This window comes from Micromonospora sp. NPDC005220 (assembly GCF_040607895.1).
Taxonomy (GTDB): Bacteria; Actinomycetota; Actinomycetes; order Mycobacteriales; family Micromonosporaceae; genus Micromonospora.
Window position 1 is genome coordinate 1 of sequence record NZ_JBEXHP010000028.1, and the last position, 57,671, is coordinate 57,671.

54 protein-coding genes (1 of these 54 running past the window's edge) are annotated in these 57,671 nt (G+C 72.2%); 41 read left to right on the forward strand and 13 right to left on the reverse strand.

The features are described 5' to 3' along the window. The coding region (locus tag ABZU52_RS14080; protein ID WP_354971445.1) for an AAA family ATPase at positions 1-1,089 on the forward strand (1,089 nt) is incomplete at its 5' end. Next, positions 1,089-1,709 (forward strand): HAD-IA family hydrolase, encoded by a 621-nt coding sequence (locus ABZU52_RS14085; RefSeq protein ID WP_354971446.1) that lies wholly within the window; start codon positions 1,089-1,091, stop codon positions 1,707-1,709. The genes ABZU52_RS14080 and ABZU52_RS14085, both read left to right, overlap by 1 nt. 7 nt (positions 1,710-1,716) lie before the next feature. Here ABZU52_RS14085 and ABZU52_RS14090 read toward each other — a convergent pair whose 3' ends face one another. From ABZU52_RS14090 to ABZU52_RS14110, 5 genes are all read right to left on the reverse strand, one after another. Beyond that, positions 1,717-2,247 (reverse strand): DinB family protein, encoded by a 531-nt coding sequence (locus ABZU52_RS14090; RefSeq protein WP_354971447.1) that lies wholly within the window; start codon positions 2,245-2,247, stop codon positions 1,717-1,719. Positions 2,248-2,289: 42 nt separating this feature from the next. Continuing rightward, positions 2,290-2,784: a universal stress protein gene (locus ABZU52_RS14095; RefSeq protein WP_354971448.1), complete on the reverse strand. Its 495-nt coding sequence runs from the start codon at positions 2,782-2,784 to the stop codon at positions 2,290-2,292. Positions 2,785-2,793: 9 nt separating this feature from the next. Further along, positions 2,794-4,413: an MDR family MFS transporter gene (locus ABZU52_RS14100; RefSeq protein WP_354971449.1), complete on the reverse strand. Its 1,620-nt coding sequence runs from the start codon at positions 4,411-4,413 to the stop codon at positions 2,794-2,796. A gap of 145 nt (positions 4,414-4,558) precedes the next feature. Next, positions 4,559-4,999 (reverse strand): MarR family transcriptional regulator, encoded by a 441-nt coding sequence (locus tag ABZU52_RS14105; RefSeq protein WP_354971450.1) that lies wholly within the window; start codon positions 4,997-4,999, stop codon positions 4,559-4,561. Positions 5,000-5,009: 10 nt separating this feature from the next. Continuing rightward, the gene (locus ABZU52_RS14110; protein WP_354971451.1) at positions 5,010-6,737 is read right to left on the reverse strand and encodes an alkaline phosphatase D family protein; all 1,728 of its coding nucleotides are present in this window, start codon (positions 6,735-6,737) and stop codon (positions 5,010-5,012) included. Positions 6,738-6,922: 185 nt separating this feature from the next. Between ABZU52_RS14110 and ftsY the strand changes: the two genes are divergently transcribed. The 11 genes from ftsY (at position 6,923) to ABZU52_RS14165 (ending at position 20,300) form a co-directional block, all read left to right on the forward strand. Then, complete coding sequence (gene ftsY, locus ABZU52_RS14115; RefSeq protein ID WP_354971452.1) at positions 6,923-8,104, forward strand: signal recognition particle-docking protein FtsY; 1,182 nt, start codon at positions 6,923-6,925, stop codon at positions 8,102-8,104. 6 nt (positions 8,105-8,110) lie between these two features. Next, positions 8,111-8,974, forward strand: a complete 864-nt coding sequence (locus ABZU52_RS14120; protein WP_354971453.1) for an aminoglycoside phosphotransferase family protein — start codon at positions 8,111-8,113, stop codon at positions 8,972-8,974. A 275-nt stretch (positions 8,975-9,249) separates the two neighbouring features. After that, the gene (locus ABZU52_RS14125) at positions 9,250-10,671 is read left to right on the forward strand and encodes an ammonium transporter (RefSeq protein ID WP_354971454.1); all 1,422 of its coding nucleotides are present in this window, start codon (positions 9,250-9,252) and stop codon (positions 10,669-10,671) included. A 25-nt stretch (positions 10,672-10,696) separates the two neighbouring features. Next, a complete protein-coding gene (locus ABZU52_RS14130; RefSeq protein ID WP_172862163.1) occupies positions 10,697-11,035 on the forward strand; it encodes a P-II family nitrogen regulator in 339 nt (112 codons plus the stop codon). A 17-nt stretch (positions 11,036-11,052) separates the two neighbouring features. After that, positions 11,053-13,383: a [protein-PII] uridylyltransferase gene (locus tag ABZU52_RS14135; RefSeq protein WP_354971455.1), complete on the forward strand. Its 2,331-nt coding sequence runs from the start codon at positions 11,053-11,055 to the stop codon at positions 13,381-13,383. An 86-nt stretch (positions 13,384-13,469) separates the two neighbouring features. Then, on the forward strand, positions 13,470-14,627 hold the full coding sequence (locus tag ABZU52_RS14140) for a sensor histidine kinase (RefSeq protein ID WP_354971456.1): 1,158 nt from the start codon (positions 13,470-13,472) through the stop codon (positions 14,625-14,627). Next, on the forward strand, positions 14,624-15,280 hold the full coding sequence (locus tag ABZU52_RS14145) for a response regulator transcription factor (RefSeq protein ID WP_354971457.1): 657 nt from the start codon (positions 14,624-14,626) through the stop codon (positions 15,278-15,280). Before ABZU52_RS14140 ends, ABZU52_RS14145 begins: the two co-directional genes overlap by 4 nt. 126 nt (positions 15,281-15,406) lie before the next feature. Next, positions 15,407-16,966: a signal recognition particle protein gene (gene ffh, locus ABZU52_RS14150; RefSeq protein WP_354971458.1), complete on the forward strand. Its 1,560-nt coding sequence runs from the start codon at positions 15,407-15,409 to the stop codon at positions 16,964-16,966. Positions 16,967-17,033: 67 nt separating this feature from the next. Then, complete coding sequence (locus tag ABZU52_RS14155) at positions 17,034-17,612, forward strand: Uma2 family endonuclease (RefSeq protein WP_354971459.1); 579 nt, start codon at positions 17,034-17,036, stop codon at positions 17,610-17,612. Between the two features lie 443 nt (positions 17,613-18,055). After that, positions 18,056-19,135, forward strand: a complete 1,080-nt coding sequence (locus tag ABZU52_RS14160) for an amidohydrolase family protein (RefSeq protein ID WP_354971460.1) — start codon at positions 18,056-18,058, stop codon at positions 19,133-19,135. A 328-nt stretch (positions 19,136-19,463) separates the two neighbouring features. After that, positions 19,464-20,300 carry a transposase family protein gene (locus ABZU52_RS14165; protein WP_354971461.1) on the forward strand — a complete coding sequence of 279 codons (837 nt, stop codon included), beginning with the start codon at positions 19,464-19,466 and terminating at the stop codon, positions 20,298-20,300. Positions 20,301-20,774: 474 nt separating this feature from the next. Here ABZU52_RS14165 and ABZU52_RS14170 read toward each other — a convergent pair whose 3' ends face one another. Then, the gene (locus ABZU52_RS14170) at positions 20,775-21,380 is read right to left on the reverse strand and encodes a TetR family transcriptional regulator (RefSeq protein ID WP_354971462.1); all 606 of its coding nucleotides are present in this window, start codon (positions 21,378-21,380) and stop codon (positions 20,775-20,777) included. 234 nt (positions 21,381-21,614) lie between these two features. Here ABZU52_RS14170 and proS point away from each other — a divergent pair, with 234 nt between their 5' ends. The 18 genes from proS (at position 21,615) to ABZU52_RS14260 (ending at position 39,347) form a co-directional block, all read left to right on the forward strand. Beyond that, on the forward strand, positions 21,615-23,021 hold the full coding sequence (gene proS / locus ABZU52_RS14175) for a proline--tRNA ligase (RefSeq protein ID WP_354971463.1): 1,407 nt from the start codon (positions 21,615-21,617) through the stop codon (positions 23,019-23,021). Between the two features lie 37 nt (positions 23,022-23,058). Further along, positions 23,059-23,679: a DUF402 domain-containing protein gene (locus tag ABZU52_RS14180; protein ID WP_354971491.1), complete on the forward strand. Its 621-nt coding sequence runs from the start codon at positions 23,059-23,061 to the stop codon at positions 23,677-23,679. A 104-nt stretch (positions 23,680-23,783) separates the two neighbouring features. Then, positions 23,784-24,362, forward strand: coding sequence for a hypothetical protein (locus ABZU52_RS14185; RefSeq protein ID WP_354971464.1), 579 nt, complete (start codon positions 23,784-23,786; stop codon positions 24,360-24,362). Positions 24,363-24,478: 116 nt separating this feature from the next. After that, the gene (locus ABZU52_RS14190; protein WP_354971465.1) at positions 24,479-28,234 is read left to right on the forward strand and encodes a PKD domain-containing protein; all 3,756 of its coding nucleotides are present in this window, start codon (positions 24,479-24,481) and stop codon (positions 28,232-28,234) included. Further along, positions 28,227-28,463 (forward strand): hypothetical protein, encoded by a 237-nt coding sequence (locus tag ABZU52_RS14195; protein ID WP_354971466.1) that lies wholly within the window; start codon positions 28,227-28,229, stop codon positions 28,461-28,463. Before ABZU52_RS14190 ends, ABZU52_RS14195 begins: the two co-directional genes overlap by 8 nt. A 33-nt stretch (positions 28,464-28,496) precedes the next feature. Then, positions 28,497-30,068: a hypothetical protein gene (locus ABZU52_RS14200; RefSeq protein WP_354971467.1), complete on the forward strand. Its 1,572-nt coding sequence runs from the start codon at positions 28,497-28,499 to the stop codon at positions 30,066-30,068. 2 nt (positions 30,069-30,070) lie between these two features. Then, positions 30,071-31,054, forward strand: coding sequence for a polyprenyl synthetase family protein (locus tag ABZU52_RS14205; RefSeq protein ID WP_354971468.1), 984 nt, complete (start codon positions 30,071-30,073; stop codon positions 31,052-31,054). Between the two features lies 1 nt (position 31,055). Then, positions 31,056-33,113 carry a geranylgeranyl reductase family protein gene (locus ABZU52_RS14210; RefSeq protein WP_354971469.1) on the forward strand — a complete coding sequence of 686 codons (2,058 nt, stop codon included), beginning with the start codon at positions 31,056-31,058 and terminating at the stop codon, positions 33,111-33,113. Between the two features lie 234 nt (positions 33,114-33,347). Then, positions 33,348-33,863, forward strand: coding sequence for a 30S ribosomal protein S16 (gene rpsP, locus ABZU52_RS14215; protein WP_354971470.1), 516 nt, complete (start codon positions 33,348-33,350; stop codon positions 33,861-33,863). After that, positions 33,838-34,098 carry an RNA-binding protein gene (locus ABZU52_RS14220; RefSeq protein WP_172862164.1) on the forward strand — a complete coding sequence of 87 codons (261 nt, stop codon included), beginning with the start codon at positions 33,838-33,840 and terminating at the stop codon, positions 34,096-34,098. Before rpsP ends, ABZU52_RS14220 begins: the two co-directional genes overlap by 26 nt. Beyond that, positions 34,098-34,652, forward strand: a complete 555-nt coding sequence (gene rimM, locus ABZU52_RS14225) for a ribosome maturation factor RimM (protein WP_354971471.1) — start codon at positions 34,098-34,100, stop codon at positions 34,650-34,652. Before ABZU52_RS14220 ends, rimM begins: the two co-directional genes overlap by 1 nt. A gap of 11 nt (positions 34,653-34,663) precedes the next feature. Next, positions 34,664-35,437: a tRNA (guanosine(37)-N1)-methyltransferase TrmD gene (gene trmD, locus ABZU52_RS14230; protein ID WP_354971472.1), complete on the forward strand. Its 774-nt coding sequence runs from the start codon at positions 34,664-34,666 to the stop codon at positions 35,435-35,437. A 143-nt stretch (positions 35,438-35,580) separates the two neighbouring features. Next, a complete protein-coding gene (gene rplS / locus ABZU52_RS14235) occupies positions 35,581-35,937 on the forward strand; it encodes a 50S ribosomal protein L19 (protein WP_030335223.1) in 357 nt (118 codons plus the stop codon). A gap of 181 nt (positions 35,938-36,118) precedes the next feature. Beyond that, the gene (lepB, locus tag ABZU52_RS14240) at positions 36,119-36,988 is read left to right on the forward strand and encodes a signal peptidase I (protein ID WP_354971473.1); all 870 of its coding nucleotides are present in this window, start codon (positions 36,119-36,121) and stop codon (positions 36,986-36,988) included. A 10-nt stretch (positions 36,989-36,998) separates the two neighbouring features. After that, positions 36,999-37,634 carry a signal peptidase I gene (lepB, locus tag ABZU52_RS14245; RefSeq protein ID WP_354971474.1) on the forward strand — a complete coding sequence of 212 codons (636 nt, stop codon included), beginning with the start codon at positions 36,999-37,001 and terminating at the stop codon, positions 37,632-37,634. Positions 37,635-37,687: 53 nt separating this feature from the next. Beyond that, entirely contained in the window at positions 37,688-38,221 is a 534-nt protein-coding gene (locus ABZU52_RS14250) for an NUDIX domain-containing protein (RefSeq protein ID WP_354971492.1), read from the forward strand. Further along, on the forward strand, positions 38,215-39,027 hold the full coding sequence (locus ABZU52_RS14255) for a ribonuclease HII (protein ID WP_354971475.1): 813 nt from the start codon (positions 38,215-38,217) through the stop codon (positions 39,025-39,027). Before ABZU52_RS14250 ends, ABZU52_RS14255 begins: the two co-directional genes overlap by 7 nt. Continuing rightward, a complete protein-coding gene (locus ABZU52_RS14260) occupies positions 39,024-39,347 on the forward strand; it encodes a DUF2469 domain-containing protein (RefSeq protein ID WP_007075222.1) in 324 nt (107 codons plus the stop codon). The genes ABZU52_RS14255 and ABZU52_RS14260 overlap by 4 nt, the downstream gene beginning before the upstream one ends. A gap of 109 nt (positions 39,348-39,456) precedes the next feature. Here the strand turns inward: ABZU52_RS14260 and ABZU52_RS14265 are convergent, their stop codons facing one another. Then, entirely contained in the window at positions 39,457-40,584 is a 1,128-nt protein-coding gene (locus tag ABZU52_RS14265; RefSeq protein ID WP_354971476.1) for a sulfite oxidase, read from the reverse strand. A gap of 207 nt (positions 40,585-40,791) precedes the next feature. Between ABZU52_RS14265 and ABZU52_RS14270 the strand changes: the two genes are divergently transcribed. Beyond that, positions 40,792-41,517, forward strand: coding sequence for a peptidoglycan DD-metalloendopeptidase family protein (locus tag ABZU52_RS14270; RefSeq protein WP_354971477.1), 726 nt, complete (start codon positions 40,792-40,794; stop codon positions 41,515-41,517). On the opposite strand, the gene ABZU52_RS14275 is transcribed toward ABZU52_RS14270, so the two are convergent. The 5 genes from ABZU52_RS14275 to ABZU52_RS14295 all read right to left on the reverse strand — a co-directional run bounded on the left by ABZU52_RS14275 (position 41,451) and on the right by ABZU52_RS14295 (position 47,285). Beyond that, positions 41,451-42,632 carry an aminotransferase class V-fold PLP-dependent enzyme gene (locus ABZU52_RS14275; protein ID WP_354971478.1) on the reverse strand — a complete coding sequence of 394 codons (1,182 nt, stop codon included), beginning with the start codon at positions 42,630-42,632 and terminating at the stop codon, positions 41,451-41,453. The two genes, ABZU52_RS14270 and ABZU52_RS14275, sit on opposite strands and share 67 nt — an antisense overlap. Before the next feature lie 76 nt (positions 42,633-42,708). After that, entirely contained in the window at positions 42,709-43,821 is a 1,113-nt protein-coding gene (locus ABZU52_RS14280; protein WP_354971479.1) for a tyrosine recombinase XerC, read from the reverse strand. A gap of 339 nt (positions 43,822-44,160) precedes the next feature. Beyond that, on the reverse strand, positions 44,161-45,378 hold the full coding sequence (locus ABZU52_RS14285; RefSeq protein ID WP_354971480.1) for a DNA-processing protein DprA: 1,218 nt from the start codon (positions 45,376-45,378) through the stop codon (positions 44,161-44,163). Beyond that, entirely contained in the window at positions 45,375-46,895 is a 1,521-nt protein-coding gene (locus ABZU52_RS14290; RefSeq protein ID WP_354971481.1) for a YifB family Mg chelatase-like AAA ATPase, read from the reverse strand. The genes ABZU52_RS14285 and ABZU52_RS14290 overlap by 4 nt, the downstream gene beginning before the upstream one ends. A gap of 30 nt (positions 46,896-46,925) precedes the next feature. Then, positions 46,926-47,285 (reverse strand): YraN family protein, encoded by a 360-nt coding sequence (locus tag ABZU52_RS14295; protein WP_354971482.1) that lies wholly within the window; start codon positions 47,283-47,285, stop codon positions 46,926-46,928. A 350-nt stretch (positions 47,286-47,635) separates the two neighbouring features. Between ABZU52_RS14295 and ABZU52_RS14300 the strand changes: the two genes are divergently transcribed. From ABZU52_RS14300 to ABZU52_RS14335, 8 genes are all read left to right on the forward strand, one after another. Next, positions 47,636-48,823, forward strand: coding sequence for a hypothetical protein (locus ABZU52_RS14300; RefSeq protein ID WP_354971483.1), 1,188 nt, complete (start codon positions 47,636-47,638; stop codon positions 48,821-48,823). A 379-nt stretch (positions 48,824-49,202) separates the two neighbouring features. Continuing rightward, on the forward strand, positions 49,203-50,099 hold the full coding sequence (rpsB, locus tag ABZU52_RS14305) for a 30S ribosomal protein S2 (protein WP_354971484.1): 897 nt from the start codon (positions 49,203-49,205) through the stop codon (positions 50,097-50,099). 134 nt (positions 50,100-50,233) lie between these two features. After that, positions 50,234-51,061: a translation elongation factor Ts gene (tsf, locus tag ABZU52_RS14310; RefSeq protein ID WP_354971485.1), complete on the forward strand. Its 828-nt coding sequence runs from the start codon at positions 50,234-50,236 to the stop codon at positions 51,059-51,061. Positions 51,062-51,222: 161 nt separating this feature from the next. After that, entirely contained in the window at positions 51,223-51,990 is a 768-nt protein-coding gene (gene pyrH, locus ABZU52_RS14315) for a UMP kinase (RefSeq protein WP_030335195.1), read from the forward strand. Between the two features lie 82 nt (positions 51,991-52,072). Continuing rightward, positions 52,073-52,630 carry a ribosome recycling factor gene (frr, locus tag ABZU52_RS14320; RefSeq protein ID WP_088946658.1) on the forward strand — a complete coding sequence of 186 codons (558 nt, stop codon included), beginning with the start codon at positions 52,073-52,075 and terminating at the stop codon, positions 52,628-52,630. A 378-nt stretch (positions 52,631-53,008) separates the two neighbouring features. Continuing rightward, entirely contained in the window at positions 53,009-54,400 is a 1,392-nt protein-coding gene (locus ABZU52_RS14325) for a phosphatidate cytidylyltransferase (protein WP_354971486.1), read from the forward strand. 104 nt (positions 54,401-54,504) lie between these two features. After that, on the forward strand, positions 54,505-55,662 hold the full coding sequence (gene rlmN / locus ABZU52_RS14330) for a 23S rRNA (adenine(2503)-C(2))-methyltransferase RlmN (RefSeq protein ID WP_354971487.1): 1,158 nt from the start codon (positions 54,505-54,507) through the stop codon (positions 55,660-55,662). A gap of 31 nt (positions 55,663-55,693) precedes the next feature. After that, complete coding sequence (locus tag ABZU52_RS14335) at positions 55,694-56,911, forward strand: DivIVA domain-containing protein (protein WP_354971488.1); 1,218 nt, start codon at positions 55,694-55,696, stop codon at positions 56,909-56,911. Positions 56,912-56,997: 86 nt separating this feature from the next. Here the strand turns inward: ABZU52_RS14335 and ABZU52_RS14340 are convergent, their stop codons facing one another. Continuing rightward, positions 56,998-57,219 carry a DUF2631 domain-containing protein gene (locus tag ABZU52_RS14340; protein ID WP_091400308.1) on the reverse strand — a complete coding sequence of 74 codons (222 nt, stop codon included), beginning with the start codon at positions 57,217-57,219 and terminating at the stop codon, positions 56,998-57,000. Between the two features lie 198 nt (positions 57,220-57,417). Here ABZU52_RS14340 and ABZU52_RS14345 point away from each other — a divergent pair, with 198 nt between their 5' ends. After that, positions 57,418-57,671: the beginning of a Rieske 2Fe-2S domain-containing protein gene (locus ABZU52_RS14345; RefSeq protein WP_354971489.1), read on the forward strand. The gene runs 1,327 nt beyond the window's last position; only the first 254 of its 1,581 coding nucleotides appear in the window; the start codon lies at positions 57,418-57,420; the stop codon falls past the right edge of the window.

Genomic DNA, 57,671 nt, shown 5'->3' on the forward strand with positions numbered 1-57,671 from the left:
GCCCGGGGCGCGGGCATCGCCCGGTCCGTCGCCGGTGGCGCCCGGGAGGCGCTGACCCGGCTGACCACCTCGATCGCGACGGCCGAGGAGCACCGCGACGCGGTCGCCCTGGAACGCGCCGCGCGGGAGGCCGAGCTTCAGGAGGTACGCGGGGCCGCCAAGCGGCTCGGCGCGGAGCTGGAGCGGCTGACCAGCCAGGTGCACCGCGACGAGGTGGCCCGAGCGGAGCAGCGGCTGCGCATCGAGCAGCTGGAGGCGAAGGCCGCCGAGGACTTCGGGCTGGACGTGGAGACGCTGGTCGCCGAGTACGGCCCGGCTCAGCCCGTTCCGCCCACCCCTGTCGATGTCGCGGCGGCCGAACGTGACGGTCTGCCGGTGCCCGAGCCGGTGCGCTACGAGCGGCCGGTGCAGGAGAAGCGGGCCGCGAAGGCGGAACGCGAACTCGCCCTGCTCGGCAAGGTCAACCCGCTCGCGCTGGAGGAGTTCGCCGCGCTGGAGGAGCGGTTCAAGTTCCTCTCCGAGCAGCTGGAGGACCTCAAGGCCACCCGCCGGGACCTGCTCACCGTGGTCAAGGACGTGGACGAGCGGATCCTGGAGGTCTTCGCCAGCGCGTTCGAGGACACCGCGCGGGAGTTCGAGCAGGTGTTCACAGTGCTCTTCCCCGGCGGCGAGGGGCGGCTGATCCTCACCGAGCCGGAGGACCTGCTCACCACCGGCGTCGAGGTGGAGGCCCGCCCACCGGGCAAGAAGATCAAGCGGCTGTCCCTGCTCTCCGGCGGCGAGCGGTCGCTGACCGCGGTGGCCATGCTGGTGGCGATCTTCCGCGCCCGACCCAGCCCGTTCTACATCATGGACGAGGTGGAGGCGGCCCTGGACGACGTGAACCTGGGTCGGCTGATCACCTTGCTGGCACAGTTGCGGGAGAAGAGCCAGCTGATCGTCATCACGCACCAGAAGCGGACGATGGAGATCGCCGACGCGCTCTACGGCGTGACCATGCGCAGCGGGGTCACCCAGGTGATCAGCCAACGGCTCAACCGGGCCGACGAGGACGACCAGCGGCACGGCCGCGGCGAGGAGAACGGGTAGTGGCTCGGGAACGCGCGACGGCGCTCCTGCTGGACTTCGACGGCGTACTGCGCCGGTGGGACCCGACGGTGGCCGCCGTTGTCGAGCGGGAGTACGGCCTCTCCGAGGGGGTGCTCGGCGAGATCGCCATGCAGTGGGGGCGGCTCCAGCCGGTGCTCACCGGTCAGGTCAACCACGCCGAGTGGATGAGCAGCGTGGCGGACGCCCTGACCGAATCGGTGGGCAGCCCGGAACGTGCCCGTGCCGCGGTGGAGCAGTGGCAGAGCTACCGGGGAGAGGTCGACCAGGAGGTGCTGGCGTTCGTCCGGGAGGTCCGTGCGGCGGGCGTCCGGGTCGGGCTGGCCACCAACGCCACCGATCTGCTCGACGCCGACCTGGCCGCGCTCGGTCTGGTCGGCGAGCTGGATGTGGTGGTCAACTCCTCGGTGATCGGCGTGCACAAGCCCGCCCCGGAATACTTCAAGGCCGCCTGCGTGGCCCTGGCCACCCCACCGGCCCGGGTCCTCTTCGTCGACGACGAGGACTGGGCCGTGCGGGGTGCCCGCGCCGCCGGGCTGTCGGCGCACCGCTGGGGCGGCCACGCCGACCTGCGTTACCTGCGGGCGGCGCTGGACTACTGAGCGCGGATCAATCCCCGGTGACGCCGTCGATGCGTTCCCGGATCAGGTCGGCGTGGCCGTTGTGCCGGGCGTACTCCTCGATCATGTGCACGTACACCCAGCGCAGGCTGAAGGTGCGGGTGCCGTCGCTGCGGGTCAGCTCGAACGTCTCGTCCAGGGACAGGCCCTCGACCGCCGCCCGGGCCGCTTCGACCTCCGCGCGGAAGGTCGCGAAGGCGGCCTCCGCGTCGGCGTCGGCCGCAGCGTGGAAGTCGGCGTCGTTGTCGTTGTCGTAGTCGAAGAGGTCGGGCAGGTTCTGGCGGGCGGCGCGTTGGCGGAACCAGGAACGCTCGACGTCGGTCATGTGCAGGACCAACCCGAGAAGGCTCAGGCCGGACGGCTCGACGCTTGCCGTGCGCAACTGCTCGGCGGTCAGGCCGGCGCACTTGTGCAGCAGGGTGTCGCGGTGGTAGTCGAGCCAGCCCTCCAGCATGGTGCGCTCATCAGCGACCAGGGGCTCGTGGCGGCGGTCGATCTCCGGTGCTTTCCATGTCGTCATCGGATCATCCTGCGGCTCGGGTACGACAGGCGCGAGCGGGTTTCAGGGCACCACGACGACGGGCCAGCGGCCGGCGCGGACCAACCGGGTGGCGACCGAGCCGACCAGCCGGTGACCCGCCTGCTCGGAGGCCCCCACCACCACCATGTCGGCCTGGAACTCGTCGGCCGCGGCGCACAACTCGCCGTACGCGTCGCCGCGCCGGCAGAGGAAGGTCACCGGGATCCCCCACTGCTCGGCGCCCCGCCGGCATTCCCGGCGCAGCTCGTCGGCCAGCTCGTCGTGGGTGCGCTGGACCGCGCCGGCGTCCATGCCGGGGACCAGGGCGCTGAGCCCGCTCGTCGAGCTGACGAACACCACCACCAGGGCGGCGCCCTGCCGACGGGCCAGCCCGGCGGCGTAGGCACCGGCCCGCTCGGAGGTACGGGTGCCGTCCACGCCCACCATGATCACTCGCGGTCCGTCGGTGCCGCGCTCGAAGGGCAACGGGCGGGTCCGGGGGCCGTACTCCTCGCGGTCCGGTGCTCCCACGCTCATGGCTCTACCTCACCTCTGCTCGCCGGTCCGGACCACGGCTGCTCCGGCGCCGGCGGCGAGAGTCGATTCCCGCTCGATTTCGTCGGAAACCGGGCTGCCGTTGTGCTGGCGTAGCGGTACCTCCTTGATGAAGATCACCGCGATCAGCGCGACAAGCGCGAAGGGCGCGGCGGTCAGGAAGATGTCGCCGGCCCCGTGGCCGTACGCGCTCTCCACCACGGCCCGCAGCGGGCCGGGCAGGGTGTGCACGTCGGGCAGGGTGCCGCCGCTACCGGAGCTGGACGCGGGGATGCCGAGCTGGGTCAGCCCGTCGGCGGTGTAGTCCTTGACCTTGTGCGCGAGCACCGCGCCGAGGGCGGAGACGCCGATCGCGCCGCCCAGGCTGCGGAAGAACGCCACCACCGAGCTGGCCACGCCGAGCTCGTGCGGGCCGACGGTGTTCTGCACGGCGAGGACCAGGTTCTGCATGGTCAGGCCCAGGCCGACGCCGATCAGCGCCATGTAGACGCTGAGCACTGTGAAGCTGGTGTCCGCGCGCAGCGTGCCCATGAGTGCGAAGCCGATGGTGAGCAGCGCCGAGCCGATCACCAGGAATCGCTTCCAGCGCCCGGTCTTGGTGATGATCCGTCCACCGACGGTGGAGGCGACCAACAGGCCGAGGATCATCGGCAGGGTCATCAGACCGGACATGGTCGGGCTCTGACCGCGGCTGATCTGGAAGTACTGGCTGAGGAAGATCGACGCGCCGAACATGCCCACGCCGACCGCGATGCTGGCGACGACGGCGAGGCTGATGGTGCGGTTGCGGAACAGCCGCGGCGGGATCATCGGCTCGGCGGCTCGGGTCTCGACCCGGACGGCCATCGCGCCGAGGAGCAGAGCGCCGAGGACCATGGCGACGGTCTGCCAGGAGGCCCAGGCGAACTGGTCGCCGGCGAGGGAGACCCAGATCAGCAGCAGCGACACGGCCGCGGTGATCAGGGTGGCACCCCACCAGTCGATCTGCGCCTTGCGCTTGACCACCGGCAGTTTCAGGGTCTTCTGGAGCACGACCAGCGCGGCGATGGCGAACGGCACGCCCACGTAGAAGCACCAGCGCCAGCCGAGCCACGAGGTGTCGACGATCACGCCGCCGATCAGCGGGCCACCGATGGTGCCGACGGCCATCACGGCGCCGAGGTAGCCGCTGTAGCGGCCCCGCTCGCGCGGCGCGATCATCGTGGCCATGATCACCTGGGCCAGCGCGGTGAGACCGCCGGCGCCGACGCCCTGGAGCACCCGGCAGGCGATCAGCTCACCGGTGCCCTGGGCGGCGCCGGCCAGCACCGAGCCGAGCACGTAGATCGCAAGGGAGAGCTGGACCAGGGTTTTCTTGCTGGTCAAGTCGGCGAGCTTGCCCCAGATGGGGGTGGTCGCGGTGGTCGCGAGCAGAGCCGAGGTGACCACCCAGGTGTACGCGGACTGGCCGCCGTGCAGCTCGGTGATGATCCGTGGCAGTGCGTTCGAGACGACCGTGGAGGAGAGGATCGCGACGAACATGCCCAGCAGCAGGCCGGAGAGTGCCTCCAGGATCTGCCGGTGGGTCATGTTGACGGCGGGCGCCTGGATCGGCACTGTCGCCTGGCTCATCGTTGTTGCCTCCGAGCGGAGTCGAGGTGGAACGGCGGGGCTGGTACGCACGGGCCGCCTGGGAGTTGCCTCAGGCAACCGTAAGTGGTGGTTGCCCGAAGCAACAACTTGTCGGGCCGGTGCCCTATTCCCCGGCCCCCGGGGGCTACTGCCAGGAGTCGTTGAACCGGCCCAGCAGCCGGGCGAACTCCTCGACGTCCCGCTCCGGCCAGCCGTCCAAAGCGCGCAGGAACTCGCCCAGTCGCGCCGAACGGGCAACGTCGAACCGGCGCTGCCCCTCCTCGGTGAGGCTGATCTGCGCGGCCCGCCGGTCACTCGGATCGGGGTCGCGGTGGACCAGGCCGAGGACCTCCAACGCGTTGATCTGCCGGCTCAGCGTCCCCTTGCCCACTCCCAGCCGCGCGGCCAACTCGGTCAACCGGATCGACCCGCTACGCCGCAACCAGAGCAACAACCCGTAGGTGTTCGGCTCCAGGTTCGGGTGCACCTCCCGGGCGATCTCCCAGGAAACCGCCCGGCCACGACGCAGCAGAGCGGTCAACTCGTGCTCAACCGCCCGGATCGGCTCCGGCAGGTGCTCATCCACGGCGTAGAGACTACGGCGCGGCCGGCTCGTCGCCGCCAGAGAGTCGGCGCCGCATCACCGGGCGTAGGTGCCCGTCCTTCGTCGTGCCCTCGATGACCACGTCGGCCCCGCGCCCCTGATGGGTCAAGGTGGCGACCGCGTTGCCGAAGTAGGGGCCGGCCAGCTTGCGCCAACGCACCCCCGGCCGGCGTACGCCCGCCGAACGGGCCAGCGCCCGGGTGGCCCCGGCCGGGCCGGGCGACCAGCCCAGCCGCATCAGCGGACGGATGCCGGCCGGCACCTGGTTGTGGATCGGCGAACAGGTGAGCTGATGCACCGGAGTGACCACCGCCGGGTCGGCGAACCGGGCCCGCGCCACGTACGAGTGGTGCACGTCACCGGAGAGCACGCTGATCGACGCCGGTGGGGCGTACGCCGGGCCGGCCCCGACCCGCGCGCCGGACTGCCGCGGCGTGCCGGTGCCGATGCGGGCGAACGTCTCCGCGAGCGCCTCGAAGGAGCGCCGGAACGCCGCCCAGTGCTCCAGGTCCAGGGCGCGGCGCAGCTTCTCCGCGCCGCGCGCCACCCACGGTCGGCGTGAGTCCGCCAGCTTCTCGTTCCACGCCTCGATGTGGTGGATGCCCTGCGGCAACAGCCAGGGCAGCGAGGCGCCCACCACCAGGTGGTCGTAGACCCCGTGCGCCTGGTCGAGGAACCAGGACCACTCGCCGGGCGGCAGCATCGCCCGGCTGTCGGGCTCGAGCACCCGGCTGCACCGGTTGTCCAGCATGACCAGCCGGGTCCGGCCCAGATCCAGTGCGTAGCTCCACTGGTACTGCACCGCGCGCCAGCGCTCGGTGTCGTGCGCCAGGTCGGACTCCTGGTCGACCCGGTGGCCGAACTCGCGCAGCACGCTGGTGGCGTCCTCGGCGGCGGTGACCTTCGCGAAGACCGGATCGGCGACGATCTCGTCGGGGGAGAGGTTGCCCAGGTGCTGGTAGACCCAGTACGAGGCGAGCCCACTGCCGATCCGCTCCTGCCACCACGGCTGCTCGCGCATCTCGGCACGCCACGTCGCCGAGGTGTTCCAGTCGTCGATGATCTCGTGATCGTCGAAGATCATCACGTTGGGAACTGTGGAGAGCAGCCAGCGGATCTCCGGATCACGCCACGACTCCAGGTAGAGCTTCGTGTACTCGTCGAAGCTCACCACCTGGTCGGCCGGAGCACCCTTCGGCCGCCGGCGCCGTCGACGCAGCAGCCGGCGCACCGTGGGCGAGGTGACGTCGGCGTAGACCTGATCACCGAGCAGCACCAGCAGGTCGGGCAGCGGGTTCGACTCGGGGTCGGCCATCAACCGGCGGGCGTACGCGTCCAGCGCGTCCGGCGGCAGCTTGCGGGTGGTGGAGTGCTGGGTGGTCTCCCGGCACGAGCCGAAGATCAGGTTGACCGGTTGGTCCCGATCGTCGGCGGCCCGGGTGCGGATCACGCTCGGCGGGAACCCGCTGCTCGGCACCGGCCAGACCAGCTCGTCGTCGACCAGCACCTCGTAGGTGGTCTCACTGTCCGGGGTGAGCCCCTCCACCACCACCAGGGCGTAGTGGTGGTCGTACGCCGAGAAGGTGGGCGCGGTGCCGGTGGCGCCGCTGGCGGTGCGGACGGTGACCACGGCGGGCGCCGCCGTCTCTACCCAGATCGTCGCTCGGGTGTCCACCACCCGCCGCAGAAGTGGGCCGATGAGGAGGTGTGCGGCGGGCATGCGGCCGAGCCTACCGCCGGTTCACGACCCTGACCGGTGCGGTGGCTGAGACCCCGGGCACCGCCCGGGGGGCGGTGGCCTGAGACCCCGGGCATCGCCCCCGGGGGCGTTGGCCTGAGACCCCGGGCACCGCTCGGGGGTGCGGTGGCTGGGACGCCGCCGTCCGCATCTGACAGGATTCCGGCATGGCCGAATATCTCGTCCTCGCTCTGGTCCTGCTCGGTGTGTTGATCGCCGGCACAGTCGGGCTGGTCGTGCCGCGATTGCGGCGGCGGCCCGAGCCCCCGCTGCCGCGCACCGAGGTCGACACCAGGGCTGAGGAGGATCTCGCCGGCCCGCCGGTCGAGGCACCGGAATCCGATCTGTCCACCGGCGTCCTGGTCGAGCCGCCCCCGGTGCTCGAACCGCAGGTGGAGGTCCCCGAGCCGACCGCCGGACGGTTGGTCCGGCTCCGCTCGCGGCTGTCCCGCTCACAGAACGTGTTCGGCAAGAGCCTGCTCGGCCTGCTCGCCCGCGACCACCTCGACGAGGACGTCTGGGAGGAGATCGAGGACAGCCTGATCAGCGCCGACGTCGGCGTGGACGCCACCCGCGAGATCGTCGACCGGCTCCGCGAGCGGACCCGGGTGCTCGGCACCCGCTCGGCCTCCGAGCTGCGGGCACTCCTCGCCGCCGAGTTGGTCAACGCGCTCGACCCGAGCCTGGACCGCTCGTTGCACACCACCCCCAAGGACGGCGTGCCGGCGGTGGTCCTGGTCGTCGGCGTCAACGGGGCTGGCAAGACCACCACCTGTGGCAAGATCGCCCGGGTGCTGGTGGCCGACGGTCGTAGCGTGCTGCTCGGCGCGGCCGACACCTTCCGGGCCGCCGCCGCCGACCAACTGGAGACCTGGGGCTCGCGCGTCGGCGCGGAGACCGTCCGGGGGCCCGAGGCCGCCGACCCGGCCAGCGTCGCCTTCGACGCCGTCAAGCGCGGCATCGACATCGGCGTGGACACCGTGCTCATCGACACCGCCGGCCGCCTGCAGAACAAGGTCGGCCTGATGGACGAGCTGGGCAAGGTCAAGCGCGTGGTGGAGAAGCAGGGCCCGATCGACGAGACGCTGCTCATCCTGGACGCCACCACCGGGCAGAACGGCCTGGAGCAGGCCCGGGTCTTCACCGAGGTGGTCAACGTGACCGGGGTGGTGCTGACCAAGCTCGACGGCACCGCCAAGGGCGGCATCGTGATCGCCGTGCAGCGCAAGCTCGGCATCCCGGTGAAGCTCGTCGGCCTCGGTGAAGGCAAGGACGACCTGGCCCCGTTCGACCCCGCGCAGTTCGTCGACGCGCTGCTGGGGACCGAGGCCACCGGCCGGGACGCGTAGTCTCGAGTGACCACCGACGATCGCGCGTACGCGGGCTGGCGTGACCCCGGCCACCCCTCGCAGCGCCTCGGGAGACCGTACGTGACTTCGCAGGAGATCCCGCTTCACGGCGGCAACGTGAGCACCGTTGTCCGCGTGGGTGACACGGTCCGGCGCAACGCCGGGCCGTGGACCCCGTCCGTGCACGCGCTGCTGCGCCACCTGGAGTACGTGGGGTTCACCGGCGCCCCCCGGGCGCTCGGGATGGACGAGCGCAACCGTGAGGTGCTGTCGTACCTGGAGGGGGAGTGCGGGGAATATCCGCTCGCCCCGCACTGGGTGACCGACGAGGCGCTCGTCACCGTCGCCACCATGCTGCGGATGTTCCACGACGCGCAGTACGGCTTCGCCCCGCCGGCCGGCGCCGTCTGGCGCTCGTTCGGGCCCCCGCCACCGGACACCGAGGTGATCTGCCACCACGACGCCGCCCCGCACAACGTGATCTGGCGTCCGGACGGCACCCTCGGGTTGATCGACTTCGACCTCGCCTCGCCCGGCGCGCGGATCTACGACGTGGCGTACGCGGCCTGGACCTGGGTGCCGATCTTCGCCGACCGCGACTCGATCACGCTGGGCTGGAAACACCCGGACCGGCCACGCCGACTCCGGCTCTTCGCCGACGCGTACGGGCTGATCCCCCGGGACCGGCACCGGCTGATCCGGACCATCCGCAAACGGATCGTGGACCACGTCGAGGGGATCCGCCGGATGGCCGCCGCCGGTGAACCGGCGTTCGTCCGGATCGTGCACAAGGGCCACCTGCGTCGACCGATGCGCGATCTGCGGCTGCTCGACTATGAGCGGCACGCACTGGAGAACGCCCTCCGCTGAGCGTCGGCCGGGCGATGGTCGGACCGGTCCGTCAAGCGCACCGGTCGATGCCGCTGACCGCTCAGCCATCGACGACCGCCGTCCGGTTGATCCACAGTCGTCCATGCTGCTGACTGTGCGGAGTTCGTGACACGTCCGAAACAACCCGTCACGAAACGGAAACCCGCACGGGACCCTGGGTGAAACAGCCGGCCGCGAAGCTTCCGCGCAACCGGCCAACGGGCGACGCTGCCCCGGAAAGCCGCGAAGGAGGACTTCACCTTTAGGAGGCCAGCGTGCCTGAAGCACCGACGATCGACGGCGCCAATACCACTTGGCTGCTGGTTTCGACCGCGCTCGTGCTGCTCATGACCCCCGGACTGGCGCTGTTCTACGGCGGCCTCAACCGGGCCAAGGGCGTACTCAACATGATGATGATGAGCTTCTCCGCTATCGGGCTCATCTCTATTCTGTGGTGGTTCTACGGTTTCAGCGTCGCCTTCGGCACCGATCAGCACGGCATCATCGGTGACCCGAGCACGTACCTCGGTACCAAGACCTTCCTCGCCGAGTCCGACCTGTGGGGCGCCACGGCGGAGAACCCCAGCGGCATCGGCATTCCGCTCTACGTGTTCATGGCGTTCCAGATGGTCTTCGCCGTGATCACCGTCGCGCTGATCAGCGGCGCCATCGCCGACCGGGCCAAGATCGCCGGCTGGCTGCTGTTCGCGTTCGGCTGGGCCACCCTGGTCTACTTCCCGGTCGCCCACTGGGTGTGGGGCGGCGGCTTCATCGGTGGTGGTGACGGCCACATCAAGGCGCTGGACTTCGCCGGCGGCACCGCGGTGCACATCAACGCCGGTGCGGCGGCCCTGGCCGTGGCGCTGGTCCTCGGTAAGCGGCTCGGTTGGCCGCGGGAGGGCATGAAGCCGCACAACATCCCGCTCGTCGCGCTCGGTGCGGGTCTGCTGTGGTTCGGGTGGTTCGGGTTCAACGCCGGCTCGGAGTTGACCGTCGACTCGGTCGCCGGCCTCGCCTTCATCAACACCCAGCTCGCCACGGCGGCCGCGGTGCTCGGCTGGATCGCTGTCGAGTGGATCAAGGACCGGAAGCCGACGATGGTCGGCGCCTCGTCCGGCGCCGTCGCCGGCCTGGTCGCCATCACCCCGGCCTGTGGTTTCATCGCCCCCTGGGCGGCCGTCCTGCTCGGCATCGTCGCCGGTGCCGTGTGCGCGCTCGCCGTCAGCCTCAAGTACCGGCTCGGCTACGACGACTCGCTCGACGTGGTCGGCGTGCACTTCGTCGGCGGTTGGATCGGGTCGCTCTGGCTCGGCCTCTTCGCCACCAACTCGGTCAACGCCGCGATCACCGACGTGGTGGGCGCCTCCGACGGTCTCTTCTACGGCGGCGGGTTCACCCAGCTCGGCCGGCAGGCCCTGGCCGGCCTGATCGTCACCGCGTGGTCGTTCGGCATCGCCTGGGTGATCGCCTTCGCGATCGAGAAGACGATCGGCTTCAGGGTCAAGGGTGAGGCCGAGGTCGACGGCATCGACATCGCCGAGCACGCCGAGAGTGGTTACGACCTGTCCCCGGCCGGTGGCGGCACGGGCAGCGCCTTCGCGATGGCCGGCATCGGCACCCCCGCCGGCGGCCCGACGAGTGGTGCCAAGCCGGAGGCGGAGCCCGCCGAGCCGGTCAGCGAAAAGGTCGCCGGTTAACGTTCCTGGGATGGAGGGGTTGGACATGAAGCTGGTGACCGCAGTCATCAAGCCGTACCAGCTGGACGCGGTGAAGGAGGCCCTGCACGCCCTCGGGGTGGCCGGGCTGACCGTCAGCGAGGTTCAGGGGTACGGGCGGCAGAAGGGGCACACCGAGGTCTACCGGGGTGCCGAGTACACGGTCGAGTTCCTGCCCAAGATCCGGGTCGAGGTGCTCACCGACGAGATCGACGTCGACAAGGTGGTGGACGCCATCGTCGGTGCGGCCCGCACGGGCAAGATCGGTGACGGCAAGGTCTGGGTCACCGGTGTCGAAGAGGTCGTCCGGGTACGTACCGGCGAGCGCGGCCTCGACGCGCTCTGACCTCGACCACGACTGACATGACCTCGTTGATCACGAAGAACGCGTCAGGAAACGCCGACGACGGCGACGCGAACCTCTTGATCAACGAGGTCGTCGGCGTTCCCGGCGGGATCGGGGAGGCGGCTCGGCGGAGGCGGGCCGCGGCGTACGACTCGTTCCTGCGGGGGTTGCTGCCGGCGCGGGACGGGGTGGCGCTGCTCGCCGTCGGGGGGTTGGGCCGACGGCAGTGTGCTCCGTACGGCGATCTCGACCTGGTTCTGCTGCACGCGGGGGTGCCTGGCACGGACGAGTTGGCCGCCTCGATCTGGTACCCGATCTGGGACGCGGGCCTGCGGCTCGACCATTCGGTACGCACCGTCGCCGAGGCGCTCTCGGTGGCCCAGGACGACGTCAAGGTCGCCCTCGGACTGCTCGACGCCCGGCTGGTCGTGGGAGACCAGGCGCTGGCCGACGCGCTGATCCGCACCGCCGCCGATCACTGGCGGCGCACCGCCGTCCGGCACCTGTCCGGTCTGCGGGAGGTCACCGAAGCCCGCTGGCAGGCCCACGGTGAGCTGGCGTTCCTGCTGGAGGGCGACCTCAAGGAGGCCGCCGGTGGTCTGCGCGACGTGGGGTTGCTGCGGGCCATCTCCGCCGCCGGTATCACCGACGCGCTGCGCCCCGCCGTACGTGCCGCCCACCTGCGTTTGTTGGACACCCGCGACGCCCTGCACCAGCAGGTCGGCCGACGGGTCGACCGGCTGGTCGCCCAGGAGCGCGACGGAGTGGCCGCCCTGCTCGGGCTGCGACAACTCCAGCCCGGCGCGTCTGACGCCGCGCGGCGGCCTGAAGCCGTCGTGGACGACGGTGACGCGCTGCTGCGTCGGGTCGCCGGGGACGCCCGCACGGTCAGCCACGCCCTGGACGACGCCTTCCGGGCCGCCGACCGGCTACGCTCCGGCCGCTCCCGGGGAGGGAACGGCCGCCCGGCCCGCCGTCCGGTCGCCCGGGACGTGGTCGAACACGACGGCGAGCTGGTGCTCGCCCGTACGGCGATCGGGGCACGCCCCGACCCGAGCCTCTCGCTGCGGGTGGCCGCCGCGTCGGCCACCACCCGAATCCCCATCGCGCGGGCCACCTGCGAGTGGCTGGCGGCCTACTGCCCGCCGCTGCCCGCCCCGTGGCCGGCCGAGGCCCGCGCCGCGCTGATCACCCTGCTCGGCGCCCGTCCCGGCCTGGTGCCGGCCTGGGAGACCTGCGACCGGTACGGGCTGGTCGACGGCTGGCTGCCCGAGTGGACCCGGCTGCGCAGCCTGCCCCAGCACAACCCGGTGCACCGCTTCACCCTCGACCGGCACCTCGTGCAGACCGCGCACGAGGCCAGCCGGCACGCCCGCGAGGTGGAACGCCCCGACCTGCTGCTCCTCGGCGCCCTCCTGCACGACATCGGCAAGGGTCTCCCCGGTGACCACAGCACCGTCGGTGTGCCGGTTGCCCAGGAGGTGGCCAGCAGGGCCGGTCTGCCCGCCCCGGAGGTCGAGCTGATCGGCAAGCTCGTCCGGCTGCACCTGCTGCTGCCCGACGTGGCCACCCGCCGGGACCTGGCCGACCCGGTCACCATCGCCTCGGTGGCCGAAGCGGTCGGTGACACCGGCACCCTCGACCTGCTGCACGCGTTGGTCCGCGCCGACGCGGCGGCGACCGGGCCGGCGGCCTGGTCCGACTGGAAGGGCCGACTCGTCGCCGAGCTGGTCGCCCGGGTCCGCACCGCGCTGGACACCGGCGTACTCCCCGAGCCGCCCGCCCCGGACCCGGAGCTGCTGGCCGGGCCCCTGCCGGTCGTCCACCTGACCGGCGACCGGGTGTCGGTCGCGGCGGCGGACCGGCGCGGTCTGCTCGCCACGGTGGCCGGCTGCCTGGCGCTGCACCGACTGGAAGTGATCTCCGCGGACGCCTCCGCCGTCGACGGCCGGGCCCTGGTCGAGTGCCGGGTGCAGCCCCGCTACGGCCTCCCACCGGACCCGGTTCCGCTCCGCGCCGACCTGCGCCGGGCGGTCGCCGGGGACGTGTCGGTCACCCAACGGCTGCGCGGCCGTGCACTGGCCAGCCGTGGCGGCGGCGCGGCTCCACGAGTGGTCTGGCACCGCGAGGCGGCCACCGACGCCGTACTGCTGGAACTCCGCGCCGCCGACGCCGCCGGGCTGCTCTACCGGGTCGCCGGTGCGCTCGACGAGGCCGGCGCCCTGGTCCGCGCGGCCCGCATCTCCACCCTCGGCGCCGACGTGGTCGACGCCTTCTACCTGGTCGGCGGCTGGCCGGACGACGCCACCCGGGCCCGCCTGGAGGCCGCGGTCCTCGCCGCCGTCTGACCCGCTACGGGTACGTCCGGGGGCGTAGCGGCGGTGCCGCTCGTGGACGCACGTCGAGTGGCGTCGGCGCGGGCAGAATGACGGCCATGCGACGAGACGGGCAGTGGCGGTGGCCGGAGCTGGCGGCAGATGCCGCTCTCGCCCTGGTGCTGCTCGGCTTCGGCTTGCTCGCCACCGGTCTGGCCGGGGACAACCAGCCGGGGTCGAGGCCCCTGGACGCCGTCAGTCGGGGGCTGATCGCCGTCGCCGCGCTCGCCCTGCTGGTCCGGCGGCGCGTTCCGGTCGTCACCCTGGCCGTGGTCACCGTGGCCACCTCGACGTACCTGCTGATCGGCTACCCGTACGGGCCGATTCTGGTCACCTTCCTGATCGCGGTGTACACCGTGGCGGTGCGGCTGCCGGTGCGCCCGGCGGCGCTCGCCACCGGTGGCGCGTTCGTGCTGTTGTTGGCGCACGTCCTCTTCGCCCAAGGGCCGGCGCCGGGTTGGATGGGAGTGCTGCCCGCGTCGGCCTGGGTGGTCGTACCGTTCGCGGTGGGGGTGGTGGTGCGGGTGAGTCGTGAGGCGGCCGCTCGGACCCGTGCCGAAGAGGCTCGCAGCCGCGTCGAACAGGCGCGACGGCAGGCCGACGAGGAGCGGCTGCGGATCGCGCAGGAGGTGCATGACGTGGTGGGGCACGGGCTCGCCGCGATCAGCATGCAGGCGGAGATCGCTCTGCACCTGCTGCCGAAGCGCCCGGAGCAGGCGGAGGTGGCCCTGACCGCCATCAGCCGGACCAGCCGCGAGGCGCTGGACGAGCTGCGGGTCACATTGGGCGCGGTACGGCGGGGTGCCGAGCGGGAACCGGTACCCGGCCTGGCTCGACTCTCCGCACTGCGCGACCGGCTCGCCGGGGCGGGGCTCGCCGTCGAGGTGCGCGTGGTCGGTGACCCCCGGGAGTTGCCGGCCGCGGTGGATCTGGCCGCGTACCGGGTGGTGCAGGAGGCGTTGACCAACGTGCTGCGTCACGCGGGGGTGGCGAGCGCGGAGGTGACGGTGGACTACCGCGCGGACGAGGTGACCGTCGAGGTGACCGACCGGGGGACGGGCCGCGCCGGGACGGCTCCGGCCGACGACGAGGGCGGTCACGGTCTGGCCGGGATGCGCGAGCGGGTCGCGGCGCTGGGCGGTCGGTTGACCACCGGGCCGCGCGCCGGGGGCGGGTTCCGGGTGTACGCCGGGCTGCCCGTGGAGCTGCCGACGTGATCCGGGTGCTGATCGCCGACGACCAGGACCTGGTCCGGCTCGGCCTGCGCGCGCTGGTGGAGAGCGAGGACGACCTGGCGCTGGCCGGCGAGGCGTCCGACGGGCTGCGGGCGGTCGAGTTGGCGCGTCGGGAACGGCCGGACGTGGTGCTGATGGACATCCGGATGCCCGGCATCGACGGCATCGAGGCGACCCGACGCATCGTCGCCGACCCCGACCTGACCGGTACCCGGGTGGTGGTGCTCACCACCTTCGAGCTGGACGAGTACGTCTTCGACGCGCTCCGGCACGGTGCGAGCGGGTTCCTCACCAAGGACACCAGACCGGCCGAGCTGCTGCGTGCGATCCGGCTGGTCGCCGAGGGGGAGGCGCTGCTGTCGCCGTCGGTGACCCGGCGGGTGGTGCGGGAGTTCGCCACCCGGCCGTCCCGGGTGCTTCGTCCGCACCCCCGGCTGGACGCGCTCACCGATCGGGAGCGTCAGGTCGTCGGCCTGGTCGGCGAGGGCCTGAACAACGAGGAGATCGCCGCACAGCTGGTGGTCAGCCCGGCGACCGCGCGGACCCACGTCAGCCGGGCGATGGGCAAGCTGGGAGCCCGGGACCGGGCCCAGCTCGTCGTGTTCGCGTACCAATCGGGTTTGGTGTCGGAATGAGGCCCGGGAAGCGGGCCGGGCCGGGCGGAAGCAACCCCGCGGCTGGGCGGTTACCCTAGCGGTGGCCGGACTCCGCAGTGCCGGCCGCGTTGTGCCCGCCGGAACACTGACAAACGGGATGTTCGTGTGTTTGACACCTTGAGTGACCGCCTGTCCGGGATCTTCACCAAGCTCCGCGGCAAGGGGCGGCTCACCGACGCCGACATCGACGCCACCGCGCGCGAGATCCGCCTCGCGCTGCTGGAGGCGGACGTCGCGCTGCCGGTGGTCAAGGGCTTCATCGCGGCCGTCAAGGAGCGCGCCCGCAGCGCCGAGGTCTCCCAGGCGCTGAACCCGGCCCAGCAGATCATCAAGATTGTCAACGAAGAGCTGATCAAGGTGCTCGGCGGCGAGGGGCGACGGCTCCAGTTCGCCAAGCAGCCGCCCACGGTGATCATGCTGGCCGGCCTCCAGGGTTCCGGTAAGACCACCCTGGCCGGCAAGCTGGCCCGCTGGCTCAAGGCCCAGGGGCACCAGCCGCTGCTGGTCGCCGCCGACCTCCAGCGCCCCAACGCCGTCGGGCAGCTCCAGGTGCTCGGTGGCCGGGCCGGCGTCGAGGTGTACGCCCCGGAGCCCGGCAACGGCACCGGCGACCCGGTGCAGGTGGCCCGCGCGTCGATCGAGCACGCCAAGCGGGCCGCCCGCGACATCGTCATCGTCGACACCGCCGGCCGACTCGGCATCGACGCCGAGATGATGCAGCAGGCCGCCGACATCCGCGACGCCGTCCAGCCGGACGAGGTCATCTTCGTCATCGACGCGATGGTCGGTCAGGACGCGGTTCGCACCGCCGAGGCGTTCCGTGACGGCGTGGGCATCACGGGCGTGGTGCTCTCCAAGCTCGACGGCGACGCCCGCGGTGGTGCCGCCCTGTCCGTGCGCGAGGTGACCGGGCAGCCGATCCTGTTCGCCTCCACCGGCGAGAAGCTGGAGGACTTCGACGTCTTCCACCCTGACCGGATGGCCAGCCGGATCCTCGGCATGGGCGACGTCCTCACTCTGATCGAGCAGGCCGAGCAGGCCTTCGACTCCGATCAGAAGGAGAAGATGACCGCCAAGCTGATGGGCGGCGAGCAGTTCACCCTGGACGACTTCCTCGACCAGCTCATCGCGGTCCGGCGGATGGGCCCGATCGCCAACGTGCTGGCCATGATGCCCGGCATGGGGCAGATGAAGGACCAGCTCGCCGAGCTGGACGACAGCCACTTCGACCGGGTCACCGCGATCATCCGGTCGATGACCCCGGGCGAGCGGACCAACCCGAAGATCATCAACGGCTCCCGCCGGGCGCGTATCGCCAACGGCTCCGGGGTCACCGTGATGGACGTCAACCAGCTGCTCAACCGCTTCGCCGACGCGCAGAAGATGATGAAGCAGATGGGCGGCATGATGGGCCTGCCCGGCGGTGGCCGCCGCAAGGCGACCAAATCCCCCAAGAACAAGCGCAAGGGCACCAAGGGCGGCGGTCGTCCGCGTACCGGTGCCGGCGCCGGGCTCCCGGGCGGTTTCCCGGGTGGCATGCCGCAGCTCCCGCCGGGCATGGACCCGAACGACCTCGCCGCGGGCCAGGGTCTGCCGCCCGGCTTCAAGCTCCCGAAGATCGACTTCAACAAGCTCGGCAAGGGCGGCGACAAGGGCCCGCGCTGACGCGTGTCGGTGGCGGTGGGCGACGTGACCAGCACCTAGGGTTATGTCGCCCCCGGAAGGAGGAGTCATGACCGTGGCGCCAATCCTGCCCGAGCGATCGGAGTGGACGGTCGACGACCTCGGCGACCTGCCGAAGGACCTTCCGTATGAGTTGATCAACGGAAGGTTGATCTTGCCGTCCCCCACTGCCCTGCACCAGGACCTGTGTGTCGAGATCCTGCTTGCCCTCCGTATCAACTGTCCGCCCGAGTACCTGGTCAGCATCGACCTCTCCATGCGGGTCGACCGGCGCAACGAGCCCCGGCCGGACGTGGTCGCGATCCGCCGGGAGCACGCCGACCGCAGCCCCGTGCCGGTGGAGGACGCCCTGCTCGCGGTCGAGGTGATCTCCCCGACCTCGGTCTTTCGCGACATGTACGACAAGGCGCGCGTCTACGCCCACGCCGGCGTGCAGACCTACTGGGTGGTCGACCCACTGCGCGAGCGGATGACGCTGACCGAGTTCGTCCTCGGCCCCAAGGGCGAGTACGAGGCGGCCGCGCACACCGACGACGTCTTCGTCACGGAGCGACCGTGGAAGGTTGCGGTGGACCTCCCGGCGCTGACCGCGCGGCGCGCGGCGCTCCTGGCGGGCCAGGGGGAGTAACCCCTGGCCCCACCTCCGCCGGGTGGCGGTCGGTACCGCTACCCGGCACCGGGTCACCGGCTCCGCGACCGCTTCGGTGGACGCTGACCAAGGAGGCTCTCCCGCCGCGTCTCCTTGTGCTCGGCGCGGCGCCGCTGCCGCGGCGTCAGCTCCGGCCGGCCAGTCTGCCGCAGGTAGTTGGGTACCCGTCGGTCGTTCGGAATCGGCATGCTCATCGCGCTACCTCCTCGTCGGGGTGGACGGCGAGGGGAATGTCCCGTAGCGCGGGCACCTCCTGCCGTTGCGGCTCCCGGGTCAGGGTCGCGGTGAGCCGCTCCGACCACCGTCCACCGGGACCGGGTGAGGCCGCCCCACCCCATCCGGGTGAGCCTGCCGGGGTGACCGCCGGGGCGGGTCCGGCCCGGCGGTCGCCCGGCGGCGGGTGATCCGGTAGGACTGTGCACATGGCTCTGCATGTGCGCGGTGTGCTCCTGCCGGACGACGAGGTCCGGGATCTCTGGTTGGTCGGCGACCGGGTCACCTTCGAACCGGTGCCCGGCGCCGAGACCGTGGTGGACGGCGGGTACGTGCTGCCCGGACTGGTCGACGCGCACTGCCACATCGGCATCGCCCGCGGTGGTGCCCCGATCACCTCCCTCGACCAGGCCCGCGAGCTGGCCCGCGTGGACCGGGACGCCGGTGTGCTGACGATCCGTGACGCGGGTTCGCCGTACCCGTACCCCGAGTTGGACGACGAACCGGACCTGCCGCGACTGGCCCGCGCCGGCCGGCACGTCGCGCCCCCGAAGCGCTACCTGCGTGACATCGGCGTCGAGGTCGGCGCGGCCGAGGTGGCCGCGACGGTGGCCGCGCAGGCCCGAGCCGGCAACGGCTGGGTCAAGCTGGTCGGCGACTGGATCGACCGGGGCGTGGGCGACCTCGCGCCCGCCTGGGACGCCGACACCCTCACCGCCGCCGTGCGAGCCGCACACGGCGCCGGGGTACGCGCCGCGGTACACACCTTCTCCGAGTCGGCCGTCGAGATCATGGTGCGGGCCGGGGTGGACTCGGTGGAGCACGGCACCGGGCTGAGCCTCGACCTGATCGACGAGATGGCCCGCCAGCGCACCGCGCTGGTCCCCACAATGATCAACATCGCTACCTTCGGGGGCATCGCCGAGCAGGCGCGGGCCAAGTTCCCCGGGTACGCCGAGCACATGCTCTCGCTGCGCGACCGCTTCCCCGAGGTGGTGCGGGCCGCGCACGAGGCGGGCGTGCCGATCTACGTGGGCACCGACGCCGGCGGTGGCATCGACCACGGCCTCGCCGCCGAGGAGATGCTGCTGCTGCACGAGCGTGCCGGCATGGCGCCGGTCGACGTGCTCGCCGCCGCCTCCTGGGGTGCCCGCGAATGGCTCGGCTTCCCCGGCCTGGTCGAGGGCGGCCTCGCCGACCTGACCGTCTACCCCGAGGACCCCCGCCACGACCTACGCGTCGTCCGTGCCCCGTCCCGCACGATCCTGCGCGGCCGAGTCCTCCGCTGACCCCGCGCCGCGCCGTGCCGTGCCGTGCCGTGCCGTGCCGTGCCGCGCCGTGCCGCGCCGCGCCGCGCTGGGCGGTGCCGGGCCGCGCAGGGCCGCGTCACGCCGGGCCGGGCCGTGTGCCGCGCCGACCGCAAGATCGTGCTGGATCCAGGAGCTTGTCTCATCCTGTTTGGGCTGGTGGGGTGGTGTTGACAGGATGAGTTGCGGGGTCGCGGCGCTGGTCAGGGCATGGTGATCTTCGCTGGTGATCGGTTGCCGTGGGGAAGATTCGCTCTGCCTCGGTGTTGCGAGTGGCTCATGGCAAAGCCCTCGGTGAGGGTTGCAGGTCGTGACACACGACAACACGCCCACCGAGGGCCACCCACTGGTCTACCAGGTCCATCTGCCCTTGTCGACGAAGTCGCTCACCCTGATCAGTCAGGCGATCCGCCGGCATCGCCGTGAGGTGCGCTCGCGGTGGCGCAAACTCCCCGACGAGCAGGTCGCTCTCATCGTGCTGGCCGTGCTCCGCCACGATCAGCGTCCCGCCGACCTCGCCGCCGCCTACCGGGTGTCGCACCACAGCGTGCGTCGCTGGGTCCGGCAAACCATCACCACCCTCGCCGCGACCGCACCCCGCCTGGACCGAGTCCTCACCCGCGCCGCCCGCGCCAACAACGACAACCCGCTGCTGTTCGACGGCACCTGCCTACCCGTACACCGCCCGAGCGGTCACGCCGAACGACGCCTGTGGTGCGGCAAACACAAAGCCCACCACCTACGCGTCCTCACCCTCACCGACCACCACGGCCGGCTGCTCTGGATCTCCGCCGCCACCGGCGCCCGCACCCACGAAGCCACCCAAGCCAAACGCCTGCGCCTACCCGCCCGACTCCGCCATCACGACCTCGCCGTCATCTGCGACCGCATCCACACCCGCCTCGACGACCAACCCCACAACCCCACCGTCATCACCGGACGACGCGGAAACCGCCACCACCCCCTCACCCCCGCCCAACGCACCGCGAACACCCTGCTCAACCGCGAACGCGCAGCCAACGAACACGCCCACGCCCACCTCAAAAACTGGCGCATCCTCACCCGACTACGCCACGGCTGGCACCCACACGCCACCACCCTGCTACGCGCCCTACTCGTCCTGACCAACTCCGAGATCAACCGCTAACGGCAAACGATCACCACTAAAGATCCACACCAACCCACCAGCATCCCCACCACACCACCAAACCTGTCAACCACCCACCACCAGCCCAAACAGGATGAGACAAGCTCCAGGAAGTAGGGGCCTCGGCGTCGTGGGGATGCCACTACAACCAGGATCGAGCACGATCTTGCCGGGCGGAGAGGTCGACGAGGGAAGATCCGCGCAACTTCCCTGATGTTGCTGCCTCACGCTCGCCGGAGGCAGCAACATCACTGATGTTGTGCGGATCTTGGCGCGGGGCGCGGGGCGCGGGGCGAGGGGCGAGGGGGCGTCGGGGGCGCGACGACGCGACGACGCGACGAGGCGACGACGCGACGACGCGACGACGCGACGGTGCGACGGTGCGACGGTGCGACGGTGCGACGCGTGGAGGGGCCAGATGTGGCGCGCGAACGGACGGTGCGGCGCGGGGCGCTGGGACGCGGGGTGGGAGGGTCAGCGGGGCGGGCGGGTGGCGGCGGCGGTGAAGAGGTACACGGCCAGGTCGGCCAGGGCCGTGGCGGTCTGATCGATCGGGGAGCGGGGGAGCACGATGTGGCTCACCACCAGGCGGACGATCGTGTCGGCGGCGAAGGCCAACGCTGCCTGGTCCGCTCCCGGCAGGTGGTCGCCGGCCCACTCGATCAGCGCGCTGGACGCCTCGGTGAGGACCACCTCGGCCCGGGTGGTGAGGTACGGAAGCAGTTCGTCCGAGCCGCCCCGGGCGCTGGTGAGGATGGCCTTGACCAGCGGGTTGTCGGCCGCAGTGGCGAGGGTGTGGGCGATCGCGGCGTACGCGCCGGCCCGTACGTCGGCGCCGTGCGCGAGCAGCGCCTCTCGGACGTCGCCGACGAACCGGTCCACCTCGCGTCGGGCGAGCGCCTCGGCGAGGCCCGCCTTGCTGCCGAACTCGTTGTAGACGGTCTGCCGACTGACCCCCGCCGTGGTGGCCACGCCGCCCATGCGGACCGCGTCCCAGCCGGCGGCGATGGTCCGTGCGCGGGCGGCGTCCACGATCGTGTCCCGCAGCCGCTGGCGTGGTGAGTCGGTCGTCGCAGTCATGGTGGTCGAATTCTACGGGCGGCCCGTCGACCCGCCCAGCGCGCCCGCCGTCGACCTGGCCGGCGCGCGCCGTCGACCCGACCGGCATCCGCCGTGGGCCTCGCCCGGCGCCTGCCCAGCGCGTGTCGCTGGCCCGGCCGGTGCCGAGCCCTGCCGCCGCCGGGAGGGCACGTCGCGCGGCGCGGCGCCTCCCGGGCGCGGCGGGGCCCCGCGTGGCGCATAGGATGTGCGGTCATGGCACGCGTGCTCACTCCCCGTGCGGAGGATTTCCCCCGCTGGTACCAGGACCTGATCGCCAAGGCGAAGCTGGCCGACAACGGCCCGGTTCGGGGCACCATGGTCATCCGACCGGCCGGCTACGCCATCTGGGAGCGTATGCAGGCTGAGATGGACGCCCGGATCAAGGCGGCGGGGGCGGAGAACGCGTACTTCCCGTTGTTCATCCCGGAGAGCTACCTCAAGCGTGAGGCGCAGCACGTCGAGGGATTCTCGCCGGAGCTGGCGGTCGTCACCCACGGTGGTGGCAAGCCCCTGGCCGAGCCGGTGGTGGTGCGTCCGACCAGCGAGACGGTCATCGGCGAGTTCATGGCGAAGTGGATCGACTCGTACCGGGACCTGCCGCTGCTGCTGAACCAGTGGGCGAACGTGGTCCGGTGGGAGCTGCGCCCGCGGATCTTCCTGCGGACCAGCGAGTTCCTCTGGCAGGAGGGGCACACCGCGCACGCCACCCGGGAGGACGCGCGGGCGTACGCACGGCGGATCCTGCACGAGGCGTACGAGGACCTGATGGTCAACGTGATCGGCATTCCGGTGGTGGTCGGCCTGAAGACGGCGCGCGAGCGCTTCGCCGGGGCGACTGCCACGTACACCTGCGAAGGCATGATGGGCGACGGCAAGGCGCTCCAGCTGGGCACCAGCCACGAGCTGGGTCAGAACTTCGCCAAGGCGTTCGACATCAGCTACTCGGCCAAGGAGGGTGGCCGGGAGCACGCCTGGACCACCTCCTGGGGCACGTCCACCCGGATGCTGGGTGGCCTGATCATGGCGCACGGTGACGACAACGGCCTGCGGGTGCCGCCGAGGCTGGCGCCGATCCAGGCGTACATCATGATCGTCAAGGATGGCGAGGGTGTCGCGGAGGCGGCGGCCAAGCTGCGCGACGGCCTGCGTGACGCCGGTGTCCGGGTCGCGCTCGACGACCGGACCGACACCGCGTTCGGCCGCCGGGCCGTCGACGCCGAGCTGCGTGGCTATCCGGTACGCGTCGAGGTCGGCCCCCGTGACCTGGCCGTCGGTAACGCGACGGTGGTGCGTCGTACCGACGGGTCGAAGTCCCCGACGCCGGTGGCCGACGTGGTCGGCGCGGTCCTCGCGGCGTTGGAGGCCGACCAGCAGGCGCTGCACGACCAGGCGCTCGCCCACCGGTTGTCCCGCACGGTGGAGGTGGCCACCCTCGCCGAGGCGATCGAGGCGGCCGCGACCGGCTGGGCCCGGGTGCCGTGGTCGGCGGTCGGCGTGGCCGGCGAGGCCGAGGCGAACGGTCAGGGCGTCACGGTGCGCTGCCTGCTGCGGGCCGACGGTTCGGTACCGGACTCGGAGGACGAGCCCGACCTGATCGCCATCCTCGCCCGCGCCTACTGAGGTGCTCGTCGACCGGTTCCAGCCGGGTCGGTTGATCATGCACCGGAACGTGCGGCACGGCCGGATCGGTTGGGTCCGGCCGGCCCGGGTGGTCAGCGACGACGAGCGGGGTCTGCTGGTCTGGATCGCCCGGGACTCGCCGGTGGCCCACGAGGTGACCGAGGCTGGGCTGACCATGCGGGCGATGCCGTTCGCCCAGTGGGTCTCGTCGTCGTACCGGTTGGCGCACGGGCGCTGGAACGGGCCGCCGCTGTTGAAGTTCCTGCCCACCGGTGCGGCGCATTCGGTGTGGTGGTTCTCCGACGAGCACGGCCGGTTCTCCCACTGGTACGTCAACCTGGAGGAGCCCGGGGTCCGCTGGGACGACGGTCCGGTGGCCGGCGTCGACGTGGTGGACCAGGACCTCGACGTGGTGGTGCGTCCGGACCTGAGCTGGGAGTGGAAGGACGAGGACGAGTTCGTCGAGCGTCTCGCGTTCGGCGACGACTACTGGGTGACCGACGAGAAGGCGGTTCGCGCCGAGGGGGAACGGGTGATCGCTCTCGCGGAGGCCGGCGCGTTCCCGTTCGACGGCACCTGGTGTGACTTCACGCCGCCTGCCGACTGGATCGTGCCGGACGGGTTGCCCGACGGCTGGGATCGATCACCGGCTCGCTGACCTGGACTTATCACTCCTTGTCATCAAGGAGACATAGGGTTTGCGTCGATGGTGCGGCGGCCTAAGGTACACGCAACGACACCACCAGTTGTGGGAGGCCCGTCATGGCCGACCGAATCAACACCTTCGCTGACCTACAGGCTCGTGCCGGCGTGATCCTCGCCCGGCTGGACGCCGCACCCGCCGTCGCACTCGCGGCGGCGTCGAATCCGCTGCTGGCGGTCGAGCACCTCGGCTACGAGTTCGACCCCCAGGCTCGTACCGGCATCGGTGACCGCATCCGGCTCGGCCCGACCGCCGCCAAGAAGCTCGCCGGTCTGCGCGCCACGATCGCCCGACTGGTCGACCGCAGCGTCGATCCGGACGACGGCCTGCAGGTCCGTCGGCTCCTGACCGACCTGGGCGTGCTTCCGCAGTGCCCCGACGGGGACGATCCGGACACCGACCCGCCGCGCTGGCGTCCCGGCGGCGCCGGCCCCGACCCGCTGGAGCCCTTCCGGGACCGACACCCGGTGATGCCGCCCCTGCTGGAGTACCGGCAGATCTCCGCCCGCCGTCCTCGCTTCGCGCCACCGCAGGCATTCGCCGCGATCCTCGACGGTGTGGTGGCCACACCGCTCACGGCCGTACGCGGTCGTCTCCAGGCGCCACCGCCGGAGCCGGAACCCGCCGACCCCCGCTGAACCGGGGCGACCCCGTAACACCTTCCTGTGCCGTCCACGTACGGCGCGTTCACCGTGGGCTGATCCGGCCTGCTCACCCTCTGGCCTCCACCACAGCGGCCCCGAAGGGGGACCAAATGGCCAACACGCACGGCTTCGAGGTCGTCATCGAGGCGACCCCGCCCGTTCTCCGCAAGGCCCTCCAGGGTGCGTGGAAGTCGGCCGAGTGCGGCGACACCAGCACCGACGAGGGACGTATCCCGCAGTACCTGCCGGTCCCGGCCGGCCTCGGCTTCGGGGGGTTCACCACGGCCGGCGGCCAGGTGGAGATCCCTCGGGACCAACTGGACGCCGCGCCGCGACCGGACATCGACGGCTGCGAACTCACCTTGGGCCTGATCATCCAGCTGGTGGTGGCCGACCCGCCCGTCCCGTCCGCGCAGCTGCTGGATCTCACCGCCACCGCCCGTGCCGCCGTGCCGATCGGGGTGCTGCCCGACTCGAAGAACGTGGGGCTGCGCTTCGACGGGCTGCCCCGCAGCGCGGTCACCGCGACCCTCACCAGCGGCGACCCGCTCGCCCCGAAACTCGTGCAGATCCTCGGCGAGTACATCCACTTCGCGTACGAGAACGGCGGCCCGGGTGGGGTGCTGCATCCCGGGATACCGGCGATCCCGCACGAGCAGGACGACACCGGTCTGGTCCTGGGCCTCGGCGTGGGCAGTTACACCCTCGACACGCACCTGGAGATCTACGACGACCAGGCAGAACCCGCGCACCGGATCGACGTCAGTCGACCCGATCCGGGGCACATCCTCATCAGCATGCCGATCTACCTGCGGATGTTCCACATCGTGGGCGCCGGGGCGGCGCCCGCGTTGGCCGATCCGATGGGGGTGGAGACCCGGCTGGCCATCACGGTGCCGCTGGAGACCCCGCCCGGGGCGTACACGCTGCGGTTCGACACGGCGACGGTGGCCGCGGGGCCGATCAACCCGGCACCCGGCGTCGAGGGCACGCATTTCACCACCAACAACGCCACCCTCTTCGGGTTCCTCGACAACGCGTTGCAGGTCCAGCTGAACCAGCAGGGCGCCGAGCTGGTGCACGGCTTCGGCGCGCAGACCGTGACGGTGCCGACCGTGGCGCAGATCGAGACGGCCATCGGCGATCTGCTCTTCGACGACCTGGCCGGCCGCGGCTTCCTGGCTCTGTGGACGCCCGAGGCCGGGGGCGAGGTGTTCGAGGCCGACAACGTGGCCACCCGGGTCTTCGCCGACCTGCTGGTGATCGCGATCAACGCCGGTGAGGGCGCCGACATCGGGGCGATGACGAACGTCGTACCGGCCGGTCGGGACTTCGCCATCCTGCTCAACGGCGCGATCGTGCAGCAGAACATCGACGCCGCCCGGGTCGCCAACGGCTGGGCGGACAACGACCTGCCGCGCCGCGTCGACCAGGACGGCGACAAGGCGGACGTACGCGAGCTGGACGTCGTCCTGCGCGACGGGTCGATCCGGATGACCGGCGAGATCACCGTCATCGACGCCATCCTCGGCAGCATCGACGTCGACGCCAGCTTCCGGGCCGACGTGGGTCTGCACTGGACCCCGAGCGGCAGCCTCAACCCAGACGGCGTGCAGCGGATGGACAACCACCTGATCGGCGAGCCGGACGTCGACCCCGAGGAGTCGGTCCTGTTCTGGGTCATCGCCGTCATCCTGGCGATCATCAGCTTCGGCGCCGGCAGCATCCTGATCGGGATCATCATCATCGTGGTCGCGGCGGTCATCACCGCCGTGGTGAACAACATCGGTGGGTCGCGCCTCGTGGACCCGGTCACCGGGGCGGTCAGCGGCATCACCGGCTGGCCACCCGAGCTGGCCCGGATCGGCCGGGTCCGGGCCGTGTTCTTCGACCCGATCGTGATCAACGCCGACGGGCTCGTCCTCGCCGGCGACCTGGAGGTGCTCAGCTCCTGCGAGAGCACCGAGGTGCTGGCCGCCCGCAGCGGCGGCCCGTACACCGGGACCGCCCAGTCGGCGCTGCTGCTGGCCGCCGGCCACACCAGCGCCGCGGCCGGCTACACCTGGCTGACCGGCGACGGCGCGCCGTCGGTCACCACCGTGAACGTCAACCACGTCTACGCCGCCAGCGGCGTCTACCTGGCGGCGCACTCGCTGACGATCAACGAGCCCGGCGGCGCCACCAGCAACCACTTCGCCCTGGTGTACGTCGCCAACGTGCCGCCCACCGTCGACGCCGGCCCGGACCTCACCGTCGACGAGGGTGAGGTGGTCACCCTTGTCGGCCGGTTCACCGACGTCGAGTACGCCGACACCCACGAGACCACCTGGAACTTCGGGGACGCCCAGCCCACCGAGCCCGGCACTGTGGTCGAGACCAACACCCCACCGCGCGCCGAGGGCACCAGCACCGTCCAGCACGCCTGGTGTGACAACGGCGTGTACCAGGTGACCCTTCGCGTACGGGACCAGAACGGCGGCATGGCCACCGACACCCGGACCGTGACGGTGCGCAACGTCCCGCCGGTGGTCGACGCCGGCCCCGACCTGTTCACCTACCCCTGCACGGTGCTCACGCTGACCGCCCGGTTCACCGACCCCGGCTGGTGCGACACCCACACGGCGGTCTGGGAGTTCGGCGACTGCACCCCGCCGCTGCCGGCCGTGGTCGACGAGACACACGAGCCGCCGGCCGGCCGGGGCGTCGCCGTGCTCTCGCACCGCTACCCGGACTGCGGCACGTTCGTGGCCCGGTGCACGGTGACCGACGACGACGGAGGGGTCGGCGTCGACGAGCTGGTCGTGCGGGCCGTCGACGTGGTCAACCGGCACTTCGAGGACGGCTTCGCCCAACGCGCCACCGGGCAGGTCGCCAACGGCTGGGAGCCGTACGTGCTGGCCGGATCGGCGCCGACCGGCACCGGTCAACACGCCGCTAGCAACTTCGTGGTGCACGGCGGCCGCAGGTCCCAGGGCCTGGTGCCGGGTCCGCAGCAGCGGGTCGGCGTCCGCCAGCGGATCGGGGCGAACCCGGGCTGGGAGTACCAGCTCACCGCCTGGTACGACCTCGACGAGGCCGACCCCGCGACGGCCCGGCTCGGCGTCGACCCCACCGGCGGCACCGATCCGACCTCGACCGCCGTCGTGTGGAGCGACGGTACGACCGCGCAGCGGTGGAGCCCGCTGACGGTACGCGTCGCCGCCCGGGCCGCCGCGGTGACCGTCTTCCTGGAGGCGACGGCCGACCGGCGGGACTCCCGTCAGGGCGGCGGTCGGGTGTGGTTCGACGACGTGGACCTGCTGGCCGTGCAGCCGTACTGCCCGCCCGAGTCGCCGCCGCCGAGTCCCCGCGACTGTCTCGACTTCGCCGACCGCGAACCTGGCACCCAGTACCCGATCCAGTGGACGGACCAGGGATTCGGCATCCGTTCGCTGGACGACTCGGGCCGCGTGGTCGTCGCGCTCGGGCCACCCACCGGAGGCGCCGCGCTGCAACTCGGCATCGGCGTACGGATCGACCTGCCCCGACCGGCGCAACGGGTCGTCGTCACGCTCGTCAACCAGGGCGGCCGTCCGGTCGAGGTGACCGCGTACGACGACGACGGCGCGGAACTCGACCGGGCCGAGGTGCCGGCCACCGCGGCGCCGGTCCCGACGACGGTGACCCTCACCGGTCCCGGGATCGTCGCCGTCCGGATCGTCGGACGGGCGGCGGAGGGACTGCTCGTGCGGCTCTGCGCCGAGTACGCCGACGACGACGGGTCGGACGACGACTCCTCCGACGGCCCGTCGTCGCACCCCGCTCCGATCGACCCCGCCGGCACCGGTCCGACGCGCCCGCCGACCCGGGGTGGCTGCTGTGGCTGAACCGGGCTCGCTGGAGGCCGTACGCGCCGTGCTGGCCGCACACCGCGCCGACCTCACCCGCCGGTACGCCGCAGTCGGCACCGGCATCGGACGGCCGGACCCGTCCGGCCCGTACGTCATCACCATCTACGTCACCGACCCCGCGTCGGTTCCCGTCACCAGCGAGAGCGTCGACGGTGTCCCGCTGCGCTTCGTGCTCACCGGGCCGTTCGAGGCCCGCCGAACCTGATGCATCACCCCGTTCCATCGGCAGGAGGCGGTCATGTCCAATCCCAACGACGACACCTACGTCAAGGCCCGGGCGTTGGCCCGGGCGGCCCGTGGCGGACCACTGGCCGGGCTGCTCAACGATCCCAACGTCAGCGGGCTCGCCTACGGCCGGCGGGAGGTCAGCGGTCGTCGCACCGACGAGCCCGCCCTGGTGGTGTACGTGGTCCGCAAGGTGCCCCGGCAGTTCCTCCCCACCACCCGGCTGCTGCCGCGACGCGTCTACTTCGGACCCGACTTCGTCGAGGTCGACGTGGTGGAGACCGGCCCGTTCTTCGCCCAGGAGTTCACGGCCCGGGAACGTCCGGCACCCAACGGGGTGAGCATCGCGCACATCGACGTCACGGCCGGCACGCTCGGCGCTCTGGTCACCGACAACACCGACGGCTCGCTCTGCATCCTCAGCAACAACCACGTGCTGGCCAACGCCAACGCCGGTGCGATCGGGGATGCGATCGTCCAGCCCGGCCCGTACGACGGCGGCACCGCGCCGGCCGACACCATCGGCACCCTCAAGCGGTTCGTGATGATCAATCCGGCCGGCAACCGGGTGGACTGCGCCATCGCCCAGGTCACCCAGCCCAACGACGTGATCGACCAGGTCAAGAACAACATCTTCGAGGTCCCCAACGACGACCACCGGGCCATCGGCCTGCTCTTCGCCGGCTCGTGCAACCGCACGTTGATCAACCCCATCGACGAGGTGCTGCGCCAGCTCGACGTACGCTTCGCTGCGGGCGAGGCCGCCATCACCGGCGTCGACGTCGGCAGCAACGTGGAGAAGGTCGGCCGGACCACTGAGTACACCACCTCCACGGTCACCGAGCTGGACGTCACCGCGAGCATCGACTACGGCCCCGGCGTCGGCGTGGCGACCTTCGAGGGGCAGATCGCCACCGCCCACCTCTCCGAGGGCGGCGACTCCGGGTCGCTGGTGTACCTCGGCGGCGCGGGCGGCAACGAGAGCGCCTGCGGCTGCGCCTCCAGCAGCACGGCCCGCCGGGTCCTGGACCGCGACGTCGACCTGGACGTGGCGGTCGAGAAGGAGTTCCGGCAGCGCTACCTCCAGCAGACCCGGGTCGGCCGGTTCGCCGTCGACACCTACTTCGCCAACGAGGACCGGCTGGTCGCCCGGGCGCGGACCACGAAGCTCTCCGACGCCGACCGTCGGCACCTCCAGAAGCTCTACGACACCTACGCCGAGACGGCCCGCGCCGTCCTGCTCCAGCCGCAGCGCTCGGAGGCGACCCTCACCTCCGAGCACCTCGACGAGGCCCGCAAGACGCTACGGCGGTTCGCGGACCGGTTGACCGCCGAGGAGGTGTCCGCCGCCGAGGAGGTGCTCGCGTTGGCGAACGACGCCGTCGGTCGTACCCCGGTGGAGATCCTGCGGATGCTCGATGACGAGAACCTGCTGGCCAAGGCGCGGGAGCTGGTCGCGCGGGTGCCCTTCCTGTCCGAGCCGGGCGGTGGACGGCGCGGCGACGGCGGATGCGGCTGCGGTGGCGGCCAGCCGCCGCCCGCGGAGCCGACCACGCCCGAGCCCGAGCCCAAGCCGAAGCGGTGACGGTGGGCGGCGTACCCGCTCCGGACTGGCTGGCCAGCGACAGTGCCCGGGAGGCGCTGGCCGGCCTGGACCGGCGGATGCGGGAGGCCGTCGCCGCGTCGGACCCGGCGCTGTGGGCCATGGCGACGGCCTTGCAGCGCCGTGGCGGCAAGCGGATCCGTCCCGCGTTGCTGCTGGTAGCGGCGGAGTTCGGCGCCGACCGGCCGGCGCACCTGCTCGACGCCGCCGCCGCGCTGGAGCTGCTGCACCTCGCCTCGCTCTACCACGACGACGTGATGGACCGCGCTGTCACCCGTCGGCACGGGCCGAGCGTGAACGCCGAATGGGGTGAACCGGCGGCGGTGGTCGCCGGGACCTTCCTGCTGGCCCGGGCGATCGCCCTGCTCGCCGCGCTCGACGACCGGTACGGCCGGGAGGCGGCGGCCGCGATGGTCGCGCTCTGCACCGGGCAGCTCCGGGAGACGGAGAACGCCTTCCACACCGGGCTGACCGAGACCGAGCACCTGGACATCGTCGCCGGCAAGACGGCGACGCTGTTCGAGCTGCCCTGCCGGTTGGGCGCGTTGCTGGCCGGAGCGCCGGCCGGCACGGTCGCGGCGCTGGCCGGGTACGGCCACGACCTCGGGGTCGCCTTCCAACTCACCGACGACGCGCTCGACGTGCAAGGCAGCTACGCGGCCCTCGGCAAACGGCCGCTGACGGACGTACGGGAAGGGATCTACACCATGTCCGTGCTGCGGCTGCTGGCCCGCGACACCCCGGGGTCCGCCCGGGTGCGCGAACTTCTGGAGGTACGCGACCCGACCCCGGCGGAGCTGGCCGAGGTCGCCGAGGTGGTCGTCGCCTCGGGCACCGTGGACGACGTGCTCGCCGAGGCCCGGGAGCGGGCCGGCCGGGCGGCCCGGCGGCTCGAACCGCTGCCGCCCGGTCCGGCTCGCGACTCGCTGGTCCGGCTCGCCGACTACGCCGTCACCCGGGCGGGTTGACATGGACTCGCCGATGGTGCCGCAGCGGCTGGACGGCTTCGACGCGATCGTGGTGGGCGCCGGGCCGGGTGGATCGGCCGCCGCGTACCGGCTGGCGGCGCGGGGGCGGCGGGTGCTGCTGCTGGACCGGCGGGACTTCCCCCGTGACAAGTGCTGCGGCGACGGCCTGACCCGCAGCGCCGTGCGTCTGCTCGACGAGATGGGGGCGCTCGACGAGTTGGCGGGAGCCCAGCGGGTCGGCGGGGTGCGCATCCGCATGCGCGGTCGTGGCGCTCGCGACTTCCGCTACGAGGACCCCGACGGCACCGGGTACGGCCTGGTGGTGCCCCGGATGGAGCTGGACGCGGTGCTCTGCCGGCGGGCGGTACGCGCCGGTGCCGTGCTCTGGACCGGGGCACGCGCCACCCGGCTGCTCGGCGACGCCGACGGCGTCCACGGCGTGCAGGTCGAGTACGCGGGCCGCCGGTTCGCGCTGCGCGCGCCGGCCGTGGTCGCCGCGGACGGAGCGTCCTCCCGGCTGGCCCACCAGGCCGGGCTGCGGACCCCGGACCGGGAGTGGACGGGGTTCGCCGCCCGGGGCTACTTCTCCGGGGTCACGGACCTCGACGAGTTGCTGGAGATCCACCTTCCGCTCGCGGACGTCACGGACCGGCGGGTGCTGCCCTCGTACGGCTGGGTGTTCCCGGTCGGCGACGGGACGGCGAACGTCGGGGTGGGCCTTTTCGACCCGGCCCACCAGCAGAACGTCCGCCTGTTGTACGACCGTTTCGTCGCCGAACTGGCGGCGTCCGACCACCGGTTCCGGGCGGCGCGTCCGGCCGGGCCGATGACCGGGGCGCCGTTGCGGCTGGACTTCGACCCGTCCCGCTGCGGCGTGCCGGGGCTGCTGCTGGTCGGCGACGCGGCGGGGCTGGTGAGCCCGTTCACCGGTGAGGGCATCAGCTTCGCCCTGGAATCGGGTCTGCTCGCCGCCGACCGGATCGACAGCGCGGTGCGGTCGTCCGACGCCGGACCGGTGGACCCGGCCCCGTACGCCGGGCAGTTGGCCGCCCGACAGTCCGGCTACTTCGAGACCGGCCGGTACTCGGTCCGCCGGTACCTGCTCGCCTGGCGGGTGCTCGACGCCACGTTCGACGACGATCGTCCCCTGTTCGCCCTCTGTCGCCGGTTGGCGCTCTTTCCGGACGGTGCGCGGGCGGCGGTCCTGCTGGACCCGCTGCCGCAGCCCGCCCCGGAACTCGCCCGCGACCTGCGACGGGACCTCATGGCAGTGGGTGAGCTGCTGGCCGGCTGCGTCCGGGACGACTGGCCGATGTTCGTCCGGCTCGCCGGCGTGGACGAGGACCTGTCCACGCTGTCGCTGCGTCCGGCGGTGCTGTTGCTGGTCGCCGCGGCGGTCGGCGGTCGCGCGCATCCGCTGCGGCACGCTCTCGGCGCGGCAGTCGACCTGGGTCTGCTCGCCGGCCTGGCGGTGGACAGCGCCCGGGAGGAGACCCGCGCCGCCGGTCCCGCGCCGACGCCCTGGGGCAACCGGTTCGCGGTGCTGGTCGCGGACTTCCTGCTGGCCAGGGCGTACGAGTTCGCCGCGCAGGGCGGCGGTCCGGTGGTCGCCGAGTTCGCCGAGGCGTTGACAGTGGCCTGCGAGGGACGGGCCCGGGAACTGCGCGCCGACCCGTCGGCGGAGGTGGCCGCCGGTGGCGCTGCCCTGGTCGGGCGTACCGCCACCGCGTTCGAGTTGCCGTGTCGGCTGGGCGGTCGGCTCGGTGGCGCTCCGCCGCGGGTGGTGAACGCGCTGGCCGCGTACGGTCGGGAGGTCGGTGCCGCCTACGCCCTCGGCGAGCGGGTGCGCGACCTGGCTGGCGTCTCCCGGTGGGGTTCGTCGGCCGGTTCCGGGACGGACACGCGGGACGACGATCCCCGGGTGACGGCCCTGCTGACCCTGATCGCCGAGCACGCACACCGGGCACGGGAGGCGTTGCGGGTGGTACCCGCCGGGCCGGCGCGCGAGCTGTTGGCCAGGCTGGCCGCGCCCGGGGCACCGGGTGCCATCGGCGAGTGATGTCCGTCACGTAGTGGCCTCGGACGGGACGTGCTGGGCCTCCGGTGTGAGCGATCGGGGTTCCGTCTGGCAGAATGGGTCGCTGGTATCCGGCGCGCGTTCGGCGCCCTCTAACCCGGGCGCGTTGCCAGTCCACCGAGTAGTCTCCGGCCCAACCCCACTGTGCCGGTCGGCGCTCACCCATGCACACCGCCCGTACCGGGCCGGTGAGATCGCAACAGGAGCGAAACAACTGTGGCCGTAAAGATCCGGCTCCTGCGGATGGGCAAGATCCGCAACCCGCAGTACCGCATCGTCATCGCCGACTCGCGCACCAAGCGTGACGGCCGGGCGATCGAGTTCGTCGGGATTTACCAGCCCAAGGAAGACCCCTCGATCATCGAGGTCAAGTCGGAGCGGGTCCAGTACTGGCTGTCCGTCGGCGCCCAGCCGAGCGAGGCGGTGCAGCGGCTGCTGGAGCTGACCGGTGACTGGCAGAAGTACAAGGGCCTGCCGGCCCCGCCGCCGCTCCTGGTCGCCCCCGAGCGGGCCGACCGCAAGGCGGCGTACGAGGCTGAGGCCAAGGCCGCCGCCGGGCTCGCCCCGGAGACCCCGGCCAAGCCGGCCAAGAAGGCCGCCAAGGCTGCCGAGGCTCCGAAGGCTGAGGCTCCGGCCGAGGCGCCGAAGACCGAGGCTCCGGCCGAGGCCCCGGCCGCTGCCGACGCTCCGGCCGAGGCCCCGGCCGCTGCCGACGCCGGTGAGCAGGCCTGACATGCCACTGCGTCCGGCGTTGGAGCACCTGGTCAAGGGCATCGTCGACCACCCGGATGACGTCCGGGTGCGGATGGTCGATTCCCGTCGGGGCAAGCGGCTCGAAGTCCGCGTGCACCCCGAGGACCTCGGCACTGTGATCGGGCGGTCCGGCCGGACCGCCAAGGCGCTGCGCCAGGTGATCGGCTCCATCGGCGGGCGCGGGGTTCGCGTCGACATCGTCGACTCGTACTGATGCAGCTCGTCGTCGGCAGGATCGGCAAGCCGCACGGTGTCCGCGGTGAGGTCACCGTGGAAGTGCGGACCGACGAGCCCGAGGCACGGTTCGCCCCCGGGACGGTGCTGCGCACCGCACCGGGGGCGACACCCCCTCCACCCACCGATGAGCCTGGCGTGCCGTTCCGGGTTCCGGCGGAGCTGACCATCGAGGAAGCCCGCTTCCACCAGGGTCGGGTGCTGATCGCGTTCGACGGCATCCTGGACCGCAACACCGCCGAGGCGTTGCGCGGGACGCTGCTCCTGGTGGACAGCGCCGAGGTGGCCCCACCGGACGACCCGGAGGAGTTCCACGACCACCAGTTGGTCGGGTTGGCCGTGGTGACCCCGGCCGGCGAGCGCCTGGGCGAGGTCGCCCGCATCGACCACGCGCCCTCGTCCGACCTGCTGGTGCTGCGGCGGCCCGAGGGGCGTACCGCGTTGATCCCGTTCGTCCGGGCGATCGTTCCGGAGGTCGACCTGGCCGGCGGACGTGTGATCGTCGACCCGCCAGCCGGACTGCTCGACCTTTAGGACCAGCCCGCATGCGCGTCGACGTCGTGTCGATCTTTCCGGAGTACTTCGCCCCGCTGGACCTGTCGCTGATCGGACGGGCGCGGGCCAACGGCGTACTCCAGCTCGCCGTGCACGATCTGCGGACCTGGACCCACGACGTGCACCGCACGGTCGACGACACCCCCTACGGTGGCGGGCCGGGAATGGTGATGCGCCCGGAGCCGTGGGGTGAGGCGTTGGACGCGCTCGCGCCGGCCGACGCTCCGCCGCCCCGGCTGCTGGTGCCGTCGCCGGCCGGTGCCCCGTTCACCCAGGCGATGGCGTACGAGTTGGCGGCCGAGCCGCATCTGCTCTTCGCCTGCGGCCGTTACGAGGGGATCGACCAGCGGGTCCTGGCGCACGCCGCCACCCGGATGCCGGTCACCGAGGTGTCGCTCGGCGACTACGTGCTCTTCGGCGGCGAGGTCGCGGTCCTGGTGATCCTGGAGGCGGTCACCCGACTGCTGCCGGGGGTGCTGGGCAACGCGGGCTCGCTGGACGAGGAGTCGCACGCGCACGGGCTGCTGGAAGCGCCGATCTACACCAAGCCGCCGAGCTGGCGTGGGCACGACGTGCCGGAGGTGCTCCGCTCCGGTGACCACGGCAAGATCGCCCGTTGGCGGCGCGAGGAGGGTCTGCTGCGGACCGCGGCCCGCCGGCCGGACCTGCTGGCCGCGCTGCCCCCCGATCGGCTCGACAAACGGGACATCGCGGCCCTGGACCAGGCCGGATTTCAACCTCCACCGGGAGATGTGGCAAAGTAGAGGGGTTGCCGCATCCGTCCGCGCCCGCGGTCGGCTGCGAGGATCCCCGACCGGGGTCGGTCCGCCGATCACCACCCGGGAATCAGAATCACCCACCCGCGCACCGAGTGACGGTGCGCCGTGAGCCTTACGAGGACGCAGCGATGAACATCCTGGACGCCCTTGACGCCCAGTCGAAGCGGACCGACCTTCCCGACTTCCGGGCCGGTGACACCGTCAAGGTGCACGCCCGCGTCGTCGAGGGCAACCGGTCCCGTGTCCAGATCTTCCAGGGCGTCGTGATCCGCCGCCAGGGTGACGGTCTGCGCGAGACCTTCTCGGTCCGCAAGGTCAGCTTCGGTGTCGGCGTCGAGCGGACCTACCCGCTCAACGGCCCCGGCATCGACCGGATCGAGGTCGTGACCCGCGGTGACGTGCGTCGCGCCAAGCTCTACTACCTGCGCGAGCTGCGCGGCAAGAAGGCCAAGATCAAGGAGAAGCGGGAGAAGCAGCCCAGCTGACTTCCCGTTCGCCACGCCGCCCGAGCTGCGCGTATGCCGTACCGACCAGAGCGCACTACCCTGGTCGTACGGGCGCAGCGAGGCGGCGGTCCCGCCCACGTGGCGGGCAGTTGTCCACTACCGCCCGTGGAGCCTCGACGAGGCTCCCGGGCGGTGGTGTTTCTGCGGACCGGGGAGTGGCGTGGTGCAGACGCTTGACGAGGACGGCACCGTCGATCCGTGGCGCCGACGGGCTCGCCGCACCCGCCGGCAGATGCCGCTCTGGCAGGAGTTGCCGCTGCTGCTGGTGGTCGCGTTCTGCCTCGCGGTGCTGATCCGCACCTTCCTGCTCCAGGCGTTCTTCATTCCGTCCGGCTCGATGGAGGACACCCTCCTCGTCGGTGACCGGGTGCTGGTCAACAAGGTCGTCTACGACGTTCGTGACCCGCTGCGCGGCGAGGTGGTGGTCTTCCGGGGCACCGACCGCTGGGCGCCGCAGGTCGACGATCAGCCGAAGCCCGGTGTCGCCGGCCGGCTGGCCCGCACCGTCGGCGACCTGGTCGGGGTGAGCCGCCCCGGTGAGAAGGACTTCATCAAGCGGGTGATCGGTCTTCCCGGTGACCGGGTCAAGTGCTGCGACAGCCAGGGGCGGGTGACAGTCAACGGCACGCCGCTCAACGAACCGTACGTCCTGCGGGACTCACCACTGGACCTGCCGCCCAACCCGGCGGAGTGCCGCTCCCGGCGCTTCGACGAGATCGTCGTGCCGCCCGGTCAGATCTTCGTGATGGGCGACCACCGTGAGGTCTCCCAGGACGCGCGCTGCCAGGGGCCGGTGCCGATCGACAACGTGGTCGGCCGGGCCTTCACTGTGGTCTGGCCGTCGTCGCGGTGGAGCGCGCTGTCGGTGCCGTCGACGTTCGAGGACGTCTCCGGGCCGGCCACCGCTTCCCCCGTCGGACCTCCCGTGCCACCGGCTCCGCAGGGCGGTGTGCTGCTGATCCTTCCGTTGGCAGCCGCACTACGTGGTTCCCGCGCGTTCCGGACGGTGCCGTCCAGCCGAGCAACGTAGGCTCCTTGGCGTGATTGACGAGCAGACCGACAAGCCGCGTAGCTCCTTCTGGAAGGAGCTGCCGATCCTGCTGGGTGTGGCGATCCTGGTCGCGGTGCTGGTCCGCGCCTTTGTGCTGCAGACCTTCTTCATCCCCTCCCCGTCCATGGAAAACACTCTCAAGATCGATGACCGGGTGCTGGTCAACAAGCTGGTCTACGACTTCCGATCACCGCACCGCGGCGAGGTGATCGTGTTCAAGGCTCCGACCGAGTGGAGCGGCAACCCCGACGGTGAGGACTTCATCAAGCGGGTGATCGGCATCCCCGGCGACCACGTGGTCTGCTGCGACCCGCAGGAACGATTGATGATCAACGGCAAGTCGCTGGACGAGCCGTACATCTTCTCCATGGACGGGGTTCGCGACAAGCCCGCCGACCAGGAGTTCGACATCACCGTGCCGGAGGGACGGCTGTGGGTGATGGGCGACCACCGCTCGGCCTCCGGCGACTCACTGGAGCACTGGCAGCAGTCCCAGCAGAACATCACCGAGGCCACCATCCCCGAGAAGGACGTGGTCGGCCGGGCGTTCACCGTCTTCTGGCCGGTCAACCGGGCCACCTGGCTGACCGTGCCGGACGGGTTCGACGGCATTCCCAAGCCGTAGGCCGACGGGGCGTGGGCGATCCGTCCGCGGTCTGGCAGGCTGGTGCGGTGACCGTGAGCGCGAGGAGTGAACGTCCGAGCCCCGCAGTCGCGAACAGCGACGACCGCGCGTACACCCCTCGACGTGCGGCCCGCGTGCTGCTCGTCGACGCGGCCGGCCGGGTCCTGCTGTTCGAGGGCTTCGACCCGGCCCGACCCGGGCACCGGTACTGGTTCACTCCCGGCGGCGGGCTCGATCCGCTGGAGTCCCCGGCGGCGGGCGCGGCCCGTGAGTTGGCCGAGGAGACCGGCCTGCGGGTCGACCCGACCGAGTTGGGTGAGCCGGTCTGGTCGGACGCGACAGAGTTCTCCTTCGACGGCATCTGGTACCGCCAGGAGCAGGATTTCTTCCTCTTCCGGGTGGATTCCTGGCGGGTGGACACCACGGGCTTCAACGACATCGAGCGACGCAGCATCGCCGACCACCGCTGGTGGGTTCCGGACGAGTTGGCGGCCAGCGGCGACCGGTTCTACCCACCCGAACTGCCCGCCCTGCTGACCCGGCTGGGGCAGTCGACCACCGCCGACCAGGACGAGGCGTCGTGCTGACCCCGCCGCGTACCGTGGTGCGCCGCGAGGCCGGCCTGTACGCCCTGGAGCGGGCGTTGCAGCGACGTGGCTTCCGGCACGTCGCCGGCGCCGACGAGGCGGGCCGGGGGGCGTGCGCCGGTCCGCTGGTCGCCGCCGCGGCGGTGCTGCCCGAGGGGCGGCGCGGCGAGATCGAGGGGCTGGCCGACTCGAAGCTGCTCACCCCGGCCAGTCGGGAGCGGGTGTACGCGGAGGTCGTGGACCGCGCGCTCGCGTACGCCGTGGTGGTCATCCCGGCCGAGGAGGTCGACGCCCGGGGGCTGCACGTGTGCAACCTGGCCGCGATGCGCCGGGCGCTCGCCTCGCTCACCACCCACCCGGAGTACGTGCTGACCGACGGCTTCGGCGTGGACGGTCTGGGTGTGCCTGGGCTGGCGGTGTGGAAGGGCGACCGGGTGGCCGCGTGCGTGGCGGCGGCCAGCGTGCTCGCCAAGGTCACTCGGGACCGGCTCATGGTGGAGTTGGACGCGGTGTACCCGGCATACGGCTTCGCCGAGCACAAGGGCTACATCACCCCGGAGCACTCGGCGGCGCTGCGGGAGCACGGGCCGTGCCGGGAACACCGGTTCTCGTACGTCAATGTCGCCGCGGTCTCCGGCCGCGACGGCCGGCCGCCGCGCGCCCGACGGCCCGGCGGCCACCGCCCCGATGAGCCGATGGAGCGCTCGTGGGCGTCAGGGGGTACCGTCGGCGTGGCGTTGGGCGAGCAGCCTCGGCCTCCGACGCCGGTGGGGGAAGATGTGGCCATGGAAGGCGGAGTGCGATGAGCGCGGAAGATCTCGAGAAGTACGAGACCGAGATGGAGCTGCAGCTCTACCGGGAGTACCGCGACATTGTCCGCCAATTCTCCTACGTGGTGGAGACGGAGCGCCGGTTCTACCTGGCCAACCAGGTCGACCTGCACGTGCGCAACTCCGACGGCGAGGTCTACTTCGAGGTGGAGATGCACGACGCCTGGGTGTGGGACATGTACCGTCCTGCCCGCTTCGTGAAGAACGTCCGGGTGATGACCTTCAAGGACGTCAACGTCGAGGAGCTGGAGAAGCCCGACATCTCGCTGCCCGCCGACTCCGGCTTCGGCGGCTGAGCGCACCCGGCCTCGAAGGCTGAACGTTCCCGGCCTCAACGGCTGAGCGCACCCGAGCCACCGTGCCAGGCCACGGGTCCCCCACCCGTGGCCTGACACCCGCCGCCGATCACTCGGCCGGCACCACGACCTCGACCCGCTGCACCATGTTGTTGGCGAAGCCGCCACGGTTCCACTGTTGCTCGACCGGCTGGGTCCGCCCGGACGCGTCGGTCGCCCGCGCGCCAAGCACGTACCGGCCGGGGGTGGCGACCCACTCGTGCCGCCAGCGCCGCCAGGCGAAATCTCCGGCGTCCGCCGGGTCCAGCTCGGCCGGCGCCCAACTCTCCCCGCCGTCGGTGGTCACCTCCACGGCGACCACCGGTGCGTGCCCCGACCAGGCCCGACCATCCAGGGTGCACGGGCCGGGTCGCAGCACCCGACGGCGGGACATGAAGTCGGGGAAGCCGGGCGGGCGGACCAGCGCGCGCGGCTCGATCCGGGTGACCGGTACACCGGGGTCGTCGGCGTCGCGGCGTACCCGGTAGGCCACCGCGTTCTGGTACCCCTCGAACGGCTCGGTCCGCAGCTCGATGGAGTGGACCCACTTCACGTGCGCCATGCCGTACCAGCCCGGCACGATCAGCCGCAGCGGCGCGCCGTGCTGCGGCAGCAGGGGAGCGCCGTTCATCTCGTACGCCAGCAGCACCTCCTCGCGTAGCGCGTCGGCGACCGGAAGCGCCCGCTGATAGTCCTGCTCGACCCCGCGCTCCACGCCGTGATCGGCGCCGGTGAAGACCACGTCCACCGCGTCCGGGTCGATGCCCGCCTCGCGCAGCAGCGGAGCGAGGGGAGTGCCGGTCCACTCGGCGTTGCCGACCGCCTCGACCAGCCACGGCTGGCTCACCGGCCGGGGGTGCAGCACGGCACGCCCGTTGCCGGCGCACTCCAGCGTCACCTGCTGGGTGACCCGGGGTCGCTCGCGCAGGTCGGCGAGGGTGACCGTCAGCGGACGCCGCACCGCCCCGCCGATGGTCAGTGTGTGTGCCGCCGGGTCGAGCTCCGGGATGTCGTAGTGGATCAGCAGGTAGTGCAGCCCGGCCGGGGTGACGTCGTAGCGCAGCGCCTCCAACGGGATGCCGTGGTTGCGGGCCGCGAGCTGCAACTCCTCGGCGCTGATCGCCTCGTCCGGCTCCGCGAGCCGGGACGGACCGCTCGCGTCGGCCACCGACGGCGGCCGGTCGTCGACAGTGGTCATGCAGGGCCTCCCCGGTCCAGGTGGCGGCACCCGCCGCACGCGGCCCAGCCTAGGCCCTCGGTGGCGGCCCGAAAACGGCCCTGGGGTGCCACCCGGCTCATAACAGATCATCGAAGTGCTTGGGTGGTCGTCCACAGCACCTCCGGTTGTCCACAGGTCCGTCGGCCGGGCTGGCGGACCACCCCGCCTCGGCCGGAGGCTGCCGTCATGCGACCACCATCCGTCCGCTCGATCCGCCGTACCGTGCTGCTCTGCGCCGCGCTTCCCCTCGCGCTGACCGTGCATCTCTGCGGGCTGGCGCTGCTGGTCGCGGCGCTGCCCGGTCAACCACCGACACCGACCGTGCCGGTCGCGGCCCTGGCGGTGCCGGTCGCGGACCCAGCGCCCACCGGGCGGTTCCGCTGGCCGGTCGACGGGCCGCCCCGTCCGGTGCGCCGGTTCGACCCGCCGCCCCGGCCGTGGCTGCCCGGGCACCGGGGCGTCGACCTGGCCGCCCCAGCCGGGGCGGTGGTGCGCAGCGCCGGGCCGGGCACCGTGCTCTTCGCCGGCCTGGTGGCCGGTCGACCGGTGGTCACCGTGGGGCACGCCGACGGGCTGCGGACCACGCACGAGCCGGTCCAACCCGCCGTACGCCCCGGCCAGCCGGTCACCGCCGGTGCGCCGCTGGGCGAGCTGCTGCCCGGGCATCCGGGTTGCCCGGCCGAGGCGTGCCTGCACTGGGGCCTGCGCCGGGGCGAGGAGTACCTCGACCCGCTGGCCCTGCTCGGCCTCGGCCCGGTGCGCCTGCTCCCGGTCCGTCCGGTCAGCGGGCCCGCTCCCGGTGCGTCCGGTGCTTCCGGCGCTTCCGGTGCTCTCGGGTCGTCCGGTCAGCGCTGGGCGAGCAGTGCCGGCAGCCGTGCGGCCAGCCGCTCGTACTCGGCCGCGACGTTGTAGACCTGGCCGGTGAGCCGCAGCCAACCCCGGCCGTTCCAACTCATCACCGCCACCTCCGCGGCGAGCCGTTCACCGATCCGCGCCTGCAACGCCCGCGCCACGTCGATCGTGGTGCCGGTGCCGGGCGGCAGTGGGATGAGGCGCAGAGCCACCCCCGGTCCGCCGGGGTCGGGCAGGTCGGCGGGGGCCACCCCCAGCGCGTCCCCCACCACCCGCTGGCCGTACGCGGCGAGCGCGGCGTTGTGCGCCCGCACCCGGTCGACGCCGAGACTGCGCATCGTGAACAGGCCCGCCGGGGCGGCCAGCCAGGGCGTGTAGTCGAGAGTCGCCTGCCACTCGAGCCGGGCCGGGAAACCCGACTCCTGCTCCCAGGAGACCACCAGTGGCTCGATCCGGTCCCGCCACTGCGGCGCCACCGCCAGCAGGGCGGTCCCGCGCGGGGCGTACGCCCACTTGTGCAGGTTGCCCACCCAGAAGTCCGCGCCGATGCTGGCCACCGGGGTGGGCAGCATGCCCGGCGCGTGCGCGGCGTCCACCAGAACCGGCACGCCGTGTTCACGGGCCACCCCGACGATGGCGGCGGTAGGGAAGAGCTTGGCGGTGGCCGAGGTGAGCTGGTCGACGACGAGCAGGCGGGTCCGCCCGGGGCGCAGACCGGCGCGGATGTTCTGCACGATCTGCTCGTCAGTGGCGGCCAGCGGAATCGGCAGTACCCGGCTGACCGCGCCGGTACGACGGCACTCGCGCTGGATGGCCAGGCTCACCGCCCCGTACCCGTGGTCGGTGCTCAGCACCTCGTCGCCGGCCTGAAGGCCCACCGACTGGAGCACCACGGCGACACCGGTGGTGGTGTTGCCCACCAGGGCACTGCCGTCCGGGTCGGCGCCCAGGAACCCGGCCAGGTGCCGGCGGGTGTGCGCGATCCGGTCGACCAGCCCCTGCGTGAAGAAGCGCAGCGGGTTCGCCTCCATCTCGTCGCGCAGCCGCTGCTGGGCGCGCTGCACGCCGATCGGCACCGCGCCGAACGAACCATGGTTGAGGTGGCTGACCGCCGGGTCCAGGGAGAACAGCAGGCGGGCGCCCGGGATCGGCTCAGGAGGCTGCGGGACGCTCACGCGATGATCGTAATGCGTCCCGATCTTTGATCGGGGGCGCGTGCGTGCCCTTCGGCCTTTGCGTCCCGGCCTTTGATCAGGCGCGGGGGTGCGCCTGCTGGTACGCGGCACGCAGCCGCTCGACCGAGACGTGGGTGTAGATCTGAGTGCTCGCCAGCGACGAGTGACCGAGCAACTCCTGCACGGCGCGCAGGTCCGCGCCACCCTCCAGGAGGTGGGTGGCCGCGGAGTGGCGTAGATCGTGCGGGCTGGTCCGGGGCAGCCCAGCGGTCTCGGCGTACGCACCGACGATCCGACGCGCGGTCGTCGGGTTGAGCCGACCGCCCCGGGCACCCAGCAACAGCGCGTCGCCGGAGCGGGGCCCCGCCATCGCGGGGCGGCCCCGGCGCAGCCAGTCGTCCAACGCCCGCTGGGCGGGCACCCCGTACGGCACCGAGCGCTCCCGCCCGCCCTTGCCGAACACCCGGATCACCCGCCGGCCGTGGTCGACGTCGCCGACGCCCAACCCGCACGCCTCGCTGACCCGTACGCCGGTGGCGTAGAGCAGCTCCAGCAGCACCCGGTCCCGCAACGGCACCGCCTCGGCCCCCTCTGTTGCGCCCTGCACCGACCCGGCCGCTGCGTCCGTGCGCTCTGCATCGGCGCGCGCCTGGTCCGTCCGGGCTGCGTCCGTGCGGGCTGCATCCGTGCGTGCCTGGTCCGTGCGGGTTGCGTCCGCGGGCGCTTGGTCCGTGGACGGCGGGTTCGTGGGCGGTGCCTGCCGGGACGGTGCCTCGACCAGGGCGGCGGCCTGGTCGACGCGCAGCACGCTGGGCAGTTCCCGGTGCGCGCGAGGGCTGGCCAGCGCCGCGCCCACATCGGCGGGGAGCAGCCCGGCCCGGTGCGCCCAGGCGCTGAACGCCCGCGCCGACGCCGCCCGCCGAGCCAACGATGTGCGAGCCGCACCCGTGGTGCGTTGCCGCGCCAGCCAACTGCGCAGCACCGACAGGTCCAGCTCGGCCAGGTCGACGCAGCCCATCCGGACGGCGTGGTCGAGCAGCGAGACGAGATCAGTGACGTACGCGCGGACGGTGTGCGCCGACCGGTTACGCACCCGGGACAGGTGCTCGGCGAAGTCGTCGACCGCGTCGCGCAACGCTGGCGGCAACGCCTGGTGCATGGCCCGGGTGCCCCGGTCCGGTCGGCTCATCGTGGCCGCGCCAACGTGCTGGCCGGTCCACTGGCCCAGGCACCCTCACTCACAGCTGGCACGGCACCAGCCTACGGCCGGTCCGCGTACGTCACCGGACACGACGGTGCCGATGTTCACCCCGACTACCGGCGGTTGCTCCTCTTGACCAGGAACACGACCAAGCCGACAACGAGCACGGCGGTCACGACGAGACAGCAGAGCACGCTGATGTGCCACGGCTTGATTGCACCCATGACCGGGCACGGTACCGGCAGTAGCGGTCGGCCGGGGTCCCGAGCGCGAGGGGGTACGGGCATCTGGACGACCACCCCGGCCGGCGGGCTGTGTCGCACCCGCTCAGTTACCAGGCAGACCGGCCCCCTCCGCTGCCGCCGCTCCCTTGGGCTTGGCGGGTGGGGTGAGGGCGTAGCCGTCATCCCGACGGACCACCATGGACAACTCCTCCAGCAGCGACAGCTTGCGCAACGCGGTCCGTACGTCGACACCGGCGCGGACGGAGAGCCGGTCCACGCCCATCGCGCCCCGGCGGGGCAGCGCCTCCAGCAGCGACCGCGCGTCGTCGTCCAGCGTGTCGGTGGCCCGCTGCGGTCCACGCACCGGCGGAGCGAGGTCCGCGCCGATCCGGCCCACCTCCTCCAGTACGTGCGCCACCCCGGTGACCAGTCGGGCCTTGGGCTGCTCGCGCAGGAACTCGTGCGCGCCGACGGACATCGCCGAGGTCACCGGCCCCGGCACCACCATGGCCACCCGATTGGAGTGGATCGCTCGCCGCGCGGTCTGCGTCGCGCCGCTGCGCGCGGACGCCTCCACCACGACGGTGCCCAGGGTGCCTGCGGCGATCACCCGGTTGCGGATCAGGAATCGGGGCCGTAGCGGCTCGGCACCGGGCGGCCACTCACTGACCAGCAGTCCCGTCTCGGCGATCCGGTCGAAGAGCGCCGCGTTGCCCATCGGGTACGGACGGTCCAGCCCGCAGGCGAGCACCGCGACGGTCAGACCGCCCGCGGTGAGGGCGCCTCGGTGGGCGGCGGCGTCGATGCCGAACGCACCACCGGACACGACCGTCCAGTCCCGCTCCGCCAACCCGTACCCCAGCTCGGTCGCGACGTGCTGCCCATAGCCGGTGGCCGCCCGCGCCCCGACCACGGCCACCGAGCGATCCAGAGCCTCGCCGAGCGGCCAGCCCCCGCGTACCCAGAAGCAGAGCGGCGGGGCGGTCTCACCGTCCACCCGACGGCTGACGTCCGGCAGACGCAACGTGGCCAGGCTGGCAACCTGGGCCGGCCACTCCTCGTCGTCCGGCGTGACCAGCCGGGCACCCAGCCGGTCCGCCCGCTCCAGGGCCTCTGCCGCCACCGCCCGCGCGTCGCCGGCCGCCGAGCGTGCGGCGACCGTGGTGTGCAGCCAGCCGTCCGGGCTGCCGCCGTCGAGCAGCAGATCCAGGGTCGCCACCGGGCCGTGCCGTTCGACCAGCCGGTGCACCGCGCGCGTGCCCGGCTCCGCCAACCAGGTCAGGGCGACCCGGGCCAGCCTGCGTTCCTCCTCGGCGCTCACGTCGCCTCCCCCGTTCGTAGTTGAAGCGCTTCCCGGACGTCGTCGCGGTCCGGCCGGTCCCGGCCGTCCAGATCAGCGATGGTCCAGGCCATCCGGATCACCCGGTCGAAGCCGCGCGCCGACAGCGAGCCGGAGTCGAGCCGGCCACGCAGCTCGACGGTGACCCGGGCCGGCAGCCGCCACGGCGGTCGGCGCAGGTGCGGGCCGTCCACCTCGGCGTTGAGTCGTCGGCCGAGGTCGGCCCAGCGGGTGGCCGCCGCCTGTCGGGCCGCCGCCACCCGGGCGGCGACCGTCGCCGAGGGCTCGACGTCGCCGTCGGTCGCCATCAGCTCGGCCGCCCGTACCGGCATCAACCGCACCTGAACGTCGATCCGGTCGAGCAGCGGCCCGGAGAGTCTGCCCAGGTAGCGGCGACGGACCAGCGGGCTGCACTCGCAGTGCGCATCGCCGGCCGGCTTCGCGCACGGACAGGGGTTGGCGGCCAGCACCAATTGGGTGCGGGCCGGGTACACGGTGCCGCCCCCGCTGCGGCTCAACTGGATCTGGCCGTGCTCCAGCGGCTGGCGCAGCGCCTCCAACGCACCCTTGCTGAATTCGGGGGCCTCGTCCAGGAAGAGCACCCCGCGGTGCGCCAGCGACACCGCGCCGGGTCGGGCCAGCCCCGAGCCGCCACCGACCAGCGACGGCACGGTCGCGGTGTGGTGCGGCGCCTGGAACGGGGGGCGACGCAGCAGCCGCCCGCCCGGCGGCAGTAGCCCGGCGACCGAGTGCAGCGCGGTGACCTCCAGCGCGGCGTCGTCGTCCAGCTCGGGCAGGATCGACGGCAGTCGTTCGGCGAGCATCGTCTTGCCCGCGCCCGGGGGCCCGAGCAGCGCCACGTGGTGCCCGCCGGCCGCGGCGACCTCCAGGGCGCGTCGACCCATCTGCTGCCCGGCGACCTCGGCAAGATCGGGCCCACCGACCACCGGCGCCGGGATGTCCGTCGGTGGCTCGATCAGCGGGGTCCCGTCGCGAACGAAGGCTACGAGCCGGTGCAGGTTGTCCACCGCTCGCACCCGTACCCCGGGGATGACGGCGGCCTCGGCGGCGTTGCCGACCGGGACGATCACCCGCGCGACGCCGGCCCGGGCCGCGGCGGCGACCATCGGGAGTACGCCGCGCACCGGCCGCACCGTCCCGTCGAGCCCCAGCTCGCCGAGGACCACCACCCCCTCCAGGGGAAGCAGCGGCAGCTCACCCGAGCCGCCCAACAGCGCTGCGGCGATGGCCAGATCGAAGGCCGAGCCGAATTTCGGCAGCGTGGCGGGCAGCAGGTTGAGGGTGATCCGCCGGTTGGGCCAGCGCTGGCCCGAGTTGACCACGGCGGCGCGGACCCGGTCGCGGGCCTCGTGCAGCGCGGTGTCCGGCAGGCCGGAGATCACCACCGCGGGCAGGCCGGCGGCCAGGTCGGCCTCCACCTCGACCAGGTGTCCGGTCACCCCGACCAACCCCACGCAGAGCACCTTCGCGTAGCTCACCGCGCGTCGCCGATCTTCCGGGTACGCATCTCAGAACGCGCCCTTCAGGTGGTCGACCTGCGCCGGGCCGGTGTCGGGCAGCCGCACCGACAGCACGTCGAAACGCACCTCCTCGGCGGTCGTGCCGGTCTCGGTCAGCCACCGCGCGGCGAGCCTTCGCAGCCGGCGGGCCTTGGTCGGCACCACCGCCTCGGCCGGGGTGCCGAAGCCCTCACCCCGGCGGGTCTTCACCTCGCAGAAGGCGAGCACCGGCCCGTCCCACGCGATGATGTCGATCTCCCCGGCCGGGCAGCGCCAGTTCTGGGCGATCGGGCGCAGCCCCGCCTCGGTCAGGTGCCGGACCGCGCACCGCTCGCCGTACGCGCCAACCGCCTGGTTCCGCTTCGTCATGGCCGGCACGGTGCCCGCCGCAGGGCGGTCGCCGCGACTCGGCGAGGGGCCTATCTGTGGACAACGGGTGTGCTGTGGACAGTCGGACGATCATGCCCGCGCTGTGCTAGCGACGTGGGACGCCCGACCGAGGCCGGCAGCGCGGCCGACCGCACCCCATCGGCGGGGCCACCATGATCAGGTGATGGAAAGTAGGTGTCAGGACCGCCTCCGACCTACTTTTCATCACCTGATCACGGTGCGGGGCCGCGGCGGCGGCACCGAAGGCGCCATCCATGCCCCCCGCTGGCGGGTGCTCGGCGGGGTGGCCAGCCGGGCTGAAATGGCGCCGGCGTGGCTGGTCGCATACGGTGCCTGACGTGGACGGACGACGGAGTTTTCCGGAAGATCAGGAGTCGCGCTGGTACCCCGACGAGCGGGGTCACGGTTACGGCGAGTCGGAGTGGCGCGGCGCTAGCGAGCCGCGCTACCGGGACGGCGAGATTCCCGGGCAGCGTGGCGCGGAAGACGGCCGCTCCGTCGAGGACACCGGCGTCGGCCGCCGCCGGGAGCCCGACTCGGGACGCTTCGGCGCCGTCGACGCGGGCCGGTTCGGTGCGCCGGAGTCGGGCTCGGGTCGTTTGAGCGCGGTGGACGGGGGCCGGTTCGGCGGTGCGGCGGAGTCGGGCTCGGGTCGTTTGAGCGCGGTGGACGGGGGCCGGTTCGGCGGTGCGGCGGAGTCGGGCTCGGGTCGTTTGAGCGCGGTGGACGCGGGCCGGTTCGGCGGTCCGCCGGAATCGGACTCGGGTCGCTTTGGTGCCTTGGACGTCGAGGCCGATCGGTTCGATGCGAGTGAGGCTGATTCGGGGCGTTTCGGCGCGGTCGACCCGCTGGCTGCCGGACGGCCGGAGGTGGACGGTTACCGGGCCACCCGGTCGCGGCGGGCGGACCGGGACCCCTCGGAGACCTCCGGTGAGCTGCCCGGACGCCGGGCCGCCCGGGAGCCGGCCGTGGCGGGTCCTCCGGTGACCAGCGCGGTGCCGGAGACGTCCCGCGACAGCACATCGGCAGCGCCGGCCGGTGTGCTCGCTGATCAGGCTCGTCCCGCTCCGCTCGGTGGGTACCCGATCATCGAGCCGACCCGGGGTGGCGACACGCCGCACCCGCTGGAGATGCCGACCGGCCCCATGCCGGGGATCGGCCCACGGCCCGACCTGCCCGCAGCCGAGCCCCCGGTGTATCCGCCGGCCGCCGACGGCGTCTACCGGACCCGTCGGCCGGTGCTGGCCGTACTCTTCGCGCTGCTGGTGTTGATCTTCGAGGTCCCGGCGTTGCGAGTGCTGCTGGCGGGGGTGACCGGCGACCCGGTGGACGCCGGGAACGTGGTGGTGGGTATCGCCCTGGTAGCCGGACTGCCGATCTTCGCGACCGGGTTGTACGGGCTACGAACCGGCGGTCTGGCGCTCGCCGACAACGGCCGGGGCTGGCTCCGCCCACCAACGGCCTACCTGACCGTCGGCCTGGTGCTCTTCGTGGCCGCCGCGCTCGCCGCCGGCTGACCCGGCCGCGCTCGCCGCCGACGTCGGCGCGCGCCGACGATCCGGACAACAACCAGGAAGAGGCGACGCGGAGGCCGCTACTTCCACGAACTAGCGCGATCGTGCCGGCAACTCGCGCGGGAAGCGGCGAAGGGGCGGAGCGGCATAGCAGCACCCCACGCGCACCCGGGGGCGGCTGAGCGGGTGAGGGGCGTACACTGGCCAACTGGCGACCGCCTCGTGCGGTCGACCTCGCGCGCCCTCTTCACGAATCGTCGTGGAGCGACGGCCTCCCTGGTCCCGATCTTGATCGGGTCCACCATGGGTCGGCGACCAGGCGCCAGGACGCCCGGCCACCGGCCGGGCGTGACAACCAGGGACCTTGAGGAGTACCCCAACCATGGCCGTCGTGACCATGCGTCAGCTGCTGGAGAGCGGTGTCCACTTCGGGCACCAGACCCGGCGCTGGAACCCGAAGATGAAGCGCTTCATCATGACCGAGCGCAACGGCATCTACATCATCGACCTGCGCCAGACCCTCGAGTACATCGAGAAGGCGTACGAGTTCGTGCGTGGAACCGTCGCCGAGGGTGGCAGCATCCTGTTCGTCGGCACCAAGAAGCAGGCCCAGGAGGCGATCGCCGAGCAGGCGACCCGGGTCGGCCAGCCGTACGTCAACCACCGCTGGCTCGGTGGCATGCTGACCAACTTCCAGACCGTGTACAAGCGGCTCCAGCGGATGAAGGAGCTGGAGGGTCTGGGTGACCTGAGCGGCACCGCCGCCGGTTACACCAAGAAGGAGACCCTGCAGCTCTCCCGCGAGAAGATCAAGCTGACCCGCACCCTCGGTGGCCTGCGGGACATGCAGAAGCTTCCCGCCGCGGTCTGGATCGTCGACACCAAGAAGGAGCACATCGCCGTCGACGAGGCCCGCAAGCTGGGCATCCCGGTGATCGCGGTGCTGGACACCAACTGTGACCCGGACGAGGTCGACTTCCCGATCCCGGGTAACGACGACGCGATCCGCTCGGCCGAGCTGCTGACCAAGGTCGTCGCCGCCGCCGTCGCGGATGGCCTGATCGCGCGTTCCGGCCGTCGCCGGGGCAACGACGAGAAGCCCGAGGGTGTCGCGAGCGACGAGCCGCTGACCGAGTGGGAGCGCGAGCTGCTCGAGCCGAAGAAGGCCGACGAGACCGCCGCCCCGGCCGAGCAGCCCGCTGCCGCCGAGCAGTCGGCCACCCCGGAGCAGCCGGCGCAGGCCGCCACCGAGCAGCCGGCGGCCGCCACCGCGGAGTGATCGCACCGTCGCTGCCCCGCCGTCCGTTTTCGCGAACGGCGGGCAGCGACGGTACGCCGGGCACGTTCCGCCCGGATCCGGGTAACCGGCACCTCTGACCATCCACACGCCGTCTCAACATCGAAGAGAGAGCCATGTCCCAAATCACCGCCGCGGACGTCAAGAAGCTCCGCGACCTCACCGGCGCCGGCATGATGGACAGCAAGAAGGCGCTGACCGAGGCCGAGGGCGACTTCGACAAGGCCGTCGAGATCCTGCGCGTCAAGGGCGCCAAGGACGTCGGCAAGCGGGCTGGCCGCACGGCCGCGAACGGCCTGGTCGCCCACTCCGGCAAGTCGTTGCTCGAGCTGAACTGCGAGACCGACTTCGTCGCCAAGACCGACTCGTTCATCGCGCTGGCCCAGCAGCTGGTCGAGCACGGTGACCGCTCCGGCGTGAACTCCGCCGAGGAGCTGCTCGCCACCGAGCTCGACGGCAAGGTCGTCGCGGACCTGATCCAGGAGCAGTCCGCCAAGATCGGCGAAAAGCTGGTGCTCAACCGCTTCGCCCGGGTCGAGGGCACCATCGCCATCTACCTGCACCGCAAGGCCCAGGACCTGCCGCCGGCCGTCGGCGTGCTGGTGTCGTACACCGGCAAGAGCGACGAGGCCGGCGACGCCGACGCCCGCGGTGTGGCCATGCAGATCGCCGCGATGCGGCCGAAGTACCTCACCCGGGACGAGGTTCCGGCTGAGGTCGTCGAGTCCGAGCGGCGCATCGCCGAGCAGACCGCCCGCGAGGAGAACAAGCCCGAGGCGGCCCTGCCGAAGATCATCGAGGGTCGGGTGAACTCCTTCTTCAAGGACTTCGTCCTGGTCGAGCAGGCGTCGGTGGCCGACAACAAGAAGTCGGTGAAGCAGCTGCTGGCCGAGGCCGGCATCGAGGTCACCCGCTTCGTGCGGTTCGAGGTCGGCCAGGCCTGAGCCGCCACCGGGCGCCGCGTGCGCCCGTGGGCAGAAGACGTCAACGAGGAGGCCGCCGGTGTACATGACAGGCACCGCGGCCTCCTCGTCACATAGGGTCGGCAGCGGCAGGTTCGCGGTACGCGCCGCACGGGGCGTGCGCGTGGGGAAGGGCGGGGCGGATGACGCAGGTTGTGAGTGACCGGACGCTGGAGCTGGACGATCCGACGGCACCGCCGCCGGGGCGTGCCCGCCGGGTGGTGCTGAAGCTCTCCGGTGAGGTCTTCGGTGGCGGCGCGATCGGCGTCGACCCGGACGTCGTCCAGGCCATCGCCCGGCAGATCGCCACCGTGGTCCGCCGCGGCGTGCAGGTTTCCGTGGTGGTCGGCGGCGGCAACTTCTTCCGCGGCGCGGAGCTGCAGAAGCGTGGGATGGACCGGGCCCGCGCGGACTACATGGGCATGCTCGGCACCGTGATGAACTGCCTCGCTCTCCAGGACTTCCTGGAGAAGGAGGGCATCGAGACCCGGGTGCAGAGCGCCATCACGATGGCCCAGGTCGCCGAGCCGTACATCCCGCTGCGCGCCATCCGGCACCTGGAGAAGGGCCGCGTGGTCATCTTCGGCGCCGGCGCCGGGATGCCGTACTTCTCCACCGACACCGTGGCCGCCCAGCGGGCGCTGGAGATCCGGGCCGACGTGGTGCTGATGAGCAAGAACGGCGTGGACGGCGTCTACACCGCCGACCCCCGGATCGACCCCACCGCCAGCAAGCTCGACTCGATCACCTTCTCCGAGGTGCTGCGCCGTAACCTGCGGGTGGCCGACGCGGCGGCGTTCAGCCTCTGCATGGAGAACGGCCTGCCGATGCTGGTCTTCGGCGCGCAGGGTGACGACACCATCATCCGCGCGGTGGGTGGCGACAAGATCGGCACCCTGATCACCGCCTGAGTTCCGCCGACGGCGATGGCGGCAACGGTCTGACGACTTTCAGCAGAGCCCACCACGAGCACAGAAGGAGGCGAGGAGACCGGTGATCGACGACACCCTCCTCGAGGCCGAGGAGAAGATGGAGCGTGCGGTTGAGCACGCCAAGGAGGAGTTCGGCGCCATCCGTACCGGTCGCGCCAACGCCGCCATGTTCTCCAAGGTCATCATCGACTACTACGGCACGCCCACGCCGCTGACGCAGATGGCGTCCATCGCGGTTCCCGAGCCGCGGATGGCCATCATCAAGCCGTACGACAACTCGCAGATCAACGCGATGGAGAAGGCGATCCGCGACTCGGACCTCGGGGTGAACCCGAACAACGAGGGCAACCAGCTGCGCATCCTGCTCCCGCAGATGACCGAGGAACGCCGCCGCGACATGATCAAGGTGGCCCGGCACAAGGGCGAGGAGGCCAAGGTGGCCATCCGCAATGTCCGCCGCCGTGGCAAGGAGGAGCTGGACCGGATCGTCAAGGACGGCGAAGCCGGCGAGGACGACGGCCGCCGCGCCGAGAAGGAACTCGACGACCTGACCCAGCGGTACGTGGCCAGCATCGACGACCTGGTGAAGCACAAGGAAACCGAGCTGCTCGAGGTGTGATCGTCCACCCGCTGGTCGGATGAGCTGTTCCGAGGCCCGTTCCCGACGTCGGGAACGGGCCTCGTGCTCTCTGGCAGGGGATGGGGACCCGGACGGTCCTGGTGCGCGCCGGGGCGATCCGGGCGAACGTGCGTCGTACCGAATGGGTGTGCGTCGCTGGTCGGCGGGCTGGCGGCGCGGGTGACGTCCGTCGGCGTGCCTCGTCCGCCGTGTGGATCCGGCGGGTGCAGTAGGCTCGGCACGATTCCCGGCCACCGGGTGGTGAACACCGGGGATCGACCGACCGTCGGGGCGGTCAATCGGAGGAACATCGCACGTGTAGGGGATGCTTGTGGTCTTGCGTCATGTGGTGGTTCTCGTGCCGCTTCGCGGTGCGTGATGTCCCACCCCGACCCCTACGGCAGCGAGCCTCGCGGCTGGAACCGGCCGGAGCGCCCGGTGGCGCTGCCCTGGCCGGAGGAGGATCTGGAGGCCGGCCAGTGGAGCCGCCGTCCGGCCGCCGGCCCTGAGCTGTACGCCGAGCCGCACGCCCGGCCGTACGCCGACCCGCACCCAACGGACCCGTACGACGAGCGGGGCCGCCCGGTCCGCCCGGACGACCGCTTCGACGACCGCGACCGGCACGATCGTTTCGACGACCGTGACCGGCAGGTGGACGACCGCAACCAGCCCGACCGGTACGAAGACCGGGGTCGCGGTGACCGGTACCTGGACCGTCCCCCGGCCGCCGGCGACGGGCCGCCGCGTTACGACGGCCCGGGCCGTGGGCGTTTCGACGAGCCGAGCCGCCTCGACGGTCCTCCCGCCCACGTCGACGCCCCGGGGTACCCGACCGAGCAACTTGAGCCGATCCGGGCCGAGGTGGTGCCGGACGAGGCTCCGACCAGCGGTCGACGGCCGAAGGGGCGACGGCGGGCCAGCCTCGACCGACCGGCCACCCAGCAGTTGGGCACCGGGCGGGCCGGGCGCAACCTTCCCGCGGCGATCGGCGTCGGGCTGGGCCTCGGCGCGCTGATCGTGGTGCCGCTTGTCGTCTACCCGTTGGCGTTCCTGCCGGTGATCGCCGCCGCGGTCGCCATCGGCATGTGGGAGATGGCCCGTGCGGTCCGGCGCAGCGGCGCGCACCCGCCGTTGGTGCCGCTGATCGGCGGTGGCGTGTTGACAGTGGGTCTGGCCTGGTTCGCCGGCCCGGACGCGCTCAGCCTGGGGCTGCTGGTCACCGTGCTGGGCACGATGATCTGGCGGTTGGGTGACGGGCCGGCCGGGTTCCAGCGGGATCTCACCGCGGCCACCCTGATCGCCGTCTACGTGCCGTTCCTCGCCGGCTTCGCGGCGTTGCTGGCGGCGGCCCCCGACGATGGGCCGCTGCGCATTCTGGCCACCCTGATCGGGGTGGTGCTCTCCGACACCGGCGGGTACGCGGCCGGCGTCTCCTTCGGCAAACACCCGATGGCCCCGTCGATCAGCCCGAAGAAGTCCTGGGAGGGCTTCGCCGGCTCGGTTACCGCGGCGGCCCTGGGCAGCGCGTTGCTGCTGTGGCTCATGTTCGAGGTGGCCCCCTGGTGGGGTGCGCTGTTCGGGGTGGCCGTCTCCTGCGCGGCGGTCCTCGGCGACCTGGCCGAGTCCATGATCAAGCGGGATCTCGGTGTGAAGGACATGAGCAACCTGCTGCCCGGCCACGGCGGTCTGATGGACCGACTGGACTCGATCCTGTTCGCGGTGCCGACGGCCTACCTGCTGTTGGCGGTCCTGGTGCCGGTGGTGAACTGAGGTATGAATCACGGCGACCTGGTCATCCGGCTCCGGCGGTCGCGGCCCGTTCGACACCTCCGGACCGGCACCCGCCGCCGACGGCGTGACACACTGGACCAGCCATGACGAGCCTGCCCCTGATCCCCGCCATCTCGGTCGCCCCTGCCGCGCGCCGGGCCTCCATGCCCCCTCAGCACCTCGCTGACCTGGACCTGGCCGGCCGCCAGGCGTTGGTCACCGGGCTGGGGGAGCCGGCCTTCCGCGCCAAGCAGGTCTCCAACCACTACTTCGGGCGGTTGGTCCGCGACCCGCAGGCGATGACCGATCTGCCCGCGGCGACCCGGGAGCGGCTGGCCGACCAACTGCTGCCGACGTTGCTCAACCCGGTGCGCGAGCTGGCCTGTGACGACGGCGCGACCCGCAAGGCGCTCTGGCGGCTGCACGACGGCGCGCTGGTGGAGAGCGTGCTGATGGGCTACCCGGACCGGGTGACCGTCTGCATCTCCAGCCAGGCGGGTTGCGGCATGGCCTGTCCGTTCTGCGCGACCGGCCAGGCCGGGCTGACCCGCAACCTGTCGACGGCGGAGATCGTCGACCAGGCGGTGTACATGGCCGGGGTGGCGGCCTCCGGCGTGGTCGCGGGTTCCCCGCCGAGGCTGTCGCGCGTCGTCTTCATGGGCATGGGCGAGCCGCTGGCCAACTACAACCGGGTGATCGAGGCGATCCGTCGGCTGGTCAGCCCGGCTCCGGAGGGGCTTGGCCTGTCCCAGCGGCACATCACCGTTTCCACGGTCGGCCTGGTTCCGGCCATCCACCGACTGGCCAGCGAAGACCTCTCAGTGACTCTTGCGTTGTCGTTGCACGCCCCCGATGATGATCTGCGCGACGAACTCGTGCCGGTAAACCAGCGCTGGAAGGTAGCCGAGGTGCTGGACGCAGCGTGGGACTACGCCGCCCGGACGGGCCGTCGTGTGTCGATCGAGTACGCGATGATCAAGGACGTGAACGACCAGCCGTGGCGAGCCGACCTGCTCGGGCGGCTGTTGGCCGGCAAATTGGCCCACGTGAACCTCATTCCGCTCAATCCGACGCCGGGCAGCCGCTGGGACGCGAGCCCGAAGCCGGTCGAGCGGGAGTTCGTCCGGCGGTTGCGCGACGCCGGGGTGTCCACCACGGTTCGGGACACCCGAGGTCGCGAAATCGACGGCGCGTGTGGCCAGCTCGCCGCCGCCGAGGACAACGACACCAACACCGACCGCGCCGGAGATGCACCGGCGTGACCGGGCGTGGCGAACGAGACCAGGAGACATAGTGGCGAGTCAGGGTCAGCGTTTCCGGCGCAAGGCGCTCCGCCGGGGATACAAGGTCGACGAGGTGGATGCCTTCCTCGACCGGGTCGAGGCGACGCTCGACGGCCGACAGGTCGGTGCCCCGGTGGCCTCCCAGGAGGTTCATGACGTCGTCTTCCGGGTCCGCTTCAACGGCTACGACGAGTGGCAGGTCGACCTGCACCTGGACCGGGTCGAGCGGCAGCTGGCCGAGTTGGAGGAGCGCAACAGCGCCGGGCGCGGCGGCGACCCCCGGATGGGCCCACCGGACCGGATGGGTCCTCCGGTGCGTGACGACCGGGGCATGGTTCCGCAGCCGATGCCGCCCCGGCCGATGCCCGCGCAGGCCGGCCCGCCCTACGGCCGCTACGACGAGCCGACCGGCGCCTTCGCCGGTGGCTACGACGCCCCCCGCGGCGGTGGTTACGACGCGCCACGTGGCCCGGCCGGCCCCCCGATGGGTCCCGGTGGCCCGATGGGCCCCGGCCCGATGGGTGGCCACGGCATGCCGCAGCGCGGCCTGCCCGCCGGCCCCAGTGGGTACGGCCCGGACGACCAGCGTGCGCCCGGTGGGTACGGCCCGGACGACCAGCGTGCGCCCGGTGGGTACGGCCCGGACGACCAGCGTGCGCCCGGTGGGTACGGCCCGGATGATCAGCGCGGCGGGTACGGCCCCGACGACCAGCGCGCCCCCGGCGGTTATCCGCCGCCGCCGGAGGAGCCGCGCTTCGACGGCTTCGAGGCCGGGCGGCACGGTCGTGCCGACATGACGGCCGAGATCCGGATGCCGGAGCGGGACCCGCGCGACATGCGCCGTGGTCCGGCCGGTCCGCCTCCGCTGCCGCAGCAGGGCATGGGTGGCCCGCCGATGGCCGGCCCGCCTCCGATGGCCGGCCCGCCGGCGGTTGCTGGCCCGCCGATGGGTGGTCCCCCGATGGCCGGTCCGCCCGGCAGCGACCTGTACCGGGTCGACCAGATCCGCCGTAGCTTCCAGGTGCGCCGGTTCGGCAGCGGGTACGACCCGGACCAGGTGGACCGGTTCTTCGAGACCCTGCTCGGTGGCATGCAGCGCCGCAACCCGATGCCGGTCGACCCGAAGGACCTGGACACCCTCCGGTTCGGCCTGGTTCCGGGTGGCTATTTCGAGGCCGAGGTCGACGCCGCGCTCAAGGACGTGCAGGACATCCTCTTCGGGCGTTGACCCGACGCGACACGGACGAGGGCCCGTCCCCCTGGTGGGGGCGGGCCCTCGGCGTTCGTCGGCCGGTCGTCCGGCGGTGGGTCGGGTCAGGAGCGCAGACCGCTGCGCCGCAGCACGACGTCGCCGATCACGATGATCAGCAGCAGCGCGGCCAGGCCGATCAGCCAGATGTCCTCGACCCTGCCCTCGTGGTTGCCGCAGATCATCGCCAGCAGCGCCAGTGCGGACAGCACGGCGCCGATCTGCCCGGCCTTGCGGTGCCCGGGCTTGTGCTGGTCTGGCGACGTTACCGGCTCGCTTCCTGCCACTGTCGGTCCTTCCCTCGCGATCGGATCTTTGGTTAGTCTGGCACGCCTCGTACGCGGTGCGGTGGGGTGGGGGTTTCCTGGCCATCGGCCCCGGCCCAACTGGGCCGAACGGCACTACTGGCGTCGCGGGGCGGCGGTCAGACTCGCTCCGGTAGCGTTTGGCGTACACCTGATTGTCTGTTTGAGGGGGACTGTGCGGTGCGAGTGACCGGAACCGGGCACGCCAGCATGCGGATCGACACGGCCGCGGGCAGCATCCTGTGCGACCCGTGGGTCAATCCGGCCTACTTCGCGTCGTGGTTCCCTTTCCCCGACAATTCACTGCTGGACTGGGAGAGCCTGGGGCAGGTCGACTACCTGTACGTCTCCCACCTGCACCGGGACCACTTCGACGCGAAGCACCTGCGCGACTTCGTTTCCAAGGACGCCACCGTCCTGCTGCCCGAGTTCCC

Coding starts and splice junctions, on each gene's coding strand:
- ABZU52_RS14155 (WP_354971459.1), top strand. CDS start 17,034: ATGACCGTGGCGCCAATCCTGCCCGAGCGATCGGAGTGGACGGTCGAC.
- pyrH (WP_030335195.1), top strand. CDS start 51,223: ATGACGCAGGTTGTGAGTGACCGGACGCTGGAGCTGGACGATCCGACG.
- tsf (WP_354971485.1), top strand. CDS start 50,234: ATGTCCCAAATCACCGCCGCGGACGTCAAGAAGCTCCGCGACCTCACC.
- ABZU52_RS14295 (WP_354971482.1), bottom strand. CDS start 47,285: ATGACGAAGCGGAACCAGGCGGTTGGCGCGTACGGCGAGCGGTGCGCG.
- ABZU52_RS14170 (WP_354971462.1), bottom strand. CDS start 21,380: ATGACTGCGACGACCGACTCACCACGCCAGCGGCTGCGGGACACGATC.
- ABZU52_RS14130 (WP_172862163.1), top strand. CDS start 10,697: ATGAAGCTGGTGACCGCAGTCATCAAGCCGTACCAGCTGGACGCGGTG.
- ABZU52_RS14110 (WP_354971451.1), bottom strand. CDS start 6,737: ATGCCCGCCGCACACCTCCTCATCGGCCCACTTCTGCGGCGGGTGGTG.
- proS (WP_354971463.1), top strand. CDS start 21,615: ATGGCACGCGTGCTCACTCCCCGTGCGGAGGATTTCCCCCGCTGGTAC.
- rimM (WP_354971471.1), top strand. CDS start 34,098: ATGCAGCTCGTCGTCGGCAGGATCGGCAAGCCGCACGGTGTCCGCGGT.
- ABZU52_RS14180 (WP_354971491.1), top strand. CDS start 23,059: ATGCACCGGAACGTGCGGCACGGCCGGATCGGTTGGGTCCGGCCGGCC.
- ABZU52_RS14200 (WP_354971467.1), top strand. CDS start 28,497: ATGTCCAATCCCAACGACGACACCTACGTCAAGGCCCGGGCGTTGGCC.
- ABZU52_RS14185 (WP_354971464.1), top strand. CDS start 23,784: ATGGCCGACCGAATCAACACCTTCGCTGACCTACAGGCTCGTGCCGGC.
- ABZU52_RS14270 (WP_354971477.1), top strand. CDS start 40,792: ATGCGACCACCATCCGTCCGCTCGATCCGCCGTACCGTGCTGCTCTGC.
- ABZU52_RS14280 (WP_354971479.1), bottom strand. CDS start 43,821: ATGAGCCGACCGGACCGGGGCACCCGGGCCATGCACCAGGCGTTGCCG.
- ABZU52_RS14140 (WP_354971456.1), top strand. CDS start 13,470: ATGCGACGAGACGGGCAGTGGCGGTGGCCGGAGCTGGCGGCAGATGCC.
- rpsB (WP_354971484.1), top strand. CDS start 49,203: ATGGCCGTCGTGACCATGCGTCAGCTGCTGGAGAGCGGTGTCCACTTC.
- rplS (WP_030335223.1), top strand. CDS start 35,581: ATGAACATCCTGGACGCCCTTGACGCCCAGTCGAAGCGGACCGACCTT.
- ABZU52_RS14095 (WP_354971448.1), bottom strand. CDS start 2,784: ATGAGCGTGGGAGCACCGGACCGCGAGGAGTACGGCCCCCGGACCCGC.
- ABZU52_RS14135 (WP_354971455.1), top strand. CDS start 11,053: ATGACCTCGTTGATCACGAAGAACGCGTCAGGAAACGCCGACGACGGC.
- rlmN (WP_354971487.1), top strand. CDS start 54,505: ATGACGAGCCTGCCCCTGATCCCCGCCATCTCGGTCGCCCCTGCCGCG.
- ABZU52_RS14325 (WP_354971486.1), top strand. CDS start 53,009: ATGTCCCACCCCGACCCCTACGGCAGCGAGCCTCGCGGCTGGAACCGG.
- ABZU52_RS14265 (WP_354971476.1), bottom strand. CDS start 40,584: ATGACCACTGTCGACGACCGGCCGCCGTCGGTGGCCGACGCGAGCGGT.
- ABZU52_RS14190 (WP_354971465.1), top strand. CDS start 24,479: ATGGCCAACACGCACGGCTTCGAGGTCGTCATCGAGGCGACCCCGCCC.
- ftsY (WP_354971452.1), top strand. CDS start 6,923: ATGGCCGAATATCTCGTCCTCGCTCTGGTCCTGCTCGGTGTGTTGATC.
- ABZU52_RS14100 (WP_354971449.1), bottom strand. CDS start 4,413: ATGAGCCAGGCGACAGTGCCGATCCAGGCGCCCGCCGTCAACATGACC.
- trmD (WP_354971472.1), top strand. CDS start 34,664: ATGCGCGTCGACGTCGTGTCGATCTTTCCGGAGTACTTCGCCCCGCTG.
- ABZU52_RS14260 (WP_007075222.1), top strand. CDS start 39,024: ATGAGCGCGGAAGATCTCGAGAAGTACGAGACCGAGATGGAGCTGCAG.
- ABZU52_RS14160 (WP_354971460.1), top strand. CDS start 18,056: ATGGCTCTGCATGTGCGCGGTGTGCTCCTGCCGGACGACGAGGTCCGG.
- ABZU52_RS14210 (WP_354971469.1), top strand. CDS start 31,056: ATGGACTCGCCGATGGTGCCGCAGCGGCTGGACGGCTTCGACGCGATC.
- ABZU52_RS14090 (WP_354971447.1), bottom strand. CDS start 2,247: ATGACGACATGGAAAGCACCGGAGATCGACCGCCGCCACGAGCCCCTG.